47 protein-coding genes and 2 pseudogenes (2 of these 49 cut by a window edge) are annotated in these 56,800 nt (G+C 74.3%); 26 read left to right on the top strand and 23 right to left on the bottom strand.

The features are described from left to right. The 4 genes and pseudogenes from BSL84_RS32090 to BSL84_RS32115 form a co-directional block, all read left to right on the top strand. Positions 1-234 carry the 3' portion of a hypothetical protein gene (locus BSL84_RS32090; protein WP_234363582.1) on the top strand. 138 nt of this gene lie to the left of the window's left edge, so the window shows 234 of its 372 coding nt (coding positions 139-372); its start codon lies beyond the left edge, outside the window; it ends in the stop codon at positions 232-234. Between the two features lie 162 nt (positions 235-396). After that, positions 397-1,122 (top strand): annotated as a pseudogene (locus tag BSL84_RS32100) (IS5 family transposase); the annotation flags it as partial. Continuing rightward, a pseudogene (locus tag BSL84_RS37270) lies at positions 1,103-1,321 on the top strand (hydroxymethylbilane synthase); the annotation flags it as partial. The pseudogenes BSL84_RS32100 and BSL84_RS37270, both read left to right, overlap by 20 nt. A 394-nt stretch (positions 1,322-1,715) precedes the next feature. Further along, the gene (locus tag BSL84_RS32115; RefSeq protein WP_234363583.1) at positions 1,716-2,237 is read left to right on the top strand and encodes a hypothetical protein; all 522 of its coding nucleotides are present in this window, start codon (positions 1,716-1,718) and stop codon (positions 2,235-2,237) included. 43 nt (positions 2,238-2,280) lie between these two features. Here BSL84_RS32115 and BSL84_RS32120 read toward each other — a convergent pair whose 3' ends face one another. From BSL84_RS32120 to BSL84_RS32140, 4 genes are all read right to left on the bottom strand, one after another. Further along, positions 2,281-3,432 carry a HEAT repeat domain-containing protein gene (locus BSL84_RS32120; protein WP_075971789.1) on the bottom strand — a complete coding sequence of 384 codons (1,152 nt, stop codon included), beginning with the start codon at positions 3,430-3,432 and terminating at the stop codon, positions 2,281-2,283. A gap of 63 nt (positions 3,433-3,495) precedes the next feature. Further along, a protein-coding gene (locus BSL84_RS32125) for an IS5 family transposase (protein WP_107484948.1) occupies positions 3,496-4,304 on the bottom strand; the annotation gives its coding sequence in 2 pieces (ribosomal slippage) (positions 3,496-3,956 and positions 3,956-4,304; 810 coding nt in all). Positions 4,305-4,364: 60 nt separating this feature from the next. Next, the gene (locus tag BSL84_RS35795) at positions 4,365-4,583 is read right to left on the bottom strand and encodes a hypothetical protein (protein WP_030036373.1); all 219 of its coding nucleotides are present in this window, start codon (positions 4,581-4,583) and stop codon (positions 4,365-4,367) included. A gap of 188 nt (positions 4,584-4,771) precedes the next feature. Next, on the bottom strand, positions 4,772-5,050 hold the full coding sequence (locus tag BSL84_RS32140; protein ID WP_030036375.1) for a GlsB/YeaQ/YmgE family stress response membrane protein: 279 nt from the start codon (positions 5,048-5,050) through the stop codon (positions 4,772-4,774). A gap of 227 nt (positions 5,051-5,277) precedes the next feature. Between BSL84_RS32140 and BSL84_RS32145 the strand changes: the two genes are divergently transcribed. After that, a complete protein-coding gene (locus BSL84_RS32145; RefSeq protein WP_030036376.1) occupies positions 5,278-6,228 on the top strand; it encodes an aldo/keto reductase in 951 nt (316 codons plus the stop codon). A 272-nt stretch (positions 6,229-6,500) separates the two neighbouring features. On the opposite strand, the gene BSL84_RS32150 is transcribed toward BSL84_RS32145, so the two are convergent. Both BSL84_RS32150 and BSL84_RS32155 read right to left on the bottom strand, forming a co-directional pair. Continuing rightward, positions 6,501-7,397, bottom strand: a complete 897-nt coding sequence (locus BSL84_RS32150) for an ABC transporter permease (RefSeq protein ID WP_030030733.1) — start codon at positions 7,395-7,397, stop codon at positions 6,501-6,503. Continuing rightward, entirely contained in the window at positions 7,394-10,246 is a 2,853-nt protein-coding gene (locus BSL84_RS32155) for an alpha/beta fold hydrolase (protein ID WP_075971790.1), read from the bottom strand. Before BSL84_RS32155 ends, BSL84_RS32150 begins: the two co-directional genes overlap by 4 nt. Before the next feature lie 187 nt (positions 10,247-10,433). Between BSL84_RS32155 and BSL84_RS32160 the strand changes: the two genes are divergently transcribed. The 6 genes from BSL84_RS32160 to BSL84_RS32180 all read left to right on the top strand — a co-directional run bounded on the left by BSL84_RS32160 (position 10,434) and on the right by BSL84_RS32180 (position 15,389). Next, complete coding sequence (locus BSL84_RS32160; RefSeq protein WP_045324325.1) at positions 10,434-11,969, top strand: ATP-dependent DNA ligase; 1,536 nt, start codon at positions 10,434-10,436, stop codon at positions 11,967-11,969. A gap of 241 nt (positions 11,970-12,210) precedes the next feature. Continuing rightward, positions 12,211-12,777: an HPP family protein gene (locus BSL84_RS32165; RefSeq protein WP_234363585.1), complete on the top strand. Its 567-nt coding sequence runs from the start codon at positions 12,211-12,213 to the stop codon at positions 12,775-12,777. Between the two features lie 167 nt (positions 12,778-12,944). After that, positions 12,945-13,580, top strand: coding sequence for a helix-turn-helix domain-containing protein (locus tag BSL84_RS32170; protein ID WP_075971791.1), 636 nt, complete (start codon positions 12,945-12,947; stop codon positions 13,578-13,580). Between the two features lie 15 nt (positions 13,581-13,595). Continuing rightward, the gene (locus BSL84_RS36710; protein ID WP_199816385.1) at positions 13,596-13,760 is read left to right on the top strand and encodes a DUF6126 family protein; all 165 of its coding nucleotides are present in this window, start codon (positions 13,596-13,598) and stop codon (positions 13,758-13,760) included. Positions 13,761-13,830: 70 nt separating this feature from the next. Beyond that, positions 13,831-14,913: a dihydrodipicolinate reductase gene (locus tag BSL84_RS32175; RefSeq protein ID WP_030027348.1), complete on the top strand. Its 1,083-nt coding sequence runs from the start codon at positions 13,831-13,833 to the stop codon at positions 14,911-14,913. Further along, on the top strand, positions 14,910-15,389 hold the full coding sequence (locus tag BSL84_RS32180; RefSeq protein WP_030027346.1) for a carboxymuconolactone decarboxylase family protein: 480 nt from the start codon (positions 14,910-14,912) through the stop codon (positions 15,387-15,389). The genes BSL84_RS32175 and BSL84_RS32180 overlap by 4 nt, the downstream gene beginning before the upstream one ends. A gap of 111 nt (positions 15,390-15,500) precedes the next feature. On the opposite strand, the gene BSL84_RS32185 is transcribed toward BSL84_RS32180, so the two are convergent. The 3 genes from BSL84_RS32185 to BSL84_RS32195 all read right to left on the bottom strand — a co-directional run bounded on the left by BSL84_RS32185 (position 15,501) and on the right by BSL84_RS32195 (position 19,384). Next, positions 15,501-17,153, bottom strand: coding sequence for a GMC oxidoreductase (locus BSL84_RS32185; protein WP_075971792.1), 1,653 nt, complete (start codon positions 17,151-17,153; stop codon positions 15,501-15,503). A 91-nt stretch (positions 17,154-17,244) separates the two neighbouring features. Continuing rightward, the gene (locus BSL84_RS32190) at positions 17,245-17,871 is read right to left on the bottom strand and encodes a DUF6629 family protein (protein ID WP_030027343.1); all 627 of its coding nucleotides are present in this window, start codon (positions 17,869-17,871) and stop codon (positions 17,245-17,247) included. A gap of 4 nt (positions 17,872-17,875) precedes the next feature. Continuing rightward, a complete protein-coding gene (locus BSL84_RS32195; RefSeq protein ID WP_075971793.1) occupies positions 17,876-19,384 on the bottom strand; it encodes an MFS transporter in 1,509 nt (502 codons plus the stop codon). Positions 19,385-19,562: 178 nt separating this feature from the next. Between BSL84_RS32195 and BSL84_RS37550 the strand changes: the two genes are divergently transcribed. The 4 genes from BSL84_RS37550 (at position 19,563) to BSL84_RS32215 (ending at position 26,901) form a co-directional block, all read left to right on the top strand. Then, positions 19,563-23,180, top strand: coding sequence for a S8 family serine peptidase (locus BSL84_RS37550; RefSeq protein ID WP_075971794.1), 3,618 nt, complete (start codon positions 19,563-19,565; stop codon positions 23,178-23,180). 152 nt (positions 23,181-23,332) lie between these two features. Further along, positions 23,333-24,154, top strand: coding sequence for a hypothetical protein (locus BSL84_RS32205; RefSeq protein ID WP_075971795.1), 822 nt, complete (start codon positions 23,333-23,335; stop codon positions 24,152-24,154). 324 nt (positions 24,155-24,478) lie between these two features. Next, positions 24,479-25,867, top strand: coding sequence for a cytochrome P450 (locus BSL84_RS32210; RefSeq protein WP_159393601.1), 1,389 nt, complete (start codon positions 24,479-24,481; stop codon positions 25,865-25,867). Between the two features lie 80 nt (positions 25,868-25,947). After that, the gene (locus tag BSL84_RS32215) at positions 25,948-26,901 is read left to right on the top strand and encodes a hypothetical protein (protein ID WP_075971797.1); all 954 of its coding nucleotides are present in this window, start codon (positions 25,948-25,950) and stop codon (positions 26,899-26,901) included. 45 nt (positions 26,902-26,946) lie between these two features. Here the strand turns inward: BSL84_RS32215 and BSL84_RS32220 are convergent, their stop codons facing one another. Beyond that, positions 26,947-27,474 carry a gluconokinase gene (locus BSL84_RS32220; RefSeq protein WP_075972346.1) on the bottom strand — a complete coding sequence of 176 codons (528 nt, stop codon included), beginning with the start codon at positions 27,472-27,474 and terminating at the stop codon, positions 26,947-26,949. Positions 27,475-27,605: 131 nt separating this feature from the next. On the opposite strand from BSL84_RS32220, the gene BSL84_RS32225 reads away from it, so the two are divergent. Both BSL84_RS32225 and BSL84_RS32230 read left to right on the top strand, forming a co-directional pair. Continuing rightward, positions 27,606-28,328, top strand: a complete 723-nt coding sequence (locus BSL84_RS32225) for a FadR/GntR family transcriptional regulator (protein WP_030037410.1) — start codon at positions 27,606-27,608, stop codon at positions 28,326-28,328. A gap of 141 nt (positions 28,329-28,469) precedes the next feature. Then, positions 28,470-28,817 (top strand): hypothetical protein, encoded by a 348-nt coding sequence (locus BSL84_RS32230; RefSeq protein ID WP_030037409.1) that lies wholly within the window; start codon positions 28,470-28,472, stop codon positions 28,815-28,817. Between the two features lie 83 nt (positions 28,818-28,900). Here the strand turns inward: BSL84_RS32230 and BSL84_RS32235 are convergent, their stop codons facing one another. After that, positions 28,901-29,287, bottom strand: coding sequence for a VOC family protein (locus BSL84_RS32235; RefSeq protein WP_030037408.1), 387 nt, complete (start codon positions 29,285-29,287; stop codon positions 28,901-28,903). Positions 29,288-29,294: 7 nt separating this feature from the next. Continuing rightward, positions 29,295-31,208, bottom strand: coding sequence for an ABC transporter ATP-binding protein (locus BSL84_RS32240; protein ID WP_045322674.1), 1,914 nt, complete (start codon positions 31,206-31,208; stop codon positions 29,295-29,297). Positions 31,209-31,377: 169 nt separating this feature from the next. Here BSL84_RS32240 and BSL84_RS32245 point away from each other — a divergent pair, with 169 nt between their 5' ends. After that, positions 31,378-33,432 (top strand): AMP-binding protein, encoded by a 2,055-nt coding sequence (locus BSL84_RS32245; RefSeq protein ID WP_045322673.1) that lies wholly within the window; start codon positions 31,378-31,380, stop codon positions 33,430-33,432. Positions 33,433-33,519: 87 nt separating this feature from the next. Here the strand turns inward: BSL84_RS32245 and BSL84_RS35800 are convergent, their stop codons facing one another. Beyond that, positions 33,520-35,295, bottom strand: coding sequence for a GNAT family N-acetyltransferase (locus BSL84_RS35800; protein WP_075971798.1), 1,776 nt, complete (start codon positions 35,293-35,295; stop codon positions 33,520-33,522). Between the two features lie 93 nt (positions 35,296-35,388). Between BSL84_RS35800 and BSL84_RS32255 the strand changes: the two genes are divergently transcribed. After that, the gene (locus BSL84_RS32255) at positions 35,389-35,811 is read left to right on the top strand and encodes a DUF350 domain-containing protein (protein ID WP_030030303.1); all 423 of its coding nucleotides are present in this window, start codon (positions 35,389-35,391) and stop codon (positions 35,809-35,811) included. 89 nt (positions 35,812-35,900) lie between these two features. On the opposite strand, the gene BSL84_RS32260 is transcribed toward BSL84_RS32255, so the two are convergent. From BSL84_RS32260 to BSL84_RS32275, 4 genes are all read right to left on the bottom strand, one after another. Beyond that, positions 35,901-37,142 carry an acyltransferase family protein gene (locus tag BSL84_RS32260; RefSeq protein ID WP_075971799.1) on the bottom strand — a complete coding sequence of 414 codons (1,242 nt, stop codon included), beginning with the start codon at positions 37,140-37,142 and terminating at the stop codon, positions 35,901-35,903. Continuing rightward, on the bottom strand, positions 37,139-38,212 hold the full coding sequence (locus BSL84_RS32265) for an alpha/beta hydrolase (RefSeq protein ID WP_045322671.1): 1,074 nt from the start codon (positions 38,210-38,212) through the stop codon (positions 37,139-37,141). The genes BSL84_RS32260 and BSL84_RS32265 overlap by 4 nt, the downstream gene beginning before the upstream one ends. Positions 38,213-38,349: 137 nt before the next feature. Continuing rightward, the gene (locus BSL84_RS32270; RefSeq protein ID WP_030030299.1) at positions 38,350-39,030 is read right to left on the bottom strand and encodes a response regulator; all 681 of its coding nucleotides are present in this window, start codon (positions 39,028-39,030) and stop codon (positions 38,350-38,352) included. Then, the gene (locus BSL84_RS32275) at positions 39,027-40,412 is read right to left on the bottom strand and encodes a sensor histidine kinase (RefSeq protein WP_075971800.1); all 1,386 of its coding nucleotides are present in this window, start codon (positions 40,410-40,412) and stop codon (positions 39,027-39,029) included. Before BSL84_RS32275 ends, BSL84_RS32270 begins: the two co-directional genes overlap by 4 nt. A 111-nt stretch (positions 40,413-40,523) precedes the next feature. Between BSL84_RS32275 and BSL84_RS32280 the strand changes: the two genes are divergently transcribed. Next, the gene (locus tag BSL84_RS32280) at positions 40,524-41,471 is read left to right on the top strand and encodes an AEC family transporter (protein ID WP_075971801.1); all 948 of its coding nucleotides are present in this window, start codon (positions 40,524-40,526) and stop codon (positions 41,469-41,471) included. A gap of 88 nt (positions 41,472-41,559) precedes the next feature. Then, positions 41,560-41,952, top strand: a complete 393-nt coding sequence (locus BSL84_RS32285; protein ID WP_051873350.1) for a hypothetical protein — start codon at positions 41,560-41,562, stop codon at positions 41,950-41,952. Here BSL84_RS32285 and BSL84_RS37555 read toward each other — a convergent pair. The 5 genes from BSL84_RS37555 to BSL84_RS32310 form a co-directional block, all read right to left on the bottom strand. Further along, on the bottom strand, positions 41,906-43,084 hold the full coding sequence (locus BSL84_RS37555; RefSeq protein WP_159393602.1) for a trypsin-like peptidase domain-containing protein: 1,179 nt from the start codon (positions 43,082-43,084) through the stop codon (positions 41,906-41,908). The two genes, BSL84_RS32285 and BSL84_RS37555, sit on opposite strands and share 47 nt — an antisense overlap. A 12-nt stretch (positions 43,085-43,096) precedes the next feature. After that, positions 43,097-44,629 (bottom strand): FAD-binding oxidoreductase, encoded by a 1,533-nt coding sequence (locus BSL84_RS32295; protein WP_079273378.1) that lies wholly within the window; start codon positions 44,627-44,629, stop codon positions 43,097-43,099. 160 nt (positions 44,630-44,789) lie between these two features. Next, positions 44,790-45,188, bottom strand: coding sequence for a VOC family protein (locus BSL84_RS32300; RefSeq protein WP_030037429.1), 399 nt, complete (start codon positions 45,186-45,188; stop codon positions 44,790-44,792). A 133-nt stretch (positions 45,189-45,321) separates the two neighbouring features. Next, entirely contained in the window at positions 45,322-45,975 is a 654-nt protein-coding gene (locus tag BSL84_RS32305; RefSeq protein ID WP_045322667.1) for a class I SAM-dependent methyltransferase, read from the bottom strand. Positions 45,976-46,008: 33 nt separating this feature from the next. After that, positions 46,009-47,526 carry an IucA/IucC family protein gene (locus BSL84_RS32310; protein ID WP_075971802.1) on the bottom strand — a complete coding sequence of 506 codons (1,518 nt, stop codon included), beginning with the start codon at positions 47,524-47,526 and terminating at the stop codon, positions 46,009-46,011. A 107-nt stretch (positions 47,527-47,633) separates the two neighbouring features. Here BSL84_RS32310 and BSL84_RS32315 point away from each other — a divergent pair, with 107 nt between their 5' ends. The 4 genes from BSL84_RS32315 (at position 47,634) to BSL84_RS32330 (ending at position 53,172) form a co-directional block, all read left to right on the top strand. Beyond that, positions 47,634-49,199: an IucA/IucC family protein gene (locus BSL84_RS32315; protein ID WP_075971803.1), complete on the top strand. Its 1,566-nt coding sequence runs from the start codon at positions 47,634-47,636 to the stop codon at positions 49,197-49,199. A gap of 137 nt (positions 49,200-49,336) precedes the next feature. Then, positions 49,337-50,122: a GntR family transcriptional regulator gene (locus BSL84_RS32320; protein ID WP_075971804.1), complete on the top strand. Its 786-nt coding sequence runs from the start codon at positions 49,337-49,339 to the stop codon at positions 50,120-50,122. Positions 50,123-50,308: 186 nt separating this feature from the next. Continuing rightward, a complete protein-coding gene (locus tag BSL84_RS32325) occupies positions 50,309-51,370 on the top strand; it encodes a quaternary amine ABC transporter ATP-binding protein (protein WP_037664077.1) in 1,062 nt (353 codons plus the stop codon). Next, positions 51,370-53,172, top strand: coding sequence for an ABC transporter permease/substrate binding protein (locus BSL84_RS32330; RefSeq protein WP_075971805.1), 1,803 nt, complete (start codon positions 51,370-51,372; stop codon positions 53,170-53,172). Before BSL84_RS32325 ends, BSL84_RS32330 begins: the two co-directional genes overlap by 1 nt. A gap of 93 nt (positions 53,173-53,265) precedes the next feature. Here BSL84_RS32330 and BSL84_RS32335 read toward each other — a convergent pair whose 3' ends face one another. Beyond that, the gene (locus BSL84_RS32335; RefSeq protein ID WP_045321309.1) at positions 53,266-55,470 is read right to left on the bottom strand and encodes an MMPL family transporter; all 2,205 of its coding nucleotides are present in this window, start codon (positions 55,468-55,470) and stop codon (positions 53,266-53,268) included. Positions 55,471-55,742: 272 nt separating this feature from the next. Here BSL84_RS32335 and BSL84_RS32340 point away from each other — a divergent pair, with 272 nt between their 5' ends. Continuing rightward, positions 55,743-56,800: the 5' portion of a sensor histidine kinase gene (locus BSL84_RS32340; RefSeq protein ID WP_079273379.1), read on the top strand. It continues 184 nt past the right edge of the window; only the first 1,058 of its 1,242 coding nucleotides appear in the window; the start codon lies at positions 55,743-55,745; its stop codon lies beyond the right edge, outside the window.

A 56,800-nucleotide genomic window follows, 5' to 3' on the forward strand; every position in this document is an offset into this window, starting at 1 on the left:
GAGCTCGCCTGCGTTGCGCTGGATGCGGTCACCGGTCCGCAGGTCTTCCTGTCTGGCTTCCCGCTGGCCGGAAGCGATCCGGAGCAGGGCCAGCAGTTCCTGCTGGACCACGCTGCGGAGCATGGGAACTGGGTGCTCTACACGCCTGATGACTCGCTTTCCCTCACTGGTCTCGGAGTTCCTCTGCGCTCGCAGCAAGTCGGGGCAGTGCGCCTGACGCGTCCCTCTTGGTGAAGGAGGAGTGGTTGGAGTCGCAGTACTTCCGAGACCACCTTCCGCTGGAGGGCGCCTCAGGCTGAGCGCTCGATCCGGCGAACGACGCCAGACCCTGCACTCAAATCACCATGAGATGCCGCGGGTCTTGTGCTCGACGATCTTGGTCGGCAAGGTGTCCGGGTGCGTGCTGAACTTGTGCCGGACGACCTGTGGGAGCGGGTGGCCCCGTTGCTGCCACCCGCTCCCGAACGACGCCACCGACATCCCGGGCGGTTGCGTGTTCCTGACCGAACAGCACTCGCCGGCGTCCTGTTCGTGCTGCGGACCGGTGTCGCCTGGCGGGGCGTCCCGGCGGAGACCGTGGGCTGTTCCGGCGTGACGGCCTGGCGCCGACTGCGGGACTGGACCGAGGCCGGCGTCTGGCCTCGCCTACACGCCACCTTGTTGACCGAGCTTCGCTGCGTGGGCCTGTTGGACCTGGACGACTGCTCCGTGGACGGCTCGCATGTTCGGGCACTCAAAGGGGGGATCACGTCGGCCCCTTGCCGGTCGACTGTGCCCGTCCCGGTTCGAAGCACCACCTGATCGTCGACCGTCACGGAACCCCGCTCGCCGTCACCCTCACCGGCGGCAACCGGCACGACGTCACCCAGCTCCTGCCGCTGCTCGAGCCATTCCGCCGGTCCGGGGACTACGGGGACGGCCCCGACGCAAGCCCCGGCGTCTGTATGTGGACCGGGGCTACGACTTCGACAAGTACCGCCGCCTGCTGTGGAAGCGCGGCATCAAGCCGATGATCGCCCCGTCGCCCACGGCTCCGGACTGGGCGAGGTGCGCTGGGTGGTCGAGCGCACTTTCGCCTGGATGCACCAGTTCAAACGGCTCCCGCATCGGCCGCCCCGACGCCATCACCGAAATCATCTCCGCCGACACCCTCATGCCGCCCATCGGCGCCGGCACCCTCGCGCTTCAATGCCGCCAGGACGACGCCGCTCTCATCGACATCGTCAGCGCCCTCGGCCACCCCGACACCCACCGCGAAACCCTCGCCGAACGCATGCTCCTGCCTGTCCCCCAGGGCCGCCGGCGTCATGTCCTGCTGGGTGGCACGTAACTGAGTTCCAACGTCGCCGCCGGCGGCCACGCTTGCCCGCTGCGGTTCCGCTGCCTGGGGTGCGAGCACTTCTCCACCGACGTCTCCTACCTCCCCGACCTTCAAGCCCACCTCGCCGACCTGCTGCGATGCCGGGTACGGCTGATGTCCGCGTTCGAGGCCGACGTATGGGCACGTACCCAGGCCATGCCCTCGCAGGAGGAGATCAGCCGGGTCCGCCGGCTCATCGACCGCGTCGGCGCCGACCTCGACCAGCTCACCGCCGAGGACCGCGCGCAGATCGAACAGGCTGTCACCCTCGTGCGCCGCTCGCGCACCGTCCACCTGGCATGCCCAGCGTCGGCCAGCCCCTGCCCGACGTCCGACCCTCAAGGATCCACACGTCGTGACCACAGCCATGAACGACGGCCGCCAGGCCGATACCGAACGCCGCCGGTCCCGCGTGACGAGCGCGATCACCACGGCCCGGCGCGACGCAAGCCCACTGACCGCCTCAGCCATCGCCCGCGCCGCCCGTGTGGACCGAACCTTCCTCTATCGCCATCGCGACCTCCTCGACGCGCTCCACACCGCGGCGCACGAACCGGCCACGCCGTCCGGGACTGGGTCAACCGTCACCTCGGTATCGCTTCAAGCCGATCTCGCCAACGCAGGTGCTCGCAGCGCCCGCTTGACCGCCCGCGTCCAGCAGCTCGAAGAACGCCTGTCGAAGGCGCTCGGCGAAGAGATCTGGCGGGCCTCCGGCCTCGGGCCACCCGCCGACGTCGCCGAGCTGAATAGTCGGATCACCAGGCTCGAACAGAGCAACGTTGAACTGACGCGTGCGGTTGAGGAGCGTCAAGCCGAACTTGAAGCCGCCCGAGCAGCCAACCGCGACCTGACCCGCGCCCTCAATCAGAAGAGCTGACGCATCTCCACATGGTGAACGTCAGTCGAGACGAGCGTCGAGCTCAGGTCGATGCGGTGCGCGCGCGAATGCGGTGCGCGGTCCGCAGTCCCTGCTTGGCGGCGGTTGCCACAAGGCCGCCGAGGGTAGTTCTGGCGAGGTCGTGGGCGGCGAGGTGTTCCAGTGCTGGCAGGGCCCGTTCGTCGGCGGTGGAGCCGAGAGCGCGGCAGGCCAGTGCTCGGAGGTCCGGGTCGGGATCGGTGGTGAGGGCGATCAGGTTGTCCACCACCGGCGGGCCGAAGGTGGCGATCGCTGAGGCGAGATGGCTGGCCTTCGGGTTCCGGCGTTCCATCATGGTCTGCCAGAGCGCAGCGAGTGCCCGGTCGCTACCGATTTGGCCGAGCGCCAGGGCGGCCCTGCTGCGTACCCAGTCGGTCTCATCGTTCAGCCGGGCCGCCAGCGCGGGCACGGCGGCGTGTTCCTCAAGGAGGCCGAGCGCCTCGCAGGCACCCTCGCGGACCATCGGATCGGGATGCTCCAGCAGGGCGGTGATCAGCGGAACGGCCCGGCGGAAGCCGAGTTCGGCACAGGCGAGCGCCGACCACCGCACCCCGCGGTGCCCGGTGTCGGCGAGCGCGCGCAGTAGGCCCGGTTCGACGCTCGCGTCACCGAACAGAGCGATCCGGTTGAGTGCCTTGGTCCAGACGGTGACATCCTGCGTCCGGTGGTCGGAGGCGACCTCGGACAGGGCCGCCCGGGCCTGTGGATGGCCGAGCTCGGCCCACTCCAGCAGGGCGTCGATCGCCCGCAGCCGGATCGTGCGGTTCCTGCTCAACTCGGCGGCGTGAACGGTGACTAGGGATGTCGGCCCGTCCGGCGGGTGGCCGAGTGCGTCGCCGAGCGGGCCGGCGAGTGGTGGTTCGAGCTCGCCCAGCTGCAGGGCCATTGGGCCGATTCGGGTGCCGACGTCCGCGTCGTAGTGGCCGTCGCCCCGCAGGTTCGCGGCCAGCTTGGCGACCGTGCGGAACAGCAACGTTGCGCGGTCCGATGGCGAATCAGCGAGGGCGTCGAGTCGGCCGGACATCGCCGTGGTGACGGCGGTCGGCGGGCGACTGGTGGCCTCCAGGACCGCCTCCGCCCAGGCGAGTGGCTCGCCCTGACGCTCGTAGAGCTGGCGGCCCCACAGGCGGAGGACGGCGTCACGGTAGTCGGTCATCCCAGGATCGTTCCAGCAGGGAATACCGACAGCCAACGGTTTTTCCGAGCCTAAGACGTCATCTCATTTGGCCAGTCGGCGGTAGCAGATGAGGGTGCAGGCGAGGCTGGTGAAGGCGAGGAAGTGTTCGGCCTTGCGTTCGTAGCGACGGTGGAGGCGTCGGCAGCCGGCGAGCCAGGACATGGTCCTTTCGACGACCCATCGGTGGCGGCCGAGTCGTTGTGAGGACTCGATGCCTCTGCGGGCGATGCGGTGCGTGATGCCGCGCCCGCGTAACCATCGGCGCAGGTGGGCGTAGTCGTAGCCCTTGTCCGCGTGAAGCTTGCCGGGCTTGCGTCGTCGGCGTCCGCGTCGTGAGCGGATGGGCGGTATGCCGCGGACGAGGGGCTCGAGGGCCTGGCTGTCGTGCAGGTTCGCGCCCGAGATTCCGACGGACAGGGGCAGACCGGTCCGCTCGGTGATCAAGTGGATCTTCGAGCCGTACTTGCCCCGATCGACAGGATTCGGACCTGTCAGATCCCCCTTTTCAGGGCCCTCATGTTCACCGAGTCGATCGCGCAGCGGGACCAGTCGAGCTCGCCGCGGGAACCGAGTTCGTCGAGGACCAGGCGGTGGAGCTTGGCCCACACGCGGGCCTTGCTCCATTCGGAGAAGCGTCGGTGGGCTGTCGCCCCCGAGGGGCCGAACGATGCCGTGGGCAGCTGCTGCCAGGTACAACCCGACGTCGCGACGAACACGATCGCGGCCAGTACCTCACGGTCGCCGTGCCGACGCCGTCCACCACCTTGGGGCCGCGACGGCGCCTCCGGCACCACCCGCTGGAACAGCACCCACAACTCGTCCGGCACCAGACGCTCAACGATCCCCACCATGACCGACAGCCTACCCACGAAGCCCAAATGAGATGGCTTCTAACCAGCCATCGTGACAAGTCAGCCTTTGGCCAGGGATCGCGTCAGGCGTCGACTCATGGGAGTGATGAGGGTCCAGTTGATGTGGGCTTCGCCGTGTTGGGGCAGGCGCTCGTAGTCGCGGCTCAGCGCGGCCGCCCGCGCGAGCGTGTCGGCGCGGTCGGCGGCAAGGCGTGCGCGGACGGCGGCGAAGGCGGACGGGTCGGGCTCGTGAGGGCCGTCCCGGGACGCGTCACCCATGCTCCGGCAACGCCCCTTCGCGCCGCCTGATTGCCCGCTCGGCCCCCACCCCCTCCCCGGAAGGGGTCAGTCCGCCGGCCCTTCGCCGCGTACCGGGATCCAGTCGGCGCACCACGAGGGGCCACAGCCTCCGGGCTGTGGCCCCCTCGTATGAGCAGTGCTACCGCGGAGCGAGGCCGGGGCCTCACTCAGGCGTGGCGGTGATGGTGCTTGTTGCCGGTGACCAGGCGGTAGACGGCGAGAAGGATGACGGAGCCGATGATGGCCGCGATCCAGGTGGAAAGGTCGAAGAAGCCGTCGATGGAGTCGACGCCGAAGATGACCTTTCCGAGCCAGCCGCCCAGCAGGCCGCCCGCGATGCCGATCAGCATCGTGATGATGAGCCCGCCCGGGTCCTTGCCCGGCATGAGTGCCTTGGCGATGAAGCCCGCGAGCAGTCCGATCAGGATCCAGGCAATGATGCCCATGCGCTTCTCCAACCTCGTGAAATGAGCCGGTGTTGAAGGCTCGTCTGCACGGTTTCGACGTTTCCAAACGTCGGATCCCGCAACTCCCCGACCGCGGGGCTGTCCCACCTGGTGGGCAGGAGGCGACGATGTCGGCGCCGCGGTTCGGCTGGCAGGATGCGGTGGGGGTGTGACGTCGTCGTGGCTCCCCTGATCGTGTATCCGTCGATTCGGAGGAACGAAAACGCATGCGCTATCTCCCGCTGGGCAGTTCAGGCCTGCTGGTCTCTGCCGTCGGCCTCGGTTGCAACAACTTCGGCGGCCGGCTCGACGCCCAGGCCACCCGGGCCGTCGTCGACGCCGCCCTGGAGGCCGGCGTCACCCTGCTTGACACCGCCGACATCTACGGCGGCGGGGGCGGCTCCGAGCGGTACCTCGGGCAGGCCCTGAAGGGCCGGCGCGACCAGGTCGTCCTGGCCACCAAGTTCGGCTACGACGGGGTCGACATGAAGTACGGGCCCGCCGCCGGCTCCCGCGGCGGCCGCGCCTACATCAGGCGCGCCGTCGAGGAGTCCCTGCGCCGTCTCGAAACCGACCACGTGGACCTGCTCCAGCTGCACAGCCCCGACCCGGCCACGCCTGTCGCCGAGACGCTGGCCGCGCTCGGCGAGCTCGTCGCCGAGGGGAAGGTCCGCTACATCGGACACTCCAACTTCACCGGCTGGCAGCTCGCCGAAGCCGCACACGTCGCCCGCGAGACGGGCTCCGTCCCCTTCGTGTCCGCGCAGAACGAGTGGTCGCTGCTGGAGCGGTCCGCCGAGCGGGAGCTGCTTCCGGCGGCCCGTCACTACGGCGTCGGCGTACTGCCGTACTTTCCGCTCGCCAACGGCCTGCTGACCGGCAAGATCCGCCGCGGAGCGCCCGTCCCGGCCGGCTCCCGACTCGAAGGCAGGAGCTCCTACCTCACCGAGGAGCGCCTCGACGTGGTCGAGGCGCTGGCCGCGATCGCCGAGAAGCACGACCGCACCGTCCTGGAACTGGCCATCGGCTGGCTCTCCGCCCAGCCCGGCTGCGCCTCCGTCATCGCCGGCGCCACCTCCGCCGAGCAGGTACGCGCGAACGCCGCCGCCGGTGAACGCCCGCTGGACGCGGACCTGCTCGCCGAGATCGACGCGATCGCACCGGGCGTCCCCGCTTAGGGTCTGTATCGAGTTGCCCCGTGGAGCAAGGAGCGGCGTTCGGTGCGTGCCCTCGGTGTGCGGGACGAATGTCCTCGTAGCGGAGCTACCAGGGCATTCGGCTCGTGCGCCGAGGGTGCGTGCCGGGCGTCGCGACGCCGCGGGGCAACTCGATACAGACCCTAGGGGGTCCGGCGGCGTACGCGGACCGAGACGAGAGCGCCCCACAGCCCCGCGGGGCTGTGGGGCGCTCTCCTCGCGCAGGCGGGCCGGCAGCAGGCCCGCCCGCCGGATCAGGACACGATGTCCTTGCGGGCGAAGCCGCGGAAGGCCAGGGCGAACAGCACCAGCGCGTACGACACCGACACCGCCGCCCCCTTCACCATCCCGCCCCACTCCAGCTGCGGCTGCAAGGCGTCCGCCCACGCGAACTGCCAGTGCGCCGGCAGGAGATCGCGCCACGAGCCGAGAGCCGTCACCGCGTCCAGGACGTTGCCGACGATCGTCAGCCCGACCGCGCCGCCCACCGCGCCCAGCGGCGCGTCCGTCCGCGTGGACAGCCAGAACGCCAGCCCCGCCGTCACCAGCTGTGAGACGAAGACGAAGGCCACCGCCAGCGCGAGCCGCGGCACCGTGTCCCCGGCCGCGAGCGCGCCGCCCGTCGGGAGCTTCAGCGGCCCCCACCCGTACGCGACCGTGCCCGCCGCCAGCGCCACCACCGGCAGCAGCACGATCGCCGCCAGGCTGAAGCCCAGCGCCACCACCAGCTTGCTCCACAGCAGCCGCGCCCGCGGTACCGGCGAGGCCAGCAGGTAGCGCAGCGAGGACCAGCTCGCCTCCGACGCGACGGTGTCCCCGCAGAACAGCGCCACCGGCACCACCAGCAGGAAGCCGGCCGACACGAAGAGACAGGTCGCGGCGAAGTTCGCCCCGGAGGCCGTGGCCGTGTCGATCAGCGTGATCCGGCCGTTCCCGCCGCCCCTGCTGCCGGGCCCGCCGCCCACCGCGAACGCGAAGATCAGGATGAAGGGCAGTGCGGCCAGCACCCCGCCCATCACCAGCGTCCGCCGCCGGCGCCACTGCCGCAGCGCCTCCACGCGCAGCGGCAGCGTACGGCTCGCCCGGTACCCCGGAGCCGTTTCCGCAGCCGCCCCTGGCGCCGCCTCCCGCGCCGTCGTCGCCGTACTCATGCCGCACCTCCGATCAGGGTGAGGAAAGCGTCCTCCAGCCTCCGGTGCGGCCCCACCGCCGACACCGGCACCTCCAGCCGTACGAGTTCGGCGATCAGCCCGGCGGCCGTCGCGCCGTCGAGCCGTACGAGCAGGCCGTCGTCCGCGGCCACCACCGAACCCACCCCCTCCAGCGCGGCCACCTTCTCGACGGCCACGTCGTCCACGGGCTCGGCCAGGGTCACCAGCAGGGTGTCCCCGCCGCCTGTGATCTCGGCGACGGCGCCCGCCGCGACACGCTGCCCGTGGTCCATGACCACCAGGTGCGTGCAGGACTGCTCGACCTCCGACAGCAGGTGGCTGGAGACGATGACGGTCCGCCCGCCGGCCGCGTAGCGGATCATCACGTCCCGCATCTCGCGGATCTGCGGCGGGTCCAGGCCGTTCGTCGGCTCGTCCAGGATCAGCAGGTCCGGCATCCCCAGCATCGCCTGCGCGATCGCCAGCCGCTGGCGCATGCCCTGCGAGTACGTGCGCACCGCACGCTCCAGTGCGTCGCCGAGCCCCGCGATCTCCAGGGCCTCCGCCATGTGCGAGTCCTCGGCCGGGCGGCCGGTGGCCTGCCAGTACAGCGCCAGATTGGCGCGGCCCGTCAGATGCGGCAGGAAGCCGGCTCCCTCCACGAAGGACCCGACCCGCGACAGCACCGGCGCACCGGCGCGCACCGCGTGCCCGAACACCCGGATCTCTCCGGCGTCGGGCGAGATCAGCCCCATCAGCATGCGCAGCGTCGTGGTCTTCCCCGCCCCGTTGGGCCCGAGCAGCCCCAGCACCTGCCCCTTCTCCACCCGGAAGGAGAGGTCCCGTACCGCGTACCGGTCCTGCCCCTTCGCGTACCGCTTCGTCAGCCCTGTGATCTCCAGCGGTACGTCGGCGAGCGCCGGGTCCGGCCGTGGTACGCCGGCCCGCGCCCCGGCGGGGCCCTTCCCGGTCCGGCGGACACCGAGCAGGGCCGCGGCGAGTGCCAGCGCACCCAGCGGCAGTCCCCAGGTCCACGCGGGCAGTCCCGCCGTGGCGGTCCGCACCTGCGGGGCGACGGGCACGGCCAGGAGGCCGTCCACCGAGACGGTGTAGGCGGCCGGCGCGGCCGGGCTCGCGTAGCCCAGGTCCGTGGCGGCGACCACGAGCCGCAGGCGGTGCCCGGCGGCGAACGAGTGGTCGATCGCGGGCAGCCGCAGCCGTACGGTCGCCCCCTGCTGCGCGTTCTCCACCCGGAGCGGGGCGACCAGCTGGGAGGGCAGCACCTGTCGGCGCCCGTCGGGCCCCACGTCGTAGACCTTGCCGAACAGCACGGCCGACCCGTCCGCCGCCGTCGACCTCACCTTCAGGGTGACCGTCGGGGCACCGGTGATCGTCACGTCCTCGGTCAGCGGCGCCGACTCGAAGCGGGCGTTCTGCCCGGGGAAGTCCAGCGACAGTCCGGCTCCGAGGGAGGCCAGCTGCCCGCCGACACCGGGCAGGGAGGACAGCGCGGGGGGTGCGCCGCCCGCCGGGTTGACGAAGGTCTGCTCGCGCCCCGTCAGCGCGAACTCCTTCGGCCCGGCGGACAGCCCCGGGTAGCGGTCGCCGCTCGCGCCGCGCAGTACCACCGCGCCGTCGGTGGAGTCGATCCCGCCGGAGCGCGACACCCGGAACGCCGGGCCCGTGTCCGCGCCCTCGTCGCCCTTGAGGTGGCGGTCGAACCAGGAGGCCACGCGGGCCTGCACCCGGTCCGCCTCGCGCACGCCGCCGTCGTGCCCGCCGGCCGCCCAGTCGACCGACACCGGTGCGCCGTTGGCCGCGATGGCGGTGGCCATGGCATCGGCCTGGTCCAGCGGGAAGAGGGAGTCGTCCTGGCCCTGCACGATGAGAGCCGGCACCTTGATCCGGTCGGCGACCGCCGACGGACTGCGCTGTTCGAGCAGGGTGCGGGCCTCGGCGTCCGGTTTCCCGGACACGGCGACGCGTTCGTACATCGCGCACAGCTCGGGGGTGAACCTGCCGCAGCCGGGGCCGGCCGCGGCGGTGCCCTGCTGACCGGACCCGGACCCGGACCCGGACCCGGCCGCGGGTGCCGTCCCGGCCGGGGCACCGGTTTCCGGCCGCGCGTTCCCGCCGTCCGGAGGTGCGGCCGCGGGTGCGTCCGGAGGCGCTGCCGGGGACGCGTCCTGCGGTGCGGTACCGGCCTGCTGCATCCCGCCGGCCGAGCCGGTGGTGAAGAAGATCCCGGACCACAGCTTCTTGAAGACACCGCCCGGGAAGAGGGCGTCCGCGAGGTTGAAGTACGTGATCTCCGGGGCGATCGCGTCCACCCGCCGGTCGTGGCCCGCCGCCAGCAGTGCGACCGCCCCGCCGTACGAGGCCCCCGACACGCCCACGCGCGGGTCGCCGTCCGCGTCGAGGCGCACCTCGGGCCGGGCCGCGAGCCAGTCGATGAGCCGGGAGACGTCCTTGACCTCGTGTTCGGGGTCGTTGAGCCCGATCCGGCCGCCGGAGCGGCCGAAGCCGCGCGCCGACCACGTCATGACGGCGTAGCCGTCGCGGGCCAGCCGCTCGGCCTGTTCACGGACGTCGTCCTTGCTGCCGCCGAAGCCGTGCCCGAGGAGTACGGCCGGACGTTTCGCCCCGCCGCCCTTCCCGTCACCCGCGACGAAGTAGGAGGTGTCGATGTCGGCACCGGGCATGTTCAGGACCTGGTCCCGTCGGTCCACGGCGGGCGCGTCGCCGGAGGCGGACGAGGCCGTCCACGTACCGGCCCCCGCCACGACGGCCAGCGCGGCGGCGCCCGCCGACAGGCGGACTCGGCGGCGCCGGGGCATACGGAGCTTCATACGGGAACCCTACGGGCCCGTCGGCCTACCTCCGAGCACCCACAGGCGGAACCCCCGACCTCCTCAGGGATCATGCCGCGCCCGGCGCGTACCGCAGCTGCGGTACGGGCGCCCGCTTCCCCGGCCCGCCCCCGCGGTACGGGGGGCCCGACCTGCGCACCGGGCCGCCGGGCGGGAGGATGGCCGCATGCTGCTGGACGAGGTCGCCCGAGTGTCCAGGGAAGTCGCCGCGACTTCCGCCCGGTCCCGCAAGACCGCGCTGCTCGCGGAACTGTTCGCCGCGGCTCCGCCCGAGGAGGCCGGGCTCGTCATCTCCTACCTCTCCGGGCGCCTCCCGCAGGGCCGACCCGGCATCGGCTGGCGCACCCTCGGCCAGGACGCCGCACCGGCGGCCGTCCCCAGCCTCACCCTCCGCGACGTCGACGACGCCGTGAACCGCCTCGTCGCGGAGGCAGGCGCCGGTTCGGCCGCCCGCCGCGGCGCGATCGTCGCCGGCCTGCTCGGCGCGGCCACCGAGGCCGAGCAGGCCTTCCTGCGCAGCCTGCTGTCCGGCGAGGTACGCCAGGGGGCGCTCGACGCGGTGGCCCTGGACGGCGTGGCCGCGGCCGCCGGAGTACCCGCCGCCGAACTGCGCCGGGCGGTGATGCTGGACGGCTCCCTGCCGCGGGTGGCCGAGGCGGTGCTGGCCGACGGCTCCGAGGCGCTGCGCGCCGTGACGCTGCGGGTGGGGCGGCCCGTACAGCCGATGCTGGCGGGCACGGCCGCATCGGTCACTGAGGCGCTGGCCGCGCTCGGGCCGTGCGCGGTGGAGGAGAAGCTCGACGGGATCCGTGTGCAGGTCCACCGGGACGGCGACGACGTGCGGGTGTACACCCGCTCCCTCGACGAGATCACCGGGCGGCTGCCGGAGGTGGCGGACCTGGCCCGGTCGCTGCCGGGGGAGCGGTTCATCCTCGACGGGGAGGTCATCGGACAGACGGCGGACGGCCGCCCGGTCCCCTTCCAGGAGATCGCGAGCCGGGTCGGCTCCCGGGTGGACGTGGCCGCCGCCCGGCGGACGCTCCCCGTGGTCCCCTACTTCTTCGACGTCCTGGCCGTCGGCGACGAGGTCCTGCTCGACCTCCCGGTCCGCGACCGGTACACGGCTCTGGCCGCCCTTGTGCCCGAGCGCGCCCGGGTCGGCCGCCTGGAGGTGGACGACCCGGCGGCGCAGGAGGCGCAGGCCGTGGAGTTCTGGGCCGAGACCCTGCGCCGCGGTCACGAGGGCGTGGTGGTCAAGGCCCTGGAATCGGCCTACGCGGCCGGGCGGCGCGGCAAACACTGGCTGAAAGTGAAACCGGTGCACACCCTGGACCTGGTCGTGCTCGCCGCGGAATGGGGACACGGGCGGCGCACCGGCCTGCTCTCGAACCTGCACCTGGGGGCGAGGGCCGCCGACGGCACCTACGCCATGCTCGGCAAGACCTTCAAGGGACTCACCGACGAGATGCTGCGCTGGCAGACGCAGGCGCTGCGCGCGCTCGCCACCTCGGACGACGGGTTCACCGTACGGGTCCGGCCCGAACTGGTGGTGGAGATCGCCTACGACGGGCTGCAGCGCTCGACGCGCTACCCGGCCGGAGTGGCCCTGCGCTTCGCGCGGGTGGTGAGGCACCGCCCCGACAAGACACCGGAGCAGGCCGACACCGTCGAGACGGTCCTGGGCCAGGGCAACCCCGCCTGAGGCCCTGCTGCCCGGCGCACGCCCGAGGCCCTGGCGCCGCCCTGGCCGCTGTCACGCACCGTGCGGGGAGGTCGCGTCATCGACGTGTCGTAGGGCGGGGATAGACGCGCGGGTCATGGTGGCTGTCCACGTGCCGGCCCCTGAGGGCGGGCGCGCACCGCGGCGGGGACCGCCCGCCGTACCCGTGACCGGCCGTACCCGCCCGCCGTACCCGTGACCCGCCGCGCCAGGAGCCGCCACCGTGGACCTTGACTCCGTGCTGACCCGTCGGCCGCTACCCGCCCCTCAGACGCCCCGCGACAGCGCACCGCCCCCGAAGGGGCTCGGGCGCCTGCGGCGTGCCCGGGCCGCCGTGCTCGCGGCCCTCCCCGGCACGAGCGCGGTCGCCGCCGCCCTCCTCGCCGTCGCCGCCATCGGCGCGGTCGTCGGCGAACCGGTCCTCATACCCTCCCTGGCCGCCAGCGCCGCCGTCCTCCACTACACCCCCACCCTGCCCACCGCCCAGCCCCGAACCGTCGTGGTCGCCCACCTCCTCGGCGCCGCGGCCGGTTACGCGGTCCTCGCGGCAGCGCCGAGCAGCCCCTGGAGCGCGGCCCTGGCCGGAGGGCTCGCCTTCGCCGCCACGAGCCTCACCCGGACCCAGCACTCGCCCGCCTGCGCAACCGCCGTCGTCGTCGTGTTCCAGTCCCCGGCCGCCGCGCGGTTCGTCCCCCTGCTGTTCGGTGCCACGGTGGTCCTCGTCCTCGGCGGACTCGCAGCCTCCCGCATGCGCCCGACAGCGCCCCGGTATCCCGTGCGCTGGTGGTAGCGGAGGCGGCTTGGTGGTGGCCGAGGCGGCCTGCTGGTAGCCGAGGCGAACCCGGTGGTGGCCGAGGCGAACCCGGTGGTGGCCGAGGCGGCCCGCGCAAGCCACCCCGCTTTACCTCAGAGGCAACGCGGTTTGCCACGAGGGCAAGACTCTGGCTCAATCGGGGCATGAACACCGGTCCCGCCCCCGACCGCCCCGACGGTACGGCCGACGAGATGCCCGCCGTGGCACCGCAGCTGCGCGAGCTGCGCCGCCGCACCGGTCTCACCCTGGAGGCCGCCGCGGCCCGGGCCGGACTCTCGCCCGCCCACCTGTCCCGGCTGGAGACCGGCCGGCGCCAGCCCTCGCTGCCGCTCCTGCTGGGGCTCGCCCGTATGTACGGTACGACGGTCTCCGAGCTGCTGGGCGAGACCTCCGCCGTCGCCGACCCCATCGTACGGGCCGGCGGTCCGGGAGCCCGGGAGGCCGACGGCTGGACGTACTGGCAGGCGGGCGGCGCCGGGCGCGGCATGCAGGCGCTGCGGGTGCACGTCCCGTACGGCCGCGGACCGGAGGACCTGGTCCGCGTCCATCCCGGCGAGGAATGGCTGTACGTCCTGGACGGCCGGCTGCGCCTGCACCTGGGCGAGGCCGAACACCTGCTGGAGCCGGGGGACAGCGCCCACTTCGACTCCCTCACCCCGCACCGCATCGGCGCGGCCTCGTCCGGCGGGGCCGACCTGCTGTTCGTCCACACGCTGCTCCAGAGCAGCCTCGCCGGGCTGTGCCTCGGCGGCACCACGACCACCACACACCACCGATAGGCGAGGAGCCCACCCATGACCCCCGTGCCCCCCGCGGACAAGCCCGCCGGCGTACGCGCGCGCTTCGAGGCCAAGTTCCCGCGCGGCCTGATCATCCGGCTGATCGCCTACCTCTTCGTCGGCCACCTCTTCGCCTTCTTCGTCTACCTCCTCTTCGTCCTGGGTGGCCAGAACCAGTAACCTCCGGGCACGCGCGAGTCGGTACCGCGCGGCTATGGAAAGGTGCGGGGCCGGTGGCTACCCTCCGCGCATGATTCCCACGGTTGTCTGGGGCACCGGCAACGTCGGCCGTCTGGCCATCCGCGCCGTCGCGGCCCATCCCGCGCTGAAGCTGTCCGCAGTCATCGTCCACAATCCAGCCAAGGTCGGCCGCGACGCCGGCGAACTCGGGGGCCTCGACCACCTGTTGGGCGTCGAAGCCACCGACGACGCCGACGCCGTACTGGCCGGCCGCCCCCGCGCCGTGGTGTACGCCGCGTCCGGCGACATCCGGCCCGACGACGCCCTCGCCGACATCACCCGTGCGATCCGGGCGGGCGCGGTCGTCGTCAGCCCCGCCCTCTACCCGCTCTACGACCACCGCAGCGCCCCGCCGGAGTTCCGCGACCCGGTGCTGGCGGCCGTGGCGGAGGGCGGCGGCTCGCTCTTCGCCTCCGGCGTCGACCCAGGCTGGGGCAACGACGTACTCCCGCTGCTGATCAGCGGACTCGGCACCACGATCGACGCCATCCGCTGCCAGGAGATCTTCGACTACTCCACCTACGACCAGCCGGCCTCCGTCCGCGATCTGGTCGGCATGGGCCACCCCATGGACTTCGAGCCGATGATGCTCATGCCCTCGGTCCCCACGATGGTCTGGGGCGGACAGATACGGATGATGGCCCGGGCGCTCGGCGTCGAACTCGACGAGATCCGCGAGACGTCGCAGCGCCGGGCCCTCGACACCACCGTGACCACCCGCGGCATGGGCGAGTTCGAGGCGGGCACCCAGGGCGCCATCCGCTTCGAGGTTCAGGGCGTCGTCGCCGGCGAGCCCCGCATCGTCATCGAGCACGTCACCCGTATCCACCCCTCGTGCGCACCGGACTGGCCCGTGCCGCCGGACGGCGGCGACGGCGCCCACCGGGTCGTCATCGAGGGCCGCCCCCGCATCGAGGTCACCGTCGAAGCGACCGACGAGGGCGAGAACCGCTCCGCGGGCGGCAACGCCACCGCCGTCGGCCGTCTCGTCGGCGCCATCGACTGGCTCACCGAGGCGGAACCCGGACTCTACGACGCCCTCGACATCCCGCTGCGCCCCGCCGTCGGCAGACTCGGAAGGAAACCGTCATGAGGATCGACATCCCCGAAGGGCAGCACCCGATCGAGTACGTGTGGGGCGACATGGTCCCCGGGATCGGCATGGCCGCCGCGAACTTCTCCCTGTCGGTGTACGCCCACACCACGCTGGGGCTGCGCGAGTTCGAGGCCGCCCGGCTGCGCGTCGCGCAGATCAACGGATGCGTGTTCTGCCTGGACTGGCGCACCGAACGGGACGGGCAGAAGGTCGAGGAGGAGTTCGCCGACGCGGTCACCGCGTGGCGCACCACCGACGCGTTCGACGAGCGCACGCGGCTGGCGGCGGAGTACGCCGAGCGGTACACCCTCGACCACCACGGGCTCGACGAGGAGTTCTGGGACCGGATGACCGCGCACTACAGCCAGTTGGAGATCGTGGAGCTCACCATGAGCATCGGGTCCTGGCTGGCCTTCGGGCGGCTCAACCACGTGCTGGGCCTCGACAGCGTCTGCGTGCTGCCCGGGCACTGAGCGGGAGCGCCGAGAAGGCGGCCTGGTCAAGGCGGCGCGGGGGAGCAGGGCCTGGGGAGGGGCCGTTCGGAGCGTCCGAACGGCCCCGGCCGCTGGGGGGAGGGCGCGGCCCTACGGGAGGTCGGTGGCGATGATCTTCTCGATGTTGCGCTCGGCGAGCGCGGTGATGGTGACGAACGGGTTCACGCTGGCGTTTCCGGGGATCAGCGCGCCGTCGATCACGTACAGGCCGTTGTAGCCGTGGAGGCGGCCGTAGTTGTCGGTGGCCTCGTTCAGGACGGCGCCGCCGAGCGGGTGGTAGGTGAGGGTGTCGTGCCAGATCCTGTTGCCGCCGAACAGGTCGTACCGGTAGATCGTCCCCTCCTTCGAATTGATCTTGTCGAAGATGGTCTTGGCCATGGTGATGGACGGCTGCTTCCAGGCCGTCTCCCAGCTCAGGTCGACCCTGCCCGCGGCCGCGTTCCAGGTGAACTCGGCCCGGTGGGGGTTCTTCGTGATCGACAGGTAGAAGGAGGCGTACGTCTCGATCCCGGTGGGCAGCGGCGCGACCTCGGCGAAGGCGCCGCCGGCGTCCCAGTTGTCGATGCCGGAGCAGGGGATCGTCGACTGGAGCTTGCCCGTCGGGTCCCACATGTGGTTGGCCCGGCCGCACATGACGTTGCCGTTCTCGCCCCAGCCCCTGCCCACCTCGCCGTTGAGGTTCGGCAGGGCCCCGGTCGCCTTCAGCTTGACCAGGAGCTTGCTGGTGCCGACGCTGCCGGCCGCGAAGAACACCCGGCCGGCGGTCACGGTCTTGGTGGCCACGGTTGCGCCGGTGGTGTCGAGTTGGTCGATGGCCACGGAGTAGCCGCCGCCCGGGGCGGGGGAGACCGTGGTGACCTTGTGCAGCGGCGAGACGGTGACCCTGCCCGTCGCCCTGGCCTGCGCGAGGTAGGTCTGGACGAGCGACTTCTTGCCGGCGTTGTTGCCGTAGAGGATCTCGCCGGCGAGGGCGGACTTGGTGACGGTGCCCGTGGCCTCCTGCTTCATGTAGTCCCAGTCGTAGACGTCGGGCACGAAGGTCCAGGCGAAGCCGGACCGCTGGGCGTGCTTGCGGCCGACCCGGGAGAACTGGTAGCAGGCGGCGGTGTCGAACCAGGCCGGGTCGATCATCCCGACGCCGAGGCCGGCGTTGGCCCTCGGGTAGTAGGTGTCGTACATCTCGTCGGCGTCCACCGACGGCAGGACGGTGGCGAAGTTCGCGCGCCTGGGCGTGACCGCCATGCCGCCGTTGACCAGCGAGCCGCCGCCGACGCCGCGGCCCTGGTAGACGGTGATGCCGGCGAAGTCCTCGGCGTCCAGGATCCCCGTGTACCGGGGGACGTCCTTGTCGATCGGGAAGCCGAGGAAGTTGCTGAGCGGTGCCTTCGTCCGCGTGCGGAGCCAGAACGAGCGGTAGTCCGGGCTGGTCACCTTGGGGAAGACCTTGCCGTCCGGGCCCGGCGTGTCCCAGTTCATTCCCATCTCGACCATCTGTACGTCCACTCCGGCCTGCGCCAGCCGCAGCGCCGCGACCGACCCGCCGTAGCCGGTGCCGATGACCAGGACCGGTACGCGCGCCCCGTCGCCGATCGGTCCCGGGGCGGCGGCCGCGGCCGCCCGCGCCGCCGTCGGCGTGAGGTGGCCGGCCAGGGCCACCGCGCCGATTATGGAACCTGTTCCACCCAGAAATCCGCGTCGGGAGATTCCATTGGGTCCTTTTTTGGACAGCGGGTTGTCACTCATGTGACGTTCCTCACTCTCGATGGAATGGGAACGAGTTCTACTGCTGCCCGCCTGCGAAGTCACTAGATACGTCTAGGTAACTTTCGGTCGATCAGCGGACCTCGGCGGCCGGTTCGCGGCCCCTCACCCAGTCCAGCACCAGCAGTGAGGCGACCGCGGCGAAGGCGCACCAGGTGGAGGCGAATTCCAGCCGCCACAGCGCTGAGCAGGCCAGCGCCCCCGCCGCCAGCACCACCCCGAGGGTCCGCAGCCGCCGGTCCCCGCCGAGCAGCAGGGCTCCCAGGGTGGCGAAGAGATAGCCCGTCAGGACCAGCGGCATCCACGGAACATTCACGCCGTAGCCGATGGTGCGGCCCCGGATCTCGGCCGTCACCGGCCCGGCGGCGAGGGCGTACGAGAGCACCGCGGCGGTCGCGAAGCCGACCGCGGCCGGCAGCCACAGCCGGCGCCGTGTCCCGGGCGCGGCCGCGAGCAGCACCGCGACGGGCACCCAGACGGGCAGCAGGGGCAGGGCGATCACGGCCCAGGCGGTGGCGGCGGGCGAGCACCCTCCTCCCGAATCCCAGACCGCCGCCTCCACCAGCTGGTGCACGCCCAGCAGCAGCGGCAGCGCCGCCACGGGGAGGTCGCGGGCCCGCCGTACGCGCGCCACGCAGACGAGTCCGGCGGCGGCGACGGCCGTGCCCGCCACCAGGTCGGCCGTCGCGCTCCAGCACACGGGATCAGCCCGGCGCGGTCCGGTCGCCCCGCTCGCGGGGTTCGAGCGGCGGGGAGGACAGCGCGCAGTGCGTGTGGCACTGCGGGTGGCACACGCCGGGCGCGGGGGAGCGTACGGTCGCCCAGGCCACGGCGGCTCCGAGCACCAGGGCCCCCGCGCACCACGGCATGGCCCGCCCGAACGCCGCGTCGAACTGCGTCGCCGAGAGGTACGACTCCGGGCCCATCCCGGCCAGCAGCGGCAGCGCCGCCACGGCGAGCAGACCGGCCGCGCGCGCCGCGGCGTTGTTGATGCCGCTGGCCAGGCCCGCCCGCCCCGGGTCGACGGAGGACAGCACGGTCGCCGTCAGCGGCGCCACCAGGGTCACCATCCCCAGCCCCATCACCACCATCGCCGGCAGTACGTCCGCCACGTACGAGGCCCCGGGGCCCACCCGCAGCGTCAGCAGAATCCCGGCCGCGCACAGCAGCGGACCCGCGGTGAGCGGGACGCGCGGCCCGATCCGCTCGCCGATCTCGCCCGAGCGGGCCGACAGCAGCAGCATCAGCAGCGTCGTCGGCAGCAGCGCCGCACCCGCGCCCAGTGCCGAGTACCCGGCCACCACCTGGAGCTGGAGCACCACGAGGAAGAAGAAGCCGCTGAAGGCCGCGTACACGCACAGGGTGACGAGGTTGACGGCCGTGAACTGGCGCGAGGCGAAGATGTCCGGCGGCACCATCGGATCGGCCCGGTGCCGCTCCACCCAGACGAAGGCGGCGCCGAGCAGCACCCCCCCCACCGCCGCGGCGATCACCGGCGCGGTGCCCGACGACGCCTCGATCAGCGCGTAGGTGACCAGGCCCAGCGCGCCCGCGCCCAGCACCGCCCCCGCCACGTCGAAGCGGCCGTGCGCCTGCGGGTCCCGGGACTCCGGTACGTGCCGCAGCGCCACCGGCACGCACAGCGCGGCCACCGGCACGTTCAGCAGGAACACCCACCGCCAGCCGGGCCCGTCCACCAGCCAGCCGCCGAGGAACGGCCCCACGGCCGCGCCCACCCCGCCCAGCCCCGACCACAGGCCCACCGCGCGGCCCTTGTCCCCGGCCCGGATCGAGCCCTGGATCAGGGCGAGGGAGCCGGGCGTGAGCAGCGCCCCGCCGATGCCCTGCAGGGCCCGGGCGGCCACCAGAACCCCGGCGTTCGGGGCGATCCCGCACAGCAGGGAGCCCACCGCGAACCACACCGTGCCCAGCACGAAGATCCGCCGCCGGCCGAAGCGGTCGCCCAGCGCCCCGCCGACCAGGATCAGCCCGGCCAGGGTGAGCAGGTAGGCGTTCACCGTCCACTGGAGCACCGCCAGATCGGCGTCGAGGTCCTCCCCGATACGCGGGAGTGCCACGTTCACCACGGTCGAGTCCAGCATGGCCATGGTCGACCCGAGCACCGTGGCCAGCAGGATCCACCGGCCGCGCGCCGAAGCCAGCGGGACGGCGGTCTCGGGCGGCACGTCGGGCGACTCGGCGGGCACGGTCATGCCTTCAGGCTGGCGCGCCCGGCGGGGAAGGGCCACCGGGCGGGGCGCCCGCAGGTGACCGCGGGGACGGCTCATAAGGCCCTCTTGTAATGAGCATGACGTCTACTTCACCATGACCCGCGCACGTCACGCGCACCCTTCCCGCACATCCCGCACACGGCGTACGAGGAGACAACACGTGGCCCAACGCGACAAGCGGCCCCCACGCGGCTTACGGCCCACAAGGCCGGCCCGGCCCGCACGGCCCGCCCGGTCCTTACGCACGGCGCTCGCCGCCCTCACCTCCGTCCTGCTGCTCCCGCTCGGCGCGGGAGCCGCCGCAGCCGCACCCGACCCCGGCACCGGCGCGCCGAGCGCGGCCGAGCGCAAGATCGAACCGAAGCTCCGCGCCCAGCTCGACAGCGCGGCCAAGGCCGTCTTCTGGGTCTACCTCGACAGCGCCGCCGACCTCACCGCCGCGGGGAAGCAGCAGACCCGCGCCGCCAAGGCCGAGACCGTGCTGAGGACGAAGAAGGAGCACGCCGCGCGCAGCCAGGCCGACGTCGTCAAGGCACTCGAAGGCGCCGGGGCCGAGTACACCTCGTACTGGATCGTCAACGCCGTCCGCGTCGTCGGCACCGAAAAGCTCGCCGGCACCCTCGCCCAGCGCCCCGAGGTGGCCCGGATCGACGCCGACGACAAGGTCGACCTCCCCAAGCCCGCCGAGGGCGAGCGCGAGAAGGCCGTCGCCGACGCCGTCGAGTGGAACATCGACCGGATCAAGGCGCCCCAGGTGTGGGACCGGATCGGGGTCCGCGGCGAGGGCATCGTCGTCGCCAACATCGACAGCGGCGTCGACTTCACGCACCCGGCCGTGGCGGGCCAGTACCGCGGCCGGAACGCGGACGGCACCCACTCCCACGCCTACAACTGGTTCGACCCGGCGGGCGTCTGCGCGGGCGCCGCACCCTGCGACAACAACGACCACGGCACCCACACCATGGGCACGATGGTCGGCGACGACGGCGGCGCCAACAAGATCGGCGTCGCCCCCGGCGCGAAGTGGATCGCCGCCAAGGGCTGCGAGTCCAACTCCTGCTCCGAGGCCTCGCTGCTCGCCTCCGGCCAGTGGATCGTCGCCCCGACCGACCTCGACGGACAGAACCCCCGGCCCGACCTGGCCCCGCACATCGTCAACAACTCCTGGGGCGGCAGCGGCGGCGACACCTGGTACCAGCAGATCGTCGACACCTGGCGGGCCGCCGGCATCTTCCCGGCCTTCTCCAACGGCAACGCCGGACCCGGCTGCTCCACCAGCGGCTCACCCGGCGACTACGCCAGCTCCTACAGCTCCGGCGCCTTCGACATCAACAACGCCGTCGCCTCCTTCTCCTCCCGCGGCGCCGGACCCGGCGGCATCGTCAAGCCGAACATCTCCGCCCCCGGCGTGAACGTCCGCTCCTCCGTGCCCGGCGGCGCGTACGAGGCCTTCTCCGGCACCTCCATGGCCTCACCGCACACCGCGGCGGCCGTGGCCCTGCTGTGGTCCGCCGCCCCGTCCCTCGAAGGCGACGTCGCGCAGACCGAGTCCCTCCTCGACGGCACCGCCCTGGACACCGACAGCGCCCAGTGCGGCGGCAGCGCCGCCGACAACAACGTCTTCGGCGAGGGCCGGCTCGACGTCCTCGCCGCCGTCGAAGCGGCCCCGCGCGGCGCGCTCGGCGCGCTCGGCGGCACCGTCCGCTCCGACGGCCGGCCGCTCGCGGGCGTGAAGGTCACCGCCGACGGACCCATCGACCGTACGGCCACCACGGCCGCCGACGGCAGCTACAGCTTCCCGGCCCTCTCGGTGGGCGAGTACACCCTGACCGCCGCCAAGTTCGGCTACGGGCAGCAGACCGCCACCGCCACGGTGACCGAGAACGCCACCGCCACCGGCGACTTCACCCTCACCCAGGCCCCCTCCGGCAAGGTCACCGGCACCGTCGCCGCACCCTCCGGCCCGGCCGCGGGGGCAGCCGTCACCATCGCCGACACCCCGGTGACCGCCACCACCGACGCACAGGGCCGCTTCGAGGTCACCCTCCCGCACGGCACCTACCGGGTGAACGCCACCCACCCCTCCCGCTGCCTCAGCCCCGGCACCGCCGAGGCCACCGTCGGCGGCGACACCACCGTCACCGTGAACCTGCCCGAACGTACCGACGGCTACGGCCACGCCTGCGCCACCGCGGGCGACCGGCCGTACACGGCGGGCAGCCGGCAGCTCGCACTCACCGGAGACAACACCACCGAACGCGTCGACCTGCCCTTCCCGCTGCCGCTGTACGGAAAGACGTACGCCCAGGCCTGGATCGGCACCAACGGCACGGTCAGCTTCGGCGGGAACCACACCGGCGACATCAACGGGGACCTCCCGAGCACGGCGACGCCCAACGCGGCCCTCTACCCCTTCTGGGACGACCTGGTCGTCGGCGCGGCCGGCAGCGGCTCGGGCGTCTTCACCGCCGTCACCGGCACCGCCCCGCACCGCAGCTACGTGATCGAGTGGCGCCAGGTGTCCCACTGGTCGGCGCAGGCCGACAAGTTCTCCTTCTCCGCCGCCATCGGCGAGGACGGCACCGTCACCTACTCCTACAAGGACACCGGCGGCACGGGCATCAAGGGCGGCTCCACCGCCACGGTCGGCGTGGAGAACGCCACCGGAACCGACGCCTTCACGTACTCCTTCAGCACCCCGGTCATCACCGACGGCCTGTCCGTCGCCTTCCGCACCACCAAGAGCGGCGTCGTCGCCGGCCGGGTCCTCGACGCCAACGACGGCAACGGCGTCGCCGGAGCCACCGTGACCGTCGGCACCGGCGACAGCGCGGTCTCCGCGACCACCGCCGCCGACGGCGGGTACGTCGTCCAGAGCCCCTCCGGATCGCGCACCGTCTCCCTCACGGCGGCGCAGTACGAGCCCGCCACGGCCACGGTGGAGGTCAGGGCCGCCGACGTCACGACGGTGACGCAGTCCCTGCGCACCGGCAGGGTGACCGCGTCCACCCCGGCGCTGGAGGTCGTACTCCCGGCCGGCGGGCAGCGGACCCGCACCCTGGAACTCACCAACCCCGGCCTCGGCACGGCGTTCACGGTGTCCGAGGACGCCGCATGGCTGACGGCCGCACCGGCCGGCGGCGACCTGCCCACGGGCGGGAAGGCACCGGTCACCCTCTCGGTCGACACGGGCGGACTGGCCCCCGGCACGGTCCTCACCGCCGACCTGAAGATCACCTCGGCGAGCGGCCGCACCCCGGTACTCATCGTCCCGGTCAAGGTCGTCGTCCCCCGCTACCAGGTCGGCCTGGACGCCGGATCCGGCTACGGCTCCACCGACGCCCTCGGCGACGCCTGGTCCCCGGACCGCAAGTACACGCCGGGCTCGTACGGGTACCAGGGCAACGGCACCGTCCGGTCCACCGGCCGCACCATCGCCGGCACCGACGAGCAGCGGCTCTTCCGCAACGCCCGCGAGGGCATGTACGAGTACCGCTTCGACAACGTGCCGAACGGCACCTACACGGTGGAGCTCGGCTTCGCCGAGCTGTCCTCCACCAAGCCGGACAAACGCGTCTTCGACGTCCTCGCCGAAGGCACGCAGGTCCTGCCCTCCCTCGACATCGCGCTTGAGGCGGGCACCTACACGGCCCTGACCCGCACGTACACGGTCACCGTCACGGACGGGGTGCTCAACATCCGCTTCGTGACGCACTCCGGATTCGGCAAGCCCCTGCTGAACACCCTCCGGGTCACCGACCGCCCCGACAAGGGCTGACCCGGTGAAGGGCGGGTGCCGACCGGCACCCGCCCCCTCCGTCCTACCGGTACACGGTCCCCCGGGCCGCTCCGGCCCATTCGAGTGGCGGGAGCGGCCCGTCGGCGCGACCTGCCGGAGGCCGGCGTCGCGGGTCGCTAACGTGAGCGACCATGACGCTCCTGAGCGACCAGGCATACGCCGTCCGGGCCCTCGTGGAGTCCGCCGATCCCGGGGCGGTGTGGGCCGTGGGCGGACCCGACGGCACCCTCGCGAGCTCGGACGGGGAGCAGCAGTGCCACGACGTCGGCGGCCTCACCGCCGTCCTCGCCCTGTGGCCGGTGGTCGGGACGCTCGTCGACGAGGGCGCGCTGCGGCTGCACACCCCCCTGGCCGCATACGGGGACCAGGCCGCGGCGGGCGCCCCCGCCGGGACCACCGCCCACCAGCTCCTCACCCACCCCGGGGGCACGGCCGCCCTCACCCGCCTCGTCGAACACCTCTCCGGCAGCGCCCTCGCCGACCTCGCGGCCGCACGCGTCTGGCACCCCCTGGGTATGACCCGCACCCGCCTCGCCGACGGCACCCTCCACGCGCCCCTCGCCGACCTCGCCCTCTTCCTGGCGCACCTGCTCCACCTGAGCGCCCCGAGCACCGCCGGCGCCCCGGATGCGGCGGGACCCGCGGCGGAGCCGGGCGGCGCATCCAACCCGCCGCCCCTCACCCGAGACTGGACGGCGGAATCCCTCCGCATCCGCACGGGCGAACTCACCCCCGCCCGCGGACTCCTCTGGCACCCCGCCCCGCACGGCGTCTGGACCCACCACGCAGACACCGACCCGGGCCCCGCCGTCTGGGTCTCCCCCCGCCACCACCGCTGGGCGGTCCTGCTCCCCGCCGCCGGCGGCCCGCTGCGCACCGCCTTCGGCGAAGCCGTCTTCGCCCCCGGCGCATCCACCCGCGGCAGCGGGTCGGACGGGATCCCCCGGCCGTAGCGCTCGGAGCGCGCACCGCGCGAGCGGGACGTACGGTGATGCCGATGTCACCGGCCGTTGTCTCGTTCCCGCCGCGGAGGTACACGGATGCGTACGGTCCAAGGGGCCGCCCTCGACGGGCTCAGGGCCCGGGTACGGGCCCTCGCGCTACGGACCGGGCTGCCGGTGCGGTCCACGCGGGGCGAGCCCCGGCCACCCGCCGCACCGGCCGGCCGCCCCCGTCCCGCGGCAGGCTCCGGCCGCCCGACCCGGAACGGAGCGCCGCTCGCGGCCCGCGGGCCCGCCGCCCCGCCCCGCACGGAGGACCCCGCCCGGCGGACACCCGTGGAAGCTCTCCCCAGGACCCCCGCCGCCCGCCCGGCCGGTCCCGACGCGGCCCTCGCGCCCGCCCGGACCCCCGCTGCCGCGACCGCCGTGTTCGCCTCGCTCGGCGCCCTGCTCACCGCCGCCGCCCGACACCGCCCCCTGCGCCGCCGCCCGGGCGAACTGCGCGCCTCCGCCGCCGCGCTCCGCGCCCTGCGCGCACGCCGCGGAGACGCGCCCGCGCTCGTCCGCACCCGGGCCGGGCAGACGGTCCTCGTCCTCCTCGACCCGCAGGACCTGCGCCGCTTCTACCGCGAACCACTCAGCGTCCTCGCGGCCGACGCGCCCCGCACATGCCCGGACCTGAGCACGCATGAGGCCGGCCGGGACGGCGACGGCCCCGGCTGCGCCCGCGGCGAACCGCGCCCGGACCGGCGGCGGATGAGCGCCGACGTACTGGCCGCCGGGCTGCCCGTCCACCCCGCCGCCGGCCCCATCCTCACCGTCGTCGCCGAGGAAGCCCGGCACCTGACCGCCACCGGCACACTCGAACTCCAGCGCGCCCGGCACGCCGTGAGCCGGGCCGCCCGGCGCGTCGTCCTCGGCGACCCGGCCGCCGAGGACGACGAACTCGCCGGATGGCTCACCCAACTGCGCGCCGGAGAAGGGCGGCTGCGCGGCGGCCGGACACGGGCCGCGCGTGCGGTGCGCGACAAGGTCCGCGCACGCATCCGCGAGTACGCCCGGCACGCGGGGGACGACACCCTCGTCGGCCGGGCCGCCCGCCACGCCGCCCCCCTCGACACCGCCGACCCCGGCGGAGCCGTCGACCCAGCCGACGAGGCCCGGCTCTGGCTCCTGGCCATGGACGCCGTGCCCGCCACCCTGCTGCGTACGCTCCTGCTGCTGGGCGCCCACCCCTGTGAACAGGACGCGGCCGCGGCCGAAGCCTCCGCCGAGGCCGCCGCCTGGCCGGGCCGCGGCGAACTCCCCAGGCTGCGCGCCTGCGTCCGCGAGTCGCTGCGCCTGTACCCGGTGGTGCCGGACCTGGTCCGCGTCACCCGCGCCGAGACCGAATGGCGGGGAGTGCGCCACCCGGCCGGCACCGCCGTGCTGCTGCCCGCCGCGTTCCACCAGCGCGACCCCGAACGGGTCCCGGCCGCCCACGTCTTCGTACCGGGCCGGTGGAAGAACCCCGCCGCCGACCGGGACATCCGGATGGCGCCCTTCAGCCACGGCGGCGGCCGCTGCCCCGGCGACCAGCTCGGGCTGATGATCACGGCGGCCTTCTGCGCCGGGGTGCTGCGCGGGCACCGGATCACCGGCACCCGCCCGGTCCTGGACCCCGTCGGACCACTGCCCGTGACCCTCGACCCGCACGGCGTCCGCCTCACCCTCACCCGCCGCTGACGGCGCCGGCGCACCGGCCGCGCCGCGCCGCGTGCCCGTCCCTCCGATCCCCTGACCCCTGCCGACCCCATGAGGAACCCATGTCCGACGCTGTGACCTCCGCGTCCCCCGCCCCGGACGTCGACCAGCTCGACGCCCCGAGCCGAGCCCTCGCCGAGGCCGCCGACGCGGTCGGCGAGGCCGCCCGCTACGCCTCCGGCCTGGCCTTCGGAACCCGCCTGCCCGCCGCAGCGCTGGCCAGGGGAGGGCACAGCAGGCGCGGTTGGCGCACCCTGCTGCGCACCCTCACCGACCCGGCGGGTCTCGGCTGGGCCGCGCGCGGCCGGGGCGCGGCCCGCGCCGGCCGCCTCGCGGGGGTCCTGGCCGGCCGGGAGAGCCTCGCCGTCAGCATCGCGGTCTGCGGGCTCAAGGCCAGGATCCGGGCCGCGAGCGCGGACCGTCCCGAACTCCTGGCGGACGCCGGAACCGCGGCGGTCCTGCGGGCCGTGGAAGCCGGCCGCCAGGCCGAGGCCGCCGGCCTGTTCCGCGGCATCATGCACGAGCGCGGCGCCGAGCACGCCTTCTCCCTGCTGGCGCCGTCGTTCGCCGACATCCTCGCCTGGCACGCCCTGACCGACGCGAACCCCTTCAACGACCACGCCGGCTGGCAGGTCGCCACCGGCCGGGCCGAGACGGCCCGCCCGCTCCTTGGACTCGCCGCCGCCCTGTGGGCCTTCTGCGACCGCGGCGCCGGCCTGCCCGCAAGGCCACCGACGACGCCGGCCGCCGAGCGCGGGCCCGTCCGGCGCAGGACCGCCGACCGGCCGCCGAAGCCGTACCGGCCGGCGGCGCGCCCCCCGGGCGGGAGCCTGCACGACCACGCCGCCGCCCTGCATACTCACGCGGTCCGGCTGCGGGGAGCCGCGGCCTGCTCACCGGGGTGGCAGGGCCGGGACGCCGAAGCCCTGCGCGCGGAGGTCGACAGCCTGGCCACCCGCTGCGGGAGGGCGGCCGGCGGCCTCGCCCTCGCCGCCGCCCAACTGCGCGACCGGTGACGGCGGGGAGCGCGTACGGCCGGGACCGGCCGTGATGACGCTCCCTCAGTCCCCGGCGGCTTCCCAGAGCCGGCGCAGCGCGGCCAGGGCACGTTCGGCGACTTCCTCCGGGGCACCGGACACGTCCACCGCGACGCCGAGCTCGTCGCCCTGGAGCGGCTCCAGCGTGGCGAACTGCGACTCCAGCAGGCTGGTGGGCATGAAGTGGCCCTTGCGCGCCGCCATCCGCTCCTCGATCAGCGAGCGTTCACCGGTGAGGTGTACGAAGACGGCCCCGGGGGCCGCGGCGCGCAGCCGGTCGCGGTAGGCCCGCTTGAGCGAGGACGCGGCGATCACCCCGCCGCACGCCGTCCCGGCACGGTTGCGGATCCACTCGCCCACGGCGTCCAGCCAGGGCCACCGGTCCGCGTCGTCCAGGGGGTGGCCGGCTGCCATCTTGGCGATGTTGGCGGCCGGATGGAAGGCATCGCCCTCCGCGTAGGGGAGGCCGAGCCGTTCCGCGAGCAGCCGGCCCACGGTCGTCTTGCCCGTGCCGGCCACGCCCATCATCACAACGACGCGCTGGGTGCCCACGTCCACCTCGCTGTCCTCGTCGACACCGGTTCGTGAAGCACCACTGAAGCGCATTAAGTACGACGTATTCAAGCCTCAGGGCGAAGACATCACATCTTTTGCCGACGGGGCGTCAACCGTACGCTTGCGCCATGACCACCCAAGGCGCCGAAAACGGTCCGGGACCGGGCCTGCACGCCCACGTGCTGGACACCGTCGGCCTCGCGATCGCCGCGGGCGAGTACCCGCCCGGCAGCGTCCTGCGTACGGACGAGATGGCCGAACGCTTCGGCGCCTCCCGCACCGTGGTGCGCGAGGCCGTCCGCGTCCTGGAGTCGATGCACCTGGTCGAGTCCCGCCGCCGGGTCGGCGTCACCGTGCGCCCCGCCGACGCGTGGAACGTCTACGACCCCCGGGTGATCCGCTGGCGGCTGGCCGGTCCCGACCGGCCCCGGCAGCTGCGCTCCCTCACCGTGCTGCGCTCCGCGATCGAGCCGGTGGCGGCCGGTCTCGCCGCGACCCTGGCGACCCCCCGGCACTGCGCCGACCTCACCGCTGCGGCCCTCGGCATGGTCCGCACCTCACGCGGGCACCGGCTCGACGACTACCTGCGGTACGACATCGCCTTCCACCGTGTGGTGTTGGACGCCTCCGGGAACGAGATGTTCGCCCGCCTCGGGGACGTGGTCGCGGAGGTCCTGACGGGGCGCACCGAACACGAGGTGATGTTCCACGACCCCGACCCCGCCGCCGTCACGCTGCACGTCCAGGTGGCCGAGGCGATCCGCGAGGGCGACGCCGCCCGCGCCGAGACCCTGACCCGGCGGATAGCGGTGGGCGCGCTGGAGGAACTGGACGTCCTGCTCGCTCCGTAGGGCGTGGTGCGCGGCTCCGTCCGCCCGCGCCGCGTCCGGTCACCGGAGCCGCCTGCGGGGCGGTCGGGGATAATGTCCGCGAACGGCACAAGCAGTGGAGACGCCGGCCGCGCGGCGGCCCGGCAGGAGAGGGAGCCCCCGATGGACGTGCAGCACTTCGAGCGGATCACCGCTTTCATCGAGGCGCGGCTCACCCCGCTGTTCGACGAGGCCACGGGAAGCGAGCACGGCTTCTCGATGGACGACACCTCGCGCGCCCTGCGCGCGCTGCGCAACTCCGTCCTGGAGGCCTCGGCAGTCAAGGGCCTCATCGAGAAGCGGGAGGCGGCCGAGCCGGCCATGCGCCGGGTGATCGACCAGTCCGTCGAGCACAACTGGGACGTGCTGCGCGGGATCGCCCGCCAGTGGGAGGACCACGCCGACTTCCGCCACGAGTTCAAGCACCACGCCTGGGAGCTCGACCACCACCACGCAGCGGCGCAGGCCTGACCCCGCCGAACGCCGCGTCGCACCGTGCTCCCCGCACCGTGTGACGCGGCGTCCCGCCCGGCGCCGGCCGCGGCCGACGGGCATCACGCGCCCGGTTCCGCCGACTTGCGCGGCGTGATCTGCTGGACCGCCCAGCCGTTGCCGTCCGGGTCCGAGAAGTAGACGAAGGAGCCCCACGGCAGGTCCTGGATCTCCGTCACCTCGACACCCCGGCCGCGCAGGTCCTCGTAGGCCTCCTCGATGTCGGTGACGACCACCTGCATGTTGTCGAGGGATCCGGGCGTCATCCGGGTGAGGCCCCTGCCGATCGCGATCGAGCAGGCCGACCCCGGCGGGGTCAGCTGTACGAAGCGGATGTCCTCGCTGACGGTGACGTCGTGGTCGGCGTTGAAGCCGATCTTCTCGTAGAAGGCCTTGGCCCGGTCGACATCGGTGACGGGCACGGCGACGAGTTCCAGTTTGATGTCCATCACAGCATCATGCGCCCCGCACCGGTGCCGCGCCGCCGGATTCGATTCCTGCGGGCGTGTCCGCCGCGGCGAACTGCGTGCGGTACAGCTCCTCGTACCGGCCGCCCGCGGCCAGCAGCCCGGTGTGCGTGCCCCGTTCGACGATCCGGCCGTCCTCGACGACGAGGATCAGGTCGGCCGCCTGCACGGTGGACAGCCGGTGCGCGATGACCACGGCGGTCCGGCCCGCCAGGGCCTCGCCCAACGCCTCCTGCACCGCCGCCTCCGACGTGGAGTCCAGGTGCGCGGTGGCCTCGTCGAGGACCACGACCCGCTGCCGTGCCAGCAGCAGCCGCGCGATCGTCAGGCGCTGCCGCTCACCGCCCGACAGCCGGTAGCCGCGCTCACCGACCACCGTGTCCAGGCCGTCCGGCAGCGCGGCGACCAGGCCGTCGAGCCGGGACCGGCGCAGCGCCTCCCAGATGTCCTCCTCGGTGGCGTCCGGGCGGGCCAGCAGCAGGTTGGCCCGTACCGACTCGTGGAAGAGGTGCCCGTCCTGGGTGACCATGCCGAGCGTCTCGCGGATCGAGTCGGCCGTCAGGTCCCGTACGTCGACCCCGCCGAGCCGGACCGCGCCCGCGTCGGCGTCGTACAGCCGCGGCAGCAGCTGGGCGATGGTCGACTTGCCGGCGCCGGACGAACCCACCAGTGCGATCATCTGGCCGGGCTCGGCGCGGAAGGACACCTCGTGCAGGACCTGCGTACCGCCCCGGGCGTCGAGTACGGCGACCTCCTCCAGGGACGCGAGGGAGACCTTGTCGGCGGACGGGTAGCCGAAGGACACCCGGTCGAACTCGACGGCCACCGGCCCTTCCGGCACCCGCCGGGCATCCGGCTTCTGCGCGATGAGCGGCTTCAGGTCGAGGATCTCGAAGACCCGCTCGAAACTCACCAGCGCGCTCATCACCTCGACGCGGGCCCCGGCGAGAGCGGTCAGCGGGGCGTACAGCCGGGTCAGGAGCAGGGCGAGCGCGACGACGGAGCCGGCGTCCAGGGTCCCGCGCAGGGCGTAGTACCCGCCGAGTCCGTAGACGAGCGCGAGGGCCAGCGCCGAGACCAGGGTGAGGGCCGTGATGAACGCCGACTGGGCCATCGCGGTGCGGATCCCGATGTCCCGTACGCGTGCCGCCCGGACCGCGAACTCGGCGGACTCGTCGGCGGGCCGGCCGAACAGCTTGACCAGCGTCGCGCCGGGCGCCGAGAACCGTTCGGTCATCTGGGTGCCCATCGCGGCGTTCAGCGCCGAGGCCTCCCGCTGCATCGCCGCCATCCGCGCCCCCATCCGGCGGGCCGGCAGGACGAACACGGGCAACAGCACCAGCGCCAGCAGGGTGATCTGCCAGGAGATGCCCAGCATCACGACGAGGGTCAGCAGCAGGGTGACGAGGTTGGCGACGACGCCCGAGAGGGTGTTGCTGAACGCCCGCTGCGCGCCGATGACGTCGTTGTTGAGGCGGCTGACGAGGGCGCCGGTCCGGGTCCGGGTGAAGAAGGCGACCGGCATCCGCTGCACGTGGTCGAAGACGGCCGTCCGCAGATCCAGGATCAGCCCCTCGCCGAGGGTGGCGGAGAGCCGGCGGGCCAGCAGCCCGAGCCCCGCCTCCGCGACCGCGATCAGCGCGATGAAGAGGGCGAGCCGGGTCACCACGGCGCCGTCCCGGCCGTCCACGACGGCGGTGACGACCCGGCTGGCGAGCACCGGCGTGGCCACCGCCAACAGGGCCGTCACCACGCTCAGCAGGAGGAAGAGAACGAGCCCGCGGCGGTGCGGGCGGGCGAACGCGGCCACGCGGCGCAGACCGGCCCGGGAGAGGGGGCGGCGGTCCTGCTGGGCGTTGATCGCGCTGTGCAGTGAGGTCCAAGCGGTGACTTCCATGTCCATGACCCGAACGCTAGGACCTCAACCAAAGTCGAGGTCAAGGGTTCGGCCGGGGACCCCCCGACCGGGCGACCCGCCAGGACCCGCGGGGCGGCGCCGCCGGGCAACTCCCTTGACCGGCAAGCCGTTTCCAGGCTCCTCCGTTGTCGGTGCCCGGTGGCATCATCGGTCCATGACGCAGGGATCCGAGTCCGTCCGCTTCACCCAGGGCACCGCAGACACCGTCCTGCACCACTTCGAACGCTGGGCGCGTGACACACCCGAAGCACCCGCCCTCATCGCCGGCACGAAGAACCGCCTCCCGTACGGGGTGCTCGACGCCCGCGCCAACCGGCTGGCGCACCACCTGCTCGCCCGCGGCCTGCCGCCCGGCGGTCTCGTCGCCATCGGCACCGCCAAGCCCGCCGAACTCGTCGTCGGCATCCTCGCCGTCCTGAAGGCCGGCGGGGTGTACGCCGTCGTCGACGCCGAAACGCCCCGTACCGGCCGCCAACAGCTCACCGCGCTGCAGCCCTTCGAGCCCTTCGCGCTGCTCACCCACGCGCCCCACCGGGCAGCCCTCGACACCGGCACGGGCCTGCGCGCGATCCGGACCGACGACGACGCCACCGAGATCGCCGCCCGGCCCGCCCACGCACCCGACGCCGGACAGGCGGCCGGCGGAGCCGCCAGGCCGCCCGGCGCGGCCGTCCTCTTCACGGCGTCCTCCACACCGCGCCCCGTGCCCGCCGGCCACGCCCTGCTGCTCGCCGCCCACGAGGGCTGGACCGAGCTGCTGCGGCCGACTCCGCAGGACGTGCACCTCATCACCGCCCGGCCGGACGTCACCGCCTTCGCCGCCGGCTGGACCCGGGCCCTGTGCACGGGCGGCAGCCTCGTCCTGCCCCCGGGGCCGTCCTGGCCGTCCGGGTCGCCGCAACAGGTCCGTACGGCGGTCGACCTCCAGATGGTCACCGTCCTGCACACGGATCCGGCGGGCATCGCCGCGCTGGTGGTCGACGGCCCCCGCCCCACCGCCGCGGACCGCAGGAGCGGCCCGCGGCCGCTGCGCTCGCTGCGGCTGGCCACCGTCACCGGCGACCGCCTCCACCTCGACGAACTGGACGCCCTGCACACCCGGTTGCGCCCCGGCGTACGCATCCTCAACGTCTACGGTCTCACCGAGACCGCCGGAGCGGGCACCTGCTTCGAACTCCCGCAGCTGCCGGCCCCCGTCGGCGAACCGGAACGCCACTGTCTGCTGGGCACCCCCTTCCCGGGATGCCAGGTCCACCTGCGCGGCGGGCAGATACACCTCGCGCCGCCCGGCGGCGGTGACGCGATACCCACCGGCGACCTCGGCGTGTCCCGCCCCGACGGCCTGCTGGAGTACGCCGGCCGGATCCGGGACCGGATCCCCCTCCACGGAGGCTCCTTCGACCCCCACGCCGTCGAGGCGGCGATCCGCACCCATCCGGGCATCGGCGCGGCCCTCGTCGCAGGCGTCGACAAGGACGGGGAGCGGCGCCTCGTCGCCTACGTGGCCCCGCCGCCCGGCGACCCGGCCTGGGACGCCTCGGCGCCGCTGCCCCAGATCTACGGCCTGCGCAACCACCTGGCCGGCACCGTCCTCAAGGAGGTGTCGCCGACCATCCTCGTCCAGCTCCGCGCCCTGCCGCGCAACCGGGCCGGCCAGGAGGACCGCGCGGCCCTGCCGCTGCCCACCCGGCCCGTGTCCGAGCGGCCCGCCGTCCACGGGAGCAAGTTCGCCCGGTCGTCCACCGGCGCCGGAGACCCGGACGGCGGCCGTGTCGTCGCCGCCGGCTGCATGACGTTCGCCCTCGGCTTCCTCACCCTGATCCTCACCCCCGTCCTGTGGCCGGGCTCCACCGACCTCTCCGCGGTGCCCCAGCCGTGGGCGGCCCTGTTCTTCCTCCTCTACGTGGCGGAGAGCCTGGCCTTCGGCGCGGGGCTGGCGTTCCTGTCCACCGGGTACCGCCTGATGGCACGACGGGAACGCGGCCGGCCCCCGGGCCGTGTCCGGGCCGCCCACCTCGCGGCGAGCTACCTGCTGCTGGCCTGGTGGCCGCAGGACAACGCCTACCGGCTGGCGGCCAAACAGGACTGGCCCCTGCAGGCCCTCCTCGTCTACGCCTTCAACATCCCCCTGATGATCGCGGGCCTCATCCTGGCTGTTCACGTGGCCCGCAAACCGGCCTCGCCCTTCGACTTCGAGGACAGCGACTGAGGCTGGCGGAGCAAAATCCTTCCGGCCCGCACACCACCGGCGTACGGGCCCCGGCCGGCGTACGGGCCCCGGCCGGCCGCGGCGGCCTCAGGGCGCGGCCGGCCCCGGCGGGTCGAACATCGCCCCCACGGCCGCGGCCCGGGTGCGGACCAGCGCCTCGGCCGCGTCCAGCGCCTCCGGACCGCGCGCGGCCACCAGCACACCCAGCCAGGGAGCCGGATCGAAGGCGCCCGTCGGGATGGCGGGGACGAACACCGCACCGAGCTCCGCGCACCCGCGGGCCAGGTCCGCGCACAGTTCGTCCACCTGCGCCTCGGGCAGCCGTGCCCCGAGCGCCACCCGGTCGGCGATCCGCACGAGGTGCCCCGCGCCCCGCAGCTCGTCGAGCCGGGCCGCCACCATGAAGGCGATCGACGGCCCGGTCAGCCGCAGGTTCACCTCGGTCGGCGCGAGCCGCCCCTCGGCGTCCACGACGAAGTCCACGTCGAACCAGCCCCGGTAGCCGGACGCCGCCAGCTCCCGGCCCACCGCCGCACCGAAGGCGAGCAGCGGCTCGTGCGCCCACTCCGGCACCGAGCCGGGCCCCACCGTGGCCCCGCGGTAGGCGCCCGCCGTCACGTCCATCAGCGCCGCGCCGACCTCGTGGACCTCGCCCGCCGGGTCCACGAAGCCGTCGTACGTCAGGTCGCGGACCGCCGCCGGATCCGCCGGCGCCTCGACGTACTCCTCCACCAGCAGCGGCCCGCGCGGCAGCCGCCGCAGGACGGCGCGGGCGCCGCCCGCGGCACGCACCTGGCCGGCGGTGACCACGGTCGTACCCGAACCGCCGACCCCGTGCTCCGACTTCAGAACGGTGCTCTCGCCGGCCCGTGCCCGTGCCGCCAGCAGCCGGGCCGCCGCCCACCGGCCGCCCGCCCGTACCTGTGCGGGGAGCACGATCCCGGGATGCCCGCCCTCCGCGAGGATCCGCTGAAACAGGCCGTGCGCGGCGGCCTTCGACTCGTAACGCAGCTCCCCGGACCGCCACGGCCGCCCCGCGAGCAGCCCGAACGGCCGGGTCAGCCCCCACGGTACGAGCGGCTCCCCGGCCCCCGTCAGCCGCGCGGCCAGCGCCGGCCTGGCCCGTACCGCGTCGACCAGCCCGGGCCCGCGCTCCGCCAGGCCGTCGTACACCTCGACCCCGGTCCAGCCCAGCTGCCGGCAGACCAGGTCGGTCCAGCCGGCGGGCACCGCCCGGGGCAGCACCAGGGCGGACGGGTAGGGGCTGTAGAAGGCGGCCAGACAGGAGTAGTGGTGTGCGGCCGACTGGTCGGGGTCCAGTGAGGGGTCGGCGAACTGCGCGTTGTACTCCGCGACGTTGCCGACGTGCACCGCCCGCCCGCCGCCGGTCCAGGCCCGCGCCCAGTCGGCGAGCGGGGCCGGGGCCGCCTCGAACCGCACCAGCGTCCCCGTCGGCGCCTCCGCGGCCGGCGCCGCGACCGCGCCCATCGCCCGGTAGAAGCCGGCCGCATGCGGGTCCGAGTCGATCACCAGCCTGCGCACACCCCGCTCCACGGCCCGGCGCAGCACGTCCCGGTACAGGATCCGCCCCACGCCCCGCCCGATCGCGGAGGGTTCCACGAAGAGCAGCCCGAGCGTCGCCAGCGGCGCGCCGCCCTCCAGGGAGGCGAGCCCGAGGAGCGTCCCTTCCGGATCCTCGGCCACCACGATCCTGCGCGCCGTCACCTCGTCCGGCAGGATCCGCAACTGCGGCGCGCACGCCGCCAGGAAGCCGGCGTCGTACCCCCAGTGCGCCTTGGACCGCATCACCAGCCCGGTCAGGGCCTCCGCCTCGGCCGCTCGCGCGGCCCTGACCTTTACCATTCGCTGACCTCCCCATGGTCTGCGGGAAGGCCGTGCGATAGATTCGGCCTCCCTACGGAACGTATTTTCCCACCATCGGAGACAGGCTTCTCAATGAGCGACATCATCAACGGACTTGGCCGCACCAGCGCCTACGGCGCCCTGGGCCTGGTCCTGCTGATCCTCGGCATCGTCCTCGTGGACGTGCTGACGCCCGGGAAGCTCCCGAAGCAGATCTGGGAGGAGCGCAACCGCAACGCCGCCCTCTTCCTCAGCTCCGCGCTCCTCGGTATCGGCGGCATCGTCTTCACCTCGATCTGGACCACCTACGACGACTTCGGCAAGGGCCTGGCGTCGACGGCCGCCTTCGGCCTCCTCGGCCTGGTCCTGATGGCGGTGGCCTTCCTCGTGCTCGACCTGGTGACCCCGGGCAAGCTCGGCGCCATCGTCGTGGACCGCGAGCCCCACCCGGCGGTCTGGGTCTCCGCCGCCTGCAACCTCGCCGTCGCCGCGATCGTCGCCGCCTCGATCGCCTGACGCGGAGCACCCGTAAGCGAGGAGAGCGCCGCTCCGCCAGGGGAGCGGCGCTCTCCGCGTACCGGCCGGCCGGCGTGCGGACACCGGCATCAGGCCAGCCCCAGCGCGAAGGCCCCGAATCCCGCGGCGAGGAGTCCGGCCGCCGCACGGCGCAGCGCACGACGCAGCGCGCTCGCCCCCCGCCCCTCCGCAGGTGGCGCCTCGAAGCGCCGCGCGTACCGGGCGATCACCACCAGAAGCCCCGCGAACACCGGCACCCACGCCATCCGCGCCACGATCCAGCCCAGGCTGTCCGGTGCCGTCGTCAGCCCGGCCACCCCGCCCGCGAACGAAGCGGGCACGGCCGCGGCCAGCATGGCCGTCTGATGCCAGCACAGGATCGTCATCGCGCACAGGTTGACCACCACCACCGGGGCCCACAGGGCCGGCCGGGCCAGCAGCCGCGCCAGCCGGTCCCGCAGCAGGATCGCCGCCCCCGACTGCGCCGAGGCCAGCGCGAGCACCAGCAACGACGGCGGGTGCGAGTTCGTCCGGGCGGCACCCGGCACCCCCACCATCGACGCCGGATAGTGGAACACCGCCAGCAGCGCCGCGAACAGCAGCGCCCCGCCGGCCAGCAGCAGCCAGGCCCCGCGCCGCCCGATGCGCCGCTCGCCCCAGGACACCCCCAGCTGGTAGGCGAACAGCCAGCCCGGCAGGATGTTCAGCAGCGACAGCCAGGACGGTACGGAGGCCGCGAGCGGCCCGTACCGCAGGAGGTCCACCACCGCGACCGAGGCGAGCAGCGGGGCCGCCGCCCAGCCGCCGAGCCGGCGCGCGGCCCGCAGACAGTACGGGGTCAGCGCGGTGACCACCACGTACACCCCGACGAACCACAGCGGTTGGACGACGAGCTTCGCCCCCGTCCGCAGCGACGCCTCCGGGACCCCGGCCGCGTACAGCACGGGCGCGGCCAGCGCCCACACCGCCGCCACTCCCAGCACGGGCCGCCCCAGACGTACGATCCGGCCCTGCAGCCAGGCGTGGGCCGACCCAGGGCGGCGCCGGTAGGAGAGCGCCGACGCGTAGCCGCCGACGAGGAAGAAGATGCCCAGCGTCTGGAGGACCCAGCTCGCCGGCGCCAGGGCGCCGAAGGCCGACAGGGGGCTGGCGTTGTGCAGACCGCCGTCCGCGTCGAGCGTGAAACCGCCGAGCATCCAGTGGCCGGCGGGCACGGCCAGCAGCGCGAGCGCGCGCAGCCCGTCGACCGCACGGTCACGGTGGGCCGGGGTCTGCCGGTCGATCCGTGCGGCGGCCTTCCGCAGCGGCGCCAGGACGGTGGAGGCGCTCATCGGGCCTCTCCCCTCGCGATCGCGGCGAACGCGGCGAGGGACTGCGTGCCAGGGGCGAAGTAGCCCGTGTGGCCCCGTACGTCGGCGGCGGGGACCCGGCTGGCTCCGAAGGCCGCGGAGGTCGGGTCGGCGCCGTGGCCGATCCCGGCGAAGCGGACGTTCGGGACGTCGGCGATCCAGTCCGAGGGGCTGCGGGCCGCCCAGACGCGTGCGCCGGTGCGCAGGGCGCCGGCGGTGTCCGCCCGCATGCCCGGGGACCCGAAGGCCACGATGTCCGAGGCGTCGGTGTGCCGGGCCGCCAGTCCGCAGACCACCGAGCCGTAGCTGTGGCAGAACAGCACCGGGTCGGGTGCGCCGACCGCGTCGAGACCGGCGGTGAGGCGGGCCAGCCGCGAGGCCCCCGCGGCGGCCAGCCGCCCGTCGGCCGCGTCGAGGCCCACGCCGACCGGGGTGGTGTACCCGGTCCACGCGATGACGGCCACCGAGGCGTCGGTCGTCGAGGTGTCGGCCGTCGTGCCCCCGGTCGCCGCGCTCAGTGCCCGGGCCATACCGGCCGGCCCCGTGGACGGTGCGCGCCGCGCGTCGTGGGAAGCGGCGTCGCTGTCGGAGCCGGGCACGATCACCGAGACGTGCGCGGCGTGCTCCAAATCCCCGAACACCTCGGCCACCTGGCCCCGGCCGCGCGGGTCGAAGGCCAGGATCCGCCGGTCCGCGGCGGCCAGGGACGCGTACCGCGCCTCACCCGTGCCGGCGACGGCGAGCCGGTTCGCCTCGTACCGCAGGGGTAGCGGCACCCCGTCGAGGTTGCCCACCACCAGCGGGTGGTCGCGTACGAGGGCGGAGCGGGCCGCACCGTCCAGCCCCGCGAAGAACCGGGCCACCTCGTACGGTGTCGCCGTCGCCGGATCGGGCAGCGCCCGGCCGTACGCCGTGTCGGCCCGCCAGGCGGCGGTGCCCGGCGGCGGCCCGGTGACCGCCGACTGGCTCCCGCCCGAAGCCCATCCGGCGGTCCCCCCGACGACGGCCACCGCCAGCGCGGCCGTGACCAGCGTCCTTCCGAAGCGGCGCATGCCCCTTCTCCTCTCCTCGTGACGAGGGGGAAGGTAGGAACACGGCGCCACCGCGCACGTCGGACCGAGGAGCCAAGCCGGATGTCATACCCGGGTAGGGGGTGGAGGAGGAGGCCCGAGCGGCCCGCCCGGCCCGCTCAGGCCGAGTCGCCCGGGCGTACCAGGCCCGCCTCGTAGGCGAAGATCACGGCCTGCGCCCGGTCCCGCAGGCCGAGCTTGGCCAGCACCCGCCCGATGTGCGTCTTCACCGTCTGCTCCGCCAGCACCAGGTGGCCGGCGATCTCCTGGTTCGACAGCCCGCGCGCGATCAGCTCCAACACCTCGGTCTCGCGCGGCGTCAGGCCGTTCAGCCGGAGCGCCGGATCCTTGCGCGGCGCCGGCCGCTGCCGGACGAAGTCCGCGATCAGCCGCCGCGTCACCGACGGCGCGAGCAGCGCCTCGCCCGAGGCGACGACCCTGACCGCCGCGATCAGGTCGGCCGGCGGGGCGTCCTTGAGCAGGAAGCCGGAGGCCCCGGCGCGCAGCGCCTCGTACACGTAGTCGTCGATGTCGAAGGTGGTCAGCATCAGCACCTTCGGCCGGTGCACCACCCCGGGCGGCGGGTCGAGTATCTCCCGGGCCGCCGTCAGGCCGTCCATCTCCGGCATCCGTACGTCCATCAGCACCACGTCGGGGTGCGAGGAGCGGGACACCTGCACCCCCTGGCGCCCGTCCGGCGCCTCGCCCACCACGTCGATGTCGGCCTGTGCCGACAGCAGCGCGGCGAACCCCGCCCGCACCATGGCCTGGTCGTCGACGATGACCACGCGGATGGTCAACTGCGCTCCTCGTTCGTGTCGTCGGTGCCGTCCGTCCCGGCGGCCCCGGCACCGGTGTGCAACGGCAGGCGCGCGGCGACCCGGAACCCCCCGTCGGGCAGCGGCCCGGTGTCCAGCGTCCCGCCGGTCAACCGTACGCGCTCCCGCATCCCCACCAGACCGTGGCCCGTGCCCGGGCCGTCCGGCTCCACCACCGCGTCCCGGGCCGCCGGACCGTTGACGACGAGCAGGAGGACCTCGTCGTCGTCCACGGTGACCGACACCCGCGTGGGCGCGCCCGGCGCGTGCCGCACCACGTTGGCCAGGGCCTCCTGCACGATCCGGTACGCCGACAGGTCCACGGCGGGCGGCGCGGCCCGCGCCGCGCCGGCCGCCAGTGACAGCTCCACCGGCTGACCCGCCCTCACGGTCGCCTCCACCAGCTGCTGCAACCGGCCGATCCCGGGCTGCGGGGCCCGCTCGCCGTCCGCCCGGCCGCCTCCGCCGGCCCCGCCCGAGCCGTCCGCCCCGTCCGGGGTCCGCAGCACGGTCAGCAGCCGCCGCATCTCGTCCAGGGACTCCCGCGCACTGGCCGCGATCGCCGCGAACTCCTCCCGCACCGGCTCCGGCATCCCCGGCAGCCGGTAGGGCGCCGAGTCGGCCTGCACGGTGATCACCGACATGTGGTGGGCCACCACGTCGTGCAACTCGCGTGCGATCCGGGCGCGTTCCTCCAGCAGGGTGCGCCGCGAACGCTCGGCCTCGCTGATGCTCTCCTGCTCGGCGATCCGCCGGCGCGCGTCGCCCAGACCCCGCAGCGCGCCCGTCAGGGCCAGCACGACACCGGCGAGTACGAAGAGCAGCGCGGCGGTGTTCATGGTGCCCGCCGGCTGGAAGAAGCCGAGCACCGCACCGAGCGCGCCGGTCGCCAACCACACCCCGACCAAGGTCCGGACGGACTCGCGCAGCCCGAGGCAGGCGCTCAGCACCAGGTAGCCGATGACGGCCGTGGGCGTCCACGGCCACGCGTGTCCGGCGACCTTGTCGGCCTGCGTCAGCAGCACCGCACCGAGGGTGTCCGCGACCAGGACGAGGAGCCAGGCCGGCAGCGGCCGGGTCACCGCGAGGAGCAGGGGAGCGGTCTGCGCCACCCCCAGCGCGCCCGCCCAGCCGCCGTCCATTCCGTAGTCGTCGGCCAGCACCACGATCGTCGTCGGCAGCAGCGAGACGACGAAGATCCCGGCCACGACGTACGGAAGTGCCCGCTGCCAGGCCCTGGGCGCCTGCGCGAACAGCGGCTGCGCCGCCCCCGCCGGGGTACGCAGGGCCGCGGCGACCTGCGCCAGGGCGCCGGGTCGTCCGCCGGGTCCGCCGCCGGTCCGGTCGCGGGCTTTGTCGCTCATGATCGCCCCAGCCTACGGGACGGCCCTTCCGGGACAGCCCTGATGCTCCGCCGGGCCCGTGAGGGCGCGCGGGTAGGCTGCCCGGCAGTCGATCACGGGGGAGACGTTCGCATGGGCGGGGCGGCCGCGCTGGAAAAGCTCGTGCCGGTGCTGCTGGCCTTCGGCGGCGGGGTCCTCCTCGCGCGCCGGAAGGTCGTCGGGGCCGAGGCCTCCAAGGCCTTCTCCGACTACGCCTTCCTCTTCGCCATGCCCTGCTACCTCTTCGGCAACATCTACGCCGGCGACCTCGCCGCCCTGTTCGACTGGCGGGCGATAGGCGGGTACGCGGCCGCCGCCGCGGTCGCCGCCGCGGTGGTGGCAGCGACGGCGGTGGCCCGCGGCCGGCGCGAGCCCCGTGCGGTGGCCCTGCGCGTGATGGCGGGAGTGCAGGTGAACACCGCCTACTTCGCCGTCCCCGTGTTCATCACCGTCTTCGGGACGGCCGCGCCGATCTTCCCGATACTGCTGTTCCAGGTCTGCGTACTGTCCCTCGTCGTCATCGCCCTCATGGAACTGGGCCGCCCGGACCCCGCCGAGGGCGGCCCGGGCCGCCGCCTGTCCCAGGCCGTCGGGGCCTCACTCGCCACCCCCCTGGTCCTCGCCTGCAACGCGGGGATCCTGCTCAACCTGCTGTCGGTGCGGGTCCCCGCCGTGGCCCTGGACGCAGCCGCCTTCGTCGGCGACAGCGCCTCGCCGGCCGCCCTGTTCGCCCTCGGCCTCCACCTCGGCGGCGCCGGCCTCCACCTGCGGGGCACGACACGTGAGGAACTGGCCCTGATCGGCTTCAAGTGCCTGGCGTTCCCGCTGCTGGCGTGGGCGGTCTGCGGGCTGCTGTTCGGGGTGCGGGGCGACTGGCTGGCGTACCTGGTCCTGATCGCGGCGATGCCGACCCCGCAGAACCTGTTCGTCTTCGCCCAGCGCTACGACGTGGGTGTGGGCCTCTCCGCCTCGGTCGTGATCAAGACCTCGCTCGTCTCGCTGGTGCTGCTGCCCCTCTGGCTGCGGACTCTGGCCGCCTGACCCACGCCTCCCGGGCGGTTGCCCGCGGCGGGAGACGGGAGCGGCAGGGCGTTCGTACCCCCGGGCGGGACCGGCTCGTTGTACCGGTATGGAACTGCCGACCATCGCGGCGCCGGGCGTCGGGGAACAGGCCGACGCCGCGGCCGATGCCGCCTGCCACCTCTACGACACCGTCGCCCCCTGGGGGCCCGGGGCGCCGGGCGGGTGGAGCCGGACCGCGGCCGAGGACGCCGCCGAGGCGATCGAGACCACCGCGTACGCCCTCGCCTCCGCCGCCCCGGACGCCGAGGTGGTCCTCGCGCCCGTCCACGCGGCCCTGGCCGACCTGCGCCGCCGACTGGGCCTCCCACCCGCCGAGGTGCCGGCCGGCGACGGGCTCCCGGCGGTCCCGCGCACGGTCGGAAACCCGCGGCGGACCCGGTGGGTGCGGGCCCTCACGGCACCTTCGCCCCGGCAACCGCCTTCTCGTACAACCTCCTGACGTCCGTGCCGAAGTAGGAGCTGTAGGAGACGTCGGGCCTGTCCCCGCCCGTCTTCCAGCCGCCGATCACGCCCACCACGTCGCCGGTCCCGGTGCGGCTGTCGAGCCGCAGCAGGAAGGGGCCGCCGCTGGTGCCGCCCGGGTAGCCGGTGCAGGCGATGCGCAGGAACGAGCCCGGGATCCGCGAGTCGGTGCTGGTGTACTTCGTCGTCCGGTTCACGCACGTGCGCGGCCGGGCGGCGGTGGACGGGTGGCCGATCAGCGTGGCCCGGGCGTGCGCGTAACCGGCGCCCGTGACCAGCCGGTTGCCGCCGACCACGTCCTGCACCCGCCGCCCCTTCGGGTCGGGGCCCACCTGGGCGAAGGCCACGTCGAGGGCGGCGGCGCGGTTGACGCCCTGGGTGCGGTAGCGCTGGTCGATCCAGATCCTGGAACGGCCGGCGGCCGTGCGGACCACCGGGAACATGCCGAACGGCCGCGGTACGGCCCGCGTGTACTGCGGTACGAAGGCCACCCGCTGGGTGTCGGCGCCGAGTAGGCAGTGCGCCGCGCTGACGACGAGGTTGCGGCCGGGGGAGGCGACCACGCTCGCGGTGCAGAAGTAGGAGCCGCTGCCCTTGAGGAGGAACATCCGGCCGACGACCGGGAGACCGCCGAAGTCCTGGCCGACGCCGGGGCCGGCGGCCGGGATCCGGGGGAGGGCCGGACGCACGGGCGCGGGCGCCGGGAGGATGCTCGGTCTCGGCGTCGGAGCAGGGCTCGGACTCGGCGGCGGCACGGGCTGGGGCTCGGGTGTGGGCGCGATGGGCCCGGTGGGGGCGTCGGGAGCGGCGGGAGTGGTGCCGGTCGGGGCCGGCGGCGCCGCCGGGATCGGTTCGAACGGCCCGACCGGCGGGATCCGCCCCGGGCCGGCGGGATGGCGCGGTGCCACGCCGGGAATCGGGGGAACGGGCGGCAGGGGACGGGCCGAGGCCATCCGCTCAGGCGTCCAGTAGGACTCCGCCTCGTGCGCGCCCCAGCGGCCCGCGGCCGCCGGTACGGCCGCTGCGCTGCCCGCCCCGGCCGCGGGCAGCTGCCCCGCGGACACCAGCAGGGCGGCCGCCGCCGCGGCCACCGTCAACGTACGTCGCATGCCGCACACTCCCTAAACGGCCTGGGGGAAACGGAAGAGCCGGTCCGGATCGTGCGTGCGCCGGACCTCCTCCAGCCGGGCGAGGTTCGGGCCGTAGTAGGCCTCGCGCCAGCCGCTGAGCTTCGGGTCGATGTAGTTCTGGTACGCCCGGCCGCTCGCCCACGGGCGCAGGTCCTGCCACAGCCCGTCGAGCCAGGCCTCGTGCCGGGCCACGTCGGCCGCCGCCGCGGATTCGGGCCAGTAGACGAGGTACTGGGCCAGGAAGGCGCTGTCCCGGTGTGCGAAGGCGGTGGCGCCGGCCGGGACCCGGTTCACGGCGCCGCCGCAGACCCCGTCCAGCTGCACCACGGCCAGGCCGCCCCGCGGAGCGGCGGCCCCGTAGCGCCGGACGGCGTCCAGGAGCGCGCCGATCGCCGCGTCCGGCAGCCCCGGGCCGGCCCAGAAGTCGCTGCGGGCGGCGTAGGAGTCCCTGCCGAGCCGGCCCCGCGGGTCCCTGCCGGGCAGCGTGCCCGGCAGCCGGCACTCCGTGGCGCTCAGGTCCAGACACCCCGCCAGGGCCCGCACGGTGTCCCCGTGGCTGCGTACGACGATCCAGCTGTCCCGCGGCTCCGCGCCGACCAGGTCGGACAGCCGCCTCAACTCAGCTTCCAGCTCCTGGCGTCCGTCCAGGCACACTGCCCGGACCGAGGGCGCCGCGGCGGCCGCGCCCGTCCCGGGCGCCGAGGCGCCGGCCTCGACCGTGAACTCCACCTGGCTCCAGAACGGGTCCGGCAGGCCGTCCAGCCAGCGCTGCCAGCCACGCAGGACGCCCGCGGAGCCGCCTTCCGGCCAGTGGAGTTCGGCGAAGGCGCAGTCGCCGACCGGGTGGGTACGGAAGCGGAAGTCGGTCACCACCCCGAAGTTGCCGCCGCCGCCCCCGCGCAGCGCCCAGAAGAGATCCGGATCCCGGTCGGCCGAGACCTCGCGGACGGTCCCGTCGGCGGTGACGACCCGCGCCCAGGTGAGCCGGTCCGCGGTCGTGCCGTACGCCCGCGAGGCCGGGCCGAGCCCGCCGCCGAGGGTGAGTCCGGCGATGCCGACGGAGGGGCACAGCCCGGTCGGGACGGACAGGCCCCGCCCGGCGAGGGCCGCGTGTACGTCACCGAGCCGGGCGCCCGCCCCCACCCGTACGCCGTCCCCCTCGACCGCCACCGACGCCATGGCTCCGGTGTCGACGACCAGGGCGCCGGTCCGGGTGGACCAGCCGGCGTAGCTGTGCCCGCCGCCGCGCGGCACCACCGGTACGCCCGCGCGGCGGGCGAAGTCCAGGCAGACGGCGACGTCCCCGGCATGCGCGGGATAGGCGACGGCGGCGGGCGCGGCGGCGTCGTAGCGGGGCTGGAACAGCCGCCGCGCCTCCGGGTAGTCGCGGTCCGCGGGAAGCACCAGCCGCCCGTCCATCCCACGGGCCAGCGCGCCGTAGTCCGGGCCCCCGGCCGCCGCGCCGACGCTGGCGAGGACGGCCGCGGCCGCACCGCCGAGGACTTGGCGCCGAGGGAGGCTCATACCTCCTTCCTGCCACCGTCCGTCCGGATCCCCGTGCAGGCGGGTCCCACGCACACCGCGTTGCCCCTCGAACGGCTCACGCCGAAACGGTTCGGGTTTTCATATCTGCCGACCGGTGCGGCGCCGGCATCCGGCGCTTCGCGGGTGCCCGCCGCTCGGGTCAGGGGGCGGGGGGTGCCAGGGGCTGGAGGCGGCGGTGGAGGAGGCAGAACTCGTTGCCCTCCGGGTCGGCCAGGACGTGCCAGTTCTCCGTGCCGTCCTGGCCGATGTCGACGGGTCTGGCGCCGAGGGCGAGAAGGCGTTCGAGCTCGGCGGCCTGATCGCGGTCGGTGGCGCTGACGTCGATGTGGAGGGGCAGCTTGCCGTTGCGCGGACCGCTGCCGGGGCTGAGGACCAGCGTGGGCTGCGGCCCGCCGAAGCCGGCGTCGGGCGGGCCGATCTCGATGCTTCCGTCGTCCTCGCGGCCGAGTTCGACGTATCCGAGGACCCCGCTCCAGAACGCGGCGAGCCGTTCGGGGTCGGCGCAGTCCAGGACCAGCTCACTGATGCGGCATGCCATGCCCGCAAGTCTACGCAGCCGCGGCCCCCGCACCGGCCGCCTGCCGCCCCCGCACCGGCCGCCTGCCGCCCCCGCACCGGCCGCCTGCCGCCCCCGCATCGGGCCGCCCCTCCGCCTCGGCGGGGGCCGACCGTCAGCCCTTGCGGGCCAGCAGGAAGCCCTGCGGGGCGGTCTCCCCGGAGGTCGGTGCGCGGTGCAGGCGGGCCGTCTCGGCCAGTCCGGCCCCGGCCAGCAGGGCGGCGATCCGGTCGGGCGGCATCCGGTACACGTCGAGGTCGACGGGGTGCCCGTACGCGCGCTCCAGCCGGACCTGCCCGTCACCCGCCTCGAAGGCGATCAGCACATGACCGCCCGGTGCCAGCACCCGGGCGAACTCGGCGAACACGGCGGGAAGTTCCGGGGGCGGCGTGTGCAGGGTGGAGTTCCATGCGACGACCCCGCCCAGCACCCCGTCGGCCACGTCCAGGGCGGCCATCGACCCCACTTCGAAGCGCAGCCCCGGATACGTCCGGCGGGCCACCGCCACCATCGCGGGGGAGAGGTCCACGCCGAAGGCCCGTACGCCCAGACCGTCCAGACGGGCCGTCACCCAGCCCGGACCGCAGCCCAGGTCGGCGACGGCTCTGCCGGTGCCCGTCCCCTCCCCGCGTACGCACTCGGCGAACGCGGCCAGCATGGCCCGGTCCAGCGGCTTCCCGGCCGGTTCCGTGCCCTGCAGCCGCGCGTAGTCGACGGCGACGGCGTCGTAGGACGCCCGGACGGAGAGCAGGTACGAGGAAGCTGTCATGCCCCTGAACAGTAGCCCGCCCGGCGCCGCGGATCATCCTCCGGCAAGCGGATTGGACAGCTCCGCCCACTGGTCTCCGGTGACCTCCGGGCTCAGCCGCATCAGGGTGAGCGCCTTCGTCGGCAGCCGCCCCTCCAGCAGCGCCGCCGTGTCGGCCGTGGCCGGCAGGGCGGCCGCCTCCGACAGCACCTCCGCGAAGGCCGCGGCCGACCCCGCCGTGGCACCGAGAGCACCCGTCAGCAGGGAGCCGAAGAGCTTGCGGCGCAGGACGGCCACATCGTCCGTGACCAGCCTGCCCGACAGCGGCGGCACCGGCAGCCCGTTCGCCCGCAGCCTGGCCGGGCTGATCCGGATGTCGGCCAGGTCGCGGTAGACCAGCCGCAGCGGTGCGCCGTCGGGGGAGAGGACGACGAGGAGGTTCTGTCCGTGGGCCTCCAGGGCCACCCCCAGCTCCAGCAGCCGCAGGCACACCGACAGCGCGAGGCGGGCGAACCGCGCCTGCCAGGCCGCCGAACGGGCCGGCGGCCAGGAGGCGAGCGCCGCCACCGGCAGCACCCGCTCCCCGGCGGCCGCGTCCGCGTACAGCTCGGGCGGTTCGCGCAGCACGGCCGCCAGGTCGGGGCTGTACGCGGTCACCGCACCCACGGTCCGGGTGATGTGCAGCCGCCCGTCGAGCCGGTCGGCCAGGCCCTGGAGGAAGGCGGACAGGACCGCCGCCGTCTCGATGGAGTACGCCGAGATGTCACGGACCGAGGAGGTCAGCCGGGCGCTCAGCGCGGTCTTCACGTGCGGGCCGCCGCCGACGGGCGCCAGCGTGCGCAGGGCCATCAGCGGATGCGCCGCGAAACCGGTCCGCACCCGCTCGTGCTTGAGCACGTGCGCCGCCTGCCACGGGTGCACGGGCAGCAGGATCCGTCCGCCGCCGTCCCGCAGCCGCTCCGGCCAGTCCCCGGTGACCAGGCACTCCTCGGCCCGTACGGGGACCAGCCCCAGCTCCACCACCGGCCGGTGCTCGGGCGCGTACGCCAGCTCCTCGGCGACCGAGAAGCCGGGCCGGGAGCGGCAGTTTGGATGGTAGGGGTGGCCGTCGACCACGCGCTGTTCCCACTCCCAGGCGGTCCGCGCCGGACGGTCCCCGGCGGCGGGCGGCTGCCCGGCGCGAGAGAGGGCGAGGGAGGCCGTACTGGCGTCCAGCTCGGCGGCGAACTCCTCCCCGTGCGGGACCCCGAGCGCCCTGACGAGCTGCCCGGCCCGGCGGTGGGACCTGCCGTCGAGCAGCAGCTCGTCCACGTACGGCCGGGTGGCGTACGGGTCGGGCGGCGGGCCCTCCAGCCGGCGGCCGTCCGCCAGCAGCAGTGCGAGGCCGTCCGGTGCCGCCTCCCGGTCCACGACCCACGGCAGGGGCTCGAAGGCCAGGGCCCGCCACAGCCGGGTGAGCACGGCCGCCCGGGCGCCGCTCAGGGCCGCCGCGTACGCCGGCCCGAGAGCGGGCCGTACGGTGGCCAGTTCGGCGGCGACGGCTTCTTCGGCCGCGGAGGAGGGAAAGGGCATGCTGGGCTCCGCCTTCGGAATGTCGCTTCACGGGATGATCACGTCATCATTGCGGATACCGACGATCATGACCGGTGGTTCCGCTTCACGGACCGCCGGCCCACCGGATGGACCGAATGGAACCAGTGGACCTCAACGCCGCCGCCGACGCCTACGCCGCCGCCCCGCTGCTGAACTGCCTGCTCCGGGAGGCGGCCGAGCCCGCCGGGCCGGCCGGCCCCGGCCCCGCCGGAGCCGCCGTGCACCGGCTGCGGGGCAGCGGGCGGCTGCTCCGGGTGCGCGGCGGCCGCCGCCCCGCACACCCCGAACTGCGGACGGCGAGCGGCTGGCATCCGCTCAGCCACACGGAACTGGTCAAACTCGTCTCCGACGAACTCCGCCGGTTCACCGGTGTCACCAACGACGAACTCCCGGTCGAGATCACCGACAGCCGTGACGCGCTCCTCGCGCTGCTGGCCGCCCGCGCCGCCGCCGACCCCCCGGCCGACCCGTACGTGCTCTCGGAGCAGTCCCTGGTGGCCGGCCACCCGCACCACCCCGCCCCCAAGGCCCGCGGCGGGGCGCCGGCCGGAAGCTGGCTGCCGTACGCGCCGGAGGCGCATGCCCGGTTCCCGCTGGTCTTCCTGGGGCTGCGCGAGGACCAGTGCGTCGGGGAGGGCGCGGGACCCGCCTCGGACGCCGTCGACTCCCTCGCCGGCCTCCTCGACGGGCCGTCCGCACCCGCCGGCTACCGGCTGCTGCCCGCCCACCCCTGGCAGCTCGCCCTGGTGGACGAGCGCCCCGCGCTGCGCGAGGCGTTCGCCGACGGGCGGCTGCTGCGGCTCGGGGAAAGCCGCCGCCCGGCCTGGCCCACCGCGTCCGTCCGGACCCTCCACGTCCCCGATCCCGCGGCCGACCTCTTCGTGAAGTTCAGCCTCGACGTGCGGATCACCAACGACGTGCGCCGGCTGTGGCGGCACGACCTGCTGAAGCTGCGCCGCACCGACGCGGCCGTCGAGGCCGGTTTCGCCGCACTGCGCAGGACCGGTTCGGACGCCGCGTGGCTCGCCGACCGCGGTTACCGCACAGCCGCCTTCGCCTTCGAGGAGCTCGCCGTCCTGGTCCGCGACGGCCTGCGCGCCCACACCTTGCCCGGGGCAACGCCGCTGCTGGCCGCCGCGCTCGCCGAGGGCCATGCGGGGAGCCCCCCGGCCGGCGCCGCCGACCCGGCCGCCTGGTGGCGGGCGTACCTGCGCCAGGTGGTGCCGCCGGTGCTCGAACTCTTCGCCCGGCACGGCGTCGTGCTGGAGGCCCACCTGCAGAACACCCTGGTCGCGGTCGACGCGTCCGGCATGCCCGTCCAGGCCCTCTTCCGGGACGCGGAGGGGGTCAAGCTCCTGCCCGACCTGCCGCGGGCGGACGCCTGGCAGCGCCTGGTGTACTGCCTGGTGGTCAACAACCTGTCGGAGATCGCGGCCGCGCTGGCCGATCGGTATCCGGACATCTCTCCGCTCCTCTGGCCCGCCGTACGGGAGGAGCTGCTGCGCTACGACTCCCTGCGCGGGCTCCCCGAGATCGCCGGGCTCCTCGCCGCACCGGCCCTGCCCGCGAAGACCAACCTGCTGCTGCGCTGGACGCGGGCCGACGGCGCGGACGCCCGCTACCGCCCCCTGCCGAACCCGCTGCGCGCGTAGGGGCCCCGTCCGGGAAGGGGGTTGGGAACCGGCCAAGGTGGGCGGCGTACCGCGGTCTCCTCTCACCCAAAGGTATAGACCAATGCTAGGTTGGTCGGGCACCGCGCAGCCCTTGACCACCCGTCAGAGGAGAAGCCATGCCCTCCCCTTCGCGGGGCGGCGGCCCGGCCGCCCTGCCCAAGTACCAGCGGATCGCCGCGGCGCTGCGCCGCGATCTCGACCGCGCCGCGCGCACCCCCGGCGGAAGACTGCCCTCCGAACGCAGCCTGGCCGCCCGGTACCAGGTCAACCGGCAGACCATCCGGGCCGCCCTCCAGCACCTGCGCGAGGACGGCCTCGTCGTGACCGGCCGCCGCGGCTCCCGCCCCGCCGTCACCGCCGAGGTCGTCCCCGCGGCCGCCGATCCCGTGCTCTTCGCACCCGCGCCCCCCGCGCCGGCCCACACCCACAGCTGGGTGACGGTGGTCACCGTCCCGCCCTCGCTCGCCGTGCTGCTCGGCATGCCGGGCGGGGACCGCACCCTGGTCCACCACCACCGCGAGCGGGGCCGGACGGGGCAGACCCTCCGGCACGCCGTCACCTACTTCAGCCCGGACGCCGTCGCGCACAGCCCCGAGCTGGCCGCCTGCCGAGCCCGCGCCGGGCGCGCCGGCGGCCAGGACCTGGCCTCCCTGACCGGCTGGCTGGAGCGGGCCGCGGCGGGCGGCCGCGTCGCCGAGACCATCACCATGACCCGTACCACCCACCCCCCTGCCTCGGCCCCGTCCGCCACTCCCGCCTGCGGGCTCACCGTGCGCCGCATCGTCCACAGCCCGTCCGGCCTGCTCCTGGCCGTGACCGACCTGGCCTTCCCCACCTGGGACCACCTGACGTTCCACCGCGACCACCGCCACCCCGCCACCGCCGGCTTCCTGGTCGTCTAGGGCGTGAGGTGGATCACTCGGGCGTTTGCCGAAGCGAAGGTCGGGCATCGGCACAGCTGGAGCGGAGCCCCGCCCCCCGGCGCACCGCGCCGGGGGGCGACGCGCATGCGGGCGGATCCCGTCCCGCTCCACGGCCGCGCCGGACCGATCCGCGCGAGCCGTACCCGTACGACCCGCGAGGTGTATGTGTCCACGCTCAAGGCCGAGCACGTCTACAAGGTGTTCGGCAACCGGCCCGACGACGCCGTGCGCGCCCTCGAAGGCGGCGCCGACCGCGGCGAACTGCGCGCCGACGGAGCCACGGCCGCGGTCATCGACGCCTCCTTCGACGTCGAGCCCGGCCAGATCTTCGTCGTGATGGGCCTGTCGGGGTCCGGCAAGTCCACCCTGCTGCGCATGCTGAACGGCCTGCTCACGCCCACCGCGGGACGCATCCTCTTCGACGGCCAGGACCTCACCGCGCTCACCGCGCGCGAGCTGCGCCGCGTACGGTCCACGAAGATCTCCATGGTCTTCCAGCACTTCGCTCTCTTCCCGCACCGCAACGTCCTGGAGAACGCCGGCTACGGGCTGGAGGTGCAGGGCGTGCCGCGCGCCGACCGCGAGCGCCGGGCCGCCGAGGCCCTGGCCCTGTGCGGGCTCGAAGGCTGGGAGACGGCATGGCCCGACGAACTCTCCGGCGGCATGCAGCAGCGCGTCGGCCTCGCCCGGGCCCTGGCCACCGACGCCGAGCTCCTGCTGATGGACGAGTCCTTCAGCGCGCTGGACCCGCTGATCCGCCGCGACATGCAGGACCAACTCCTCGAACTCCAGCGCACCCTGAAGAAGACCATCGTCTTCATCACCCACGACCTCAACGAGGCCATGCGGCTCGGCGACGGCATCGCCGTCATGCGCGACGGCCGCATCGTCCAGCAGGGCACCGCCGAGGACATCCTCACCCGCCCCGCCGACGACTACGTCGCCTCCTTCGTCCAGGACGTGGACCGCTCCAGGGTGCTGACCGCGGACGCGGTGATGACCACGGCCCGCCCGCACCGCCCCGGCACGGACTCCTGCGGCTGCCCCACCGTCACCGCCGACACCCCGCTCGCCGACCTGTGCGCCGTCAGCGCGCGCGTCCCGCACCCGGTCGCCGTCACCGCCACCGACGGCACCGTCGTCGGCTCCGTACCCCAGGACCGCCTCGTCGCCTTCATCGGCGACGAGCAACGGGCCCCGCTGCGCTGCGCGGGGGTGGCCGCCTGATGCCCCGCCTGCCCCTCGGCGACTGGGTCGACAGCGCCGTCGACTTCCTCCAGAGCCGCCTGTCCTGGCTGTTCGACGCCATCAGCACCCTCGTCACCGGCCTCTACGACGGCCTCGTCGCCGTCCTCTCCGCCCCCGCCCCGCTGTTGTTCGCGGGCATCCTCGCCGTCGCCGCCTGGTGGCTGCGCGGCCTGCTCGCGGGCCTGCTCGCCTTCGCCGGTTTCGCACTCGTCGACTCCGTCGGGCTCTGGCCCGACGCCATGTCCACACTGTCGCTGGTCCTGGTCGCCACCCTCGTCACCCTCGTCTTCGCGATCCCCCTCGGCATCTGGGCGGCCCGCTCCGACCGGGTCAGCGCCGTCCTGCGGCCGCTCCTCGACTTCATGCAGACCATGCCCGCGATGGTCTACCTCATTCCGGGCATCGTCTTCTTCGGGGTGGGCGTGGTGCCCGGCATCATCGCGACCATCGTCTTCTCCCTGCCGCCGGGCGTACGCATGACCGAACTCGGCATCCGCCAGGTCGACACCGAACTGGTCGAGGCCGCCGAGGCGTTCGGCACCACCCCGCGCGACACCCTCGTCCGCGTCCAGCTGCCGCTGGCCCTGCCCACCCTCATGGCGGGCGTCAACCAGGTGATCATGCTCGGCCTGTCCATGGTCGTCATCGCCGGCATGGTCGGCGGCGGCGGCCTCGGCGGCGCCGTCTACCGGGCCATCGGCAACGTCGACATCGGCCTCGGCTTCGAAGCCGGCCTCTCCATCGTCATCCTCGCCATGTACCTCGACCGGATGACCGGTGCCCTCGGCCGCCAGGTCTCCCCGCTGGGCCGGCGCTCCCTGGCCCGGGCCCGGTCCGTCGCCACCGGCGCCGCCCGGGTGTGGAACCACCGCCCCCGGCCCGCGTACGCCGTGACCGGAGCCGTCGTACTGGCCCTGGTCGCGGGCGGCCTGAACACCTTCGGCGGCTCGCCCGGCTCCGCCGACGCGGACGGCCCGGCGGCCGCCGAGAACATCGGCAAGGGCCGCACCATATCCATCGGATACATCCCCTGGGACGAGGGCATCGCCTCCACCTACCTCTGGAAGGAACTCCTGGAACGGCGCGGCTTCAAGGTCGACACCCGCCAGCTGGAGGCCGGCGCGCTCTACACCGGCCTGGCCGACGGCGGCCTCGACTTCCAGACCGACGCCTGGCTGCCCGTCACCCACGCCCAGTACTGGGAGAAGTACGGCGGCAGGCTGGAGGACCTCGGCTCCTGGTACGGCCCGACCTCCATCGAGCTCGCCGTGCCCGCCTACATGGACGACGTCCGCTCCCTCGCCGACCTCAAGGGCAGGTCCGGGCAGTTCAAGGGCCGCATCATCGGCATCGAGCCGAGCGCCGGCGCCATGGCCCTGCTGAAGGACAAGGTCATGAAGGAGTACGGCCTGGAGGGCGAGTACCAGGTCGTCGACGGCTCCACCCCCGGCATGCTCGCCGAGCTCAAGCGCGCCTACGACAAGAAGGAGCCGGTGGTCACCGTGCTCTGGTCGCCGCACTGGGCGTACTCCTCGTACGAGCTGACCAAGCTGGAGGACCCCAAGGGCGTCTGGGGCAGGGGCGACGGCATCCACACCCTCGCCCGCGCGGGCTTCGCCGCCGACGAGCCCGAGGTCGCCGCCTGGCTGCGCTCCTTCAAGCTCACCGAGGAGCAGCTGACCGGCCTGGAAGCGCGCATCCAGCAGACCGGCAAGGGCAAGGAGCAGCAGGCCGTCCGCGCCTGGCTCCAGGACCACCCCGAGGTCGCCGCGCTGTCCTGACACCCGGCGCCCGCGAGAGCGCCGCAGGCGCCGGCGCCCGCGGATCCCGTACGGGAACCGCGAGCCCGGCGCCCGCGCGCGTACGGGACCCGCTCAGGGCACCAGGACGCGCTCCGGCGTCTGCGCCCCGGGGCCGGACCGCGGCGGCGCCTGTGGCCGCGGCAGCGCCGGCCACCACAGGGACCGGCCCAGCAGCACCGCGCACGCCGGTACCAGGACGATCGACAGGACGAACGCGGAGAGCAGGATCCCGAGCCCGGTCGCGAAACCGATCTGCTGGGTGGCCGCGGCCGGGTTGACCGCGAGGCTGCCGAAGGAGGCGGCCAGCACCAGCCCGGCCGTCGCCACGGCCGGCGCGGTGTGCCGCACCGCCCGCGCCACCGCGTCCCGGGCGGGACCGGGCCGTTGCATCTCCTCCCGGATCCGGTCGGCCACCAGGATGTTGTAGTCGGTCCCCAGTGCGACCACGAACAGGAACAGCACCAGCGGCAGCGTGAACGCCACGCCCGGCTGGTCCAGCCCGTGCTGGAAGACGAGCGTCGCGGCACCCAGCGTCGCGGCGAACCCCAGCCCCACCGCCAGCATCAGGATCAGCGGGGCGAGCAGGCTCCGCAGCAGCAGGAAGAGGATGAGCGCGATCAGGGCCGCCGCGACCGGGAACACCAGCCGCAGGTCCTCGTCCACGGCCGCCGACACGTCGGCGAACACCGCGGCGGTGCCGCCCACATGGGCCTCGGTGCCGTCGGGCCGGTGCGCGGACACCGCGTCGCGGACCGCGCCGGACGCCAGGTCGCGGGCCTCCTGACCGTGCGGATCGGCGTTCGGGAACAGGTCGATGCGCGCCGCCAGGCGGTCCTCGCTCAACACCGTCGGCGCGACCTGCCCCACCCCCTCCACCCGGGAGAGCGACCCCGACAGGGCGTCGACCCGGCCCGTGGTGAGCGGCGCACCGTCCGACGCGGCGACGTAGACGCTGATCGGGTCCGACACGCCTGCGGGCATCGCCCGGGAGATCTCGGCCGCGGTGGCCGCGGCGGCCGTCCGCCCGCCGTCCGCGCCACCCGACCCGTAGTCCATCCGCATGCCGGCCGTACCCGCGGCCAGGGCCCCCAGCAGCAGCACGGATCCGACGGCCGCCGTCAGGGGCCGCCTGACCAGCCAGGAGCCCAGCCGGCCGGCGGCGCCGCCGCGGGGCTCGCGCCGGTGGGCCCGCGAGGGCCAGAACATGCCGCGCCCGGTGACGGCGAGCAGGGCCGGCATGAAGGTGAGACTGCCGAAGAGCATCACCAGCACCGAGACGGCGATGGCCGGACCGAGCACCCGGAACTGCCCGAAGGAGGCCACCCCGAGCGTCGCGAACGCCGCGACGATCGTCAGCGCGGCCGAGGTGACCGCCGTGCCCACCCGCCCGGAGACCTCGGCGGCCGCGGCCCGCCCCGGCTGTTCGGGGCGCCGGCGCAACTGCTCGCGGAAACGGAACAGCAGGAAGAGGAAGTAGTCGATGCCGATACCGACCAGGACCACGTTGATCAGCTGCGGGGTGGACGGGTCGAGGGTGACACCGGTCAGCATCGCGACGCCGACCACCGTGCCCGTGGCGGCGCCGCCGATGACGGACACCACGATCAGCGGCAGCAGCGCGGCGAGCGCGCTGCGGAACACCAGCACGTGCAGCAGCACGATGACACCGAGCATCACGATACCGACCACCCTGGCCCGGGTCTCCTCGGCGTCGACGTCGTCGACGGCGGAGGCGAGCCCGCCGGTGTAGCCGGTCCGGAACCCGGCCTCCTCGAAGCCGGCCCGGGCCTGCTCGCGAAAGGCCCGGTAGGTGTCCTGGAGCCCGGGGTCCTGGGCGTTGCCCCGCAGTTCCACGGACAGCAGCCGGAACGCCCGGTCGGGGGCCGTCGCCACCGGGGCCACCTTCGGCGTCTGGGAGTGGTCCTCGGCGAACGGCATCGCGTCCTCGGGCACCGGCATGGCCACCCGCCGGCGGCCCAGCTCCGCGGCCTCCTCGTCGATGCGCCGCTCGTCGCCCTCGCTCAGCGGCGCGCCGTCCGGTCGGGCCACCAGCACGGTCAGCGTGTTGGCGTCCGGTTTCACCCCGAACCGCTCCTCGGCGATCTTCAGGGCCGCCGCCGAGTCATAGGTCGAGGGCAGGAAATCGCCGGTGTTGCTCTGGGTGGCGCGGAAGACGAGCGCCTGCCCGAGGACCGTCAGAGCCATGCCGAGCACGGCCCACAGGGCGATCACCTTCCACGGATTCCTCGTCGAGAACCCGGTCAGGGCGCGGATCACGTGACTCCTCAAATCGGTGGGGCGGACCGGAGGTTCCCGGCCCGACACCAGACCATCAGGCGGGGGCCGCGGAAACGTCGGCGTACGGGAGGAACCGCACCCCGGGAGCACGGTCCGGGCCGCTGCCCCGACCAGGACCCAGGTCCTGGTCGGGAACCGGACCAGGGGACGGCGGCACCGGTGGGCCGGACTGCGAGAATGGACCAAGAGGAACCGGCACGAACCGCCCCCGCACCGGAGGGGCGCGGGCCGGCGGGGGAGGACCGGCGAGGATGAACAGGACTGCCGCGAACCAGGGCACGGGGGGCAGGAACGTGGCGGGCAGGAGCGTGGCGGGCGGCAGCGTGGTGAACGCCGCCGCCGACAGGCTGCGCTGGACGCGCAACGACGCACTGGTGGCCATCGGCGCCGCCGCGGTGGACCTGTTGGGCTTCTCGGTCGGCACCCAGTCCGAGGACATACCCCTCACCCTCTCGGCCGTCTGCGCCCTCGTGGCGGCCGGCCTGTGCCTGCTCGCCCGCCGCAGCCGACCGGTCGCCGTCCTCGCGGCGGTGCTGCTCCTCGGGGTGGTGCCCAACGTCGTCATCCCGGACGTCGCACCGCACTTCCCGCTCGCCCTGGCCGTCGCCCTCTACTCGGTGGTCCGCTTCAGCCGGCCCGCCGTCGCCGCCGCGGCCGCCGCCCTGACCGTGCCGCTGGCCTCCGCCGGCCAGGGCGGCACCCTGGTCCCCTCCGGATGGTCCCTCGTCGCCAACACGGCCGCCGCGGGCCTGGTCGCCGGCGCGGCGCTGGTCGTCAACCGCTGGCAGCGGGAGGTCGCGGCCAACCACGCCCGCCACGCCGAGCGCGCGGTCGCCGACGAACGCCGCCGGATCGCCCGGGAACTCCACGACATCGTCGCCCACCACATCACCGCCATGCAGCTGATGGCCGGCGGCGCGCGCGCCAATCTGGCGCACGACACCGAGGCGGCCCGCGCGGCCCTCGTCACCCTGGAGGACTCGGGCCGTATCGCACTGCGCGAGATGCGCCAACTCCTCGACGTCCTGCGGGCCGGGGAGGAGGCCGACGAAGCCCCGCCGGCGCCCCAGCCCGGGACCGCCGACCTGGAGCGGATCGTCACCGAGTCCCGCCTCGCCGGAACGCGGACGGAGTTCACCGTCGACGGCGCCGTGCGCCCGCTGCCGCCCAGCGTCGGCCTGACCCTCTTCCGCATCGTGCAGGAGGCGTTGACCAACACCCGCAAGCACGCTGGGGACGCGCAGGCCCGGGTACATCTCACGTACCAGCCCGACGCGGTCTGCGTCGAGGTGTGCGACGACGGGGCCGG

Source organism: Streptomyces sp. TN58, from assembly GCF_001941845.1.
GTDB lineage: Bacteria > Actinomycetota > Actinomycetes > Streptomycetales > Streptomycetaceae > Streptomyces.

Excerpts from the sequence above, each read along its gene's own strand:
- BSL84_RS32120 (WP_075971789.1), bottom strand. The coding sequence starts at position 3,432 with ATGACCGACTACCGTGACGCCGTCCTCCGCCTGTGGGGCCGCCAGCTC.
- BSL84_RS35795 (WP_030036373.1), bottom strand. The coding sequence starts at position 4,583 with ATGGGTGACGCGTCCCGGGACGGCCCTCACGAGCCCGACCCGTCCGCC.
- BSL84_RS32140 (WP_030036375.1), bottom strand. The coding sequence starts at position 5,050 with ATGGGCATCATTGCCTGGATCCTGATCGGACTGCTCGCGGGCTTCATC.
- BSL84_RS32145 (WP_030036376.1), top strand. The coding sequence starts at position 5,278 with ATGCGCTATCTCCCGCTGGGCAGTTCAGGCCTGCTGGTCTCTGCCGTC.
- BSL84_RS32150 (WP_030030733.1), bottom strand. The coding sequence starts at position 7,397 with ATGAGTACGGCGACGACGGCGCGGGAGGCGGCGCCAGGGGCGGCTGCG.
- BSL84_RS32155 (WP_075971790.1), bottom strand. The coding sequence starts at position 10,246 with ATGAAGCTCCGTATGCCCCGGCGCCGCCGAGTCCGCCTGTCGGCGGGC.
- BSL84_RS32160 (WP_045324325.1), top strand. The coding sequence starts at position 10,434 with ATGCTGCTGGACGAGGTCGCCCGAGTGTCCAGGGAAGTCGCCGCGACT.
- BSL84_RS32170 (WP_075971791.1), top strand. The coding sequence starts at position 12,945 with ATGAACACCGGTCCCGCCCCCGACCGCCCCGACGGTACGGCCGACGAG.
- BSL84_RS36710 (WP_199816385.1), top strand. The coding sequence starts at position 13,596 with ATGACCCCCGTGCCCCCCGCGGACAAGCCCGCCGGCGTACGCGCGCGC.
- BSL84_RS32175 (WP_030027348.1), top strand. The coding sequence starts at position 13,831 with ATGATTCCCACGGTTGTCTGGGGCACCGGCAACGTCGGCCGTCTGGCC.
- BSL84_RS32180 (WP_030027346.1), top strand. The coding sequence starts at position 14,910 with ATGAGGATCGACATCCCCGAAGGGCAGCACCCGATCGAGTACGTGTGG.
- BSL84_RS32185 (WP_075971792.1), bottom strand. The coding sequence starts at position 17,153 with ATGAGTGACAACCCGCTGTCCAAAAAAGGACCCAATGGAATCTCCCGA.
- BSL84_RS32195 (WP_075971793.1), bottom strand. The coding sequence starts at position 19,384 with ATGACCGTGCCCGCCGAGTCGCCCGACGTGCCGCCCGAGACCGCCGTC.
- BSL84_RS32205 (WP_075971795.1), top strand. The coding sequence starts at position 23,333 with ATGACGCTCCTGAGCGACCAGGCATACGCCGTCCGGGCCCTCGTGGAG.
- BSL84_RS32215 (WP_075971797.1), top strand. The coding sequence starts at position 25,948 with ATGTCCGACGCTGTGACCTCCGCGTCCCCCGCCCCGGACGTCGACCAG.
- BSL84_RS32225 (WP_030037410.1), top strand. The coding sequence starts at position 27,606 with ATGACCACCCAAGGCGCCGAAAACGGTCCGGGACCGGGCCTGCACGCC.
- BSL84_RS32230 (WP_030037409.1), top strand. The coding sequence starts at position 28,470 with ATGGACGTGCAGCACTTCGAGCGGATCACCGCTTTCATCGAGGCGCGG.
- BSL84_RS32235 (WP_030037408.1), bottom strand. The coding sequence starts at position 29,287 with ATGGACATCAAACTGGAACTCGTCGCCGTGCCCGTCACCGATGTCGAC.
- BSL84_RS32240 (WP_045322674.1), bottom strand. The coding sequence starts at position 31,208 with ATGGACATGGAAGTCACCGCTTGGACCTCACTGCACAGCGCGATCAAC.
- BSL84_RS32245 (WP_045322673.1), top strand. The coding sequence starts at position 31,378 with ATGACGCAGGGATCCGAGTCCGTCCGCTTCACCCAGGGCACCGCAGAC.
- BSL84_RS35800 (WP_075971798.1), bottom strand. The coding sequence starts at position 35,295 with ATGGTAAAGGTCAGGGCCGCGCGAGCGGCCGAGGCGGAGGCCCTGACC.
- BSL84_RS32255 (WP_030030303.1), top strand. The coding sequence starts at position 35,389 with ATGAGCGACATCATCAACGGACTTGGCCGCACCAGCGCCTACGGCGCC.
- BSL84_RS32260 (WP_075971799.1), bottom strand. The coding sequence starts at position 37,142 with ATGAGCGCCTCCACCGTCCTGGCGCCGCTGCGGAAGGCCGCCGCACGG.
- BSL84_RS32265 (WP_045322671.1), bottom strand. The coding sequence starts at position 38,212 with ATGCGCCGCTTCGGAAGGACGCTGGTCACGGCCGCGCTGGCGGTGGCC.
- BSL84_RS32275 (WP_075971800.1), bottom strand. The coding sequence starts at position 40,412 with ATGAGCGACAAAGCCCGCGACCGGACCGGCGGCGGACCCGGCGGACGA.
- BSL84_RS32280 (WP_075971801.1), top strand. The coding sequence starts at position 40,524 with ATGGGCGGGGCGGCCGCGCTGGAAAAGCTCGTGCCGGTGCTGCTGGCC.
- BSL84_RS32285 (WP_051873350.1), top strand. The coding sequence starts at position 41,560 with ATGGAACTGCCGACCATCGCGGCGCCGGGCGTCGGGGAACAGGCCGAC.
- BSL84_RS37555 (WP_159393602.1), bottom strand. The coding sequence starts at position 43,084 with ATGCGACGTACGTTGACGGTGGCCGCGGCGGCGGCCGCCCTGCTGGTG.
- BSL84_RS32295 (WP_079273378.1), bottom strand. The coding sequence starts at position 44,629 with ATGAGCCTCCCTCGGCGCCAAGTCCTCGGCGGTGCGGCCGCGGCCGTC.
- BSL84_RS32300 (WP_030037429.1), bottom strand. The coding sequence starts at position 45,188 with ATGGCATGCCGCATCAGTGAGCTGGTCCTGGACTGCGCCGACCCCGAA.
- BSL84_RS32305 (WP_045322667.1), bottom strand. The coding sequence starts at position 45,975 with ATGACAGCTTCCTCGTACCTGCTCTCCGTCCGGGCGTCCTACGACGCC.
- BSL84_RS32310 (WP_075971802.1), bottom strand. The coding sequence starts at position 47,526 with ATGCCCTTTCCCTCCTCCGCGGCCGAAGAAGCCGTCGCCGCCGAACTG.
- BSL84_RS32315 (WP_075971803.1), top strand. The coding sequence starts at position 47,634 with ATGGACCGAATGGAACCAGTGGACCTCAACGCCGCCGCCGACGCCTAC.
- BSL84_RS32320 (WP_075971804.1), top strand. The coding sequence starts at position 49,337 with ATGCCCTCCCCTTCGCGGGGCGGCGGCCCGGCCGCCCTGCCCAAGTAC.
- BSL84_RS32330 (WP_075971805.1), top strand. The coding sequence starts at position 51,370 with ATGCCCCGCCTGCCCCTCGGCGACTGGGTCGACAGCGCCGTCGACTTC.